Raw genomic sequence first — 57,671 nt, forward strand, 5'->3', positions numbered from 1 at the left:
TAACTGTATCATTGCAGCGCCAGTTAGTGTAACTATCCCTGCATTGAACCCTCCAACCATTAATACTGTTAACGGAACAGATATTTACTGTGCTCCGACAGCTAATACAACTAGTACAGTAACTGTAAATGTTACAAATGGAGTTGGTCCATTGCATTTCGAGATTCTTTCTCCGGCAAGTGCAACAACGAATACTTCGGGAGCTACTAGTGGTGTGTTTACATTACTTGATGCAGGTACTTACTTATTCCAAGTAACAGATGCTAATGGTTGTAAAGACGAAGAATATTATACAGTTAAACCATTAGTTAACATTACAATTGCTACTCAATTGGTTAGTGATGTTAGCTGTAATGGCGGTGCAAATGGTTCTGTGAAATTTGACGTTGATAACTTCAGTGGTACTTATACTGCCGCATTAATTGGTGGTCCAACTACTGGAACAATTACACAAGTAGGAAAAGTTGTTACTTTAACTAATCTGCCAATTGGTAATTATACAATTGAAGTTACAGATCAAATAACAAACTGTAAAGCTAGTGCTTCAGCGACTGTTGGTCAGCCATCAGTATTGACACTAACTGAAACAGCAAATGTTCATGCAAACTGTAATTCAGGTGCACAAGTAAGCGTTACAGCTGCAGGTGGAACTCCAAATTACAGATATGCATTTGTCGCGGGAACTGGAACTCCAACGGCTACAGATTACACTAATAGCAATAATGTGATATTAGATCCGGCTGTAAGTACAACTTGGAGAGCTTATGTTATTGATGCTAATAATTGTGAAACATTTATTCCAATTACAATTGTGATGGATCCAATACCAAGCGCAATTACAGCAAACGTGACAAGCCAATGTCCAACAGCAGCTGGTGAATATACATTTACGGTTAACGTTGGTTCGGGTGTTGCACCTTACGAGTATAGCATTGGAAGCGGATTCCAATCTAGCCCGACATTTACCGTAAATAAACCAGGAACATATGATATTACAGTAATAGATGCAAATGCATGTACAGCAACTGCGACAGCAGCTGTGACTATTTCACCAGCATTACAGCTTAATACTGTTGTAAATACGCTTCCAAGCTGTACATTAAATAATGGTGTAATTACAGCAACTGCTTCAGGTGGTTCTGCAACAGCAAATTATAGATATACTTTAGATGGCGGTGTTATTGTAAATACTACACCTGCGGTATTCAATAATGTCGCGCCAGGTACACATATTGTAAGAGTAAGAGACGTTGTTACAGGATGTGTATTCCAAGTAACAGTTGAAATTGCTCCAGCAACAGTGATAACAGGATTTGCATTACAAGGAACGAATGTGTCTTGTAAAGGCGGCTCTGATGCAACAATTACTGCTACTTTAGATCCAAGCAACGTGGGCGTAAATGATAATCCAGTTTACACTTACACATTAACAGGTACGACGGCTTTAGGTGTTGCGGTAAACAGACCAGCTCAAACACTTAATGTATTCGAAAACCTTCAGGCGGGAGATTATACAGTGACGGTAACATCTGGTAGAGGTTGTCAAGATTCTGAAGATATTAGAATTAATGAAAACCCTTTAATCACAGTAGGCGCTCCAATTATTGCACAGTACGGTTGTGCAACTGGTACAAATACGTCAGCTTATGCTACGATTACTGTAAGTACAGTAACAGGAGGTTCAGGTAACTATGTAATCTACGAATTCTTGAAAAACGGTGTAGTAGTTCAAAAAGGTGCCGAAAAAGTATACAGCGAAGCTGATTTCTTAGGAGGAAGCTATACTATAAATGTTTATGATGATAAAGGGTGTATGGGAACCACTGCAGCAGCATCAGTTATTAATCCATTTATTAGCCTGGATGCAATAAAAGTAAATGTGAATACAGCTGTTACATGTACTTCTAATGAAGATATCACAGTAACTGTTACATCAACAGGCGGTACCCCAGTACTTCTTAATTATACAGTTACAGGTGTAAACGGAAATGCATTCATTCAGACAAATACAAGTGGTGTATTCACAGGATTAACAATAGGTGAATATCTAATTACGGTACATAACCCAGCAACTGGTTGTTCAATTCAAACAGTACATTATGTTAATAATCCTAATACTTTCGACATTAAAGCAGTGACAGTAAACGGACAAATTTGTTATGGAGCTGCTAACGGAAGCGTAGATTTAACATTTGTTGACAATCAATCGAACCCAACAAATGATGCAGGTGCATTCAACTATGTAATCACTGGCCCGGTTCCAAGCAACGGAACTGCAGCAAATGCAGGGCCAATTAGAATTTCTAATTTAACTGCAGGTCAGTATACAGTTAGAGCAACATTGGTTAATAATCCATTCTGTACTGTCACAACATTATTTACAATTGAGCAACCAGCTGTAGAATTACAATTGTCAACTACAAAATCAGCTATTACTTGTGCTACAGGCAATAATGATGGTGAAATCTCTGCATCTGCTACAGGAGGTTGGGATAATAAGTACGAGTATCAATTGGTATTGAACGGAACAATCTTAGTAGATTACTCTCAACAATCTGTATTCTCTGGATTATCTGCTGGTACTTATACAATCAATGTTAGAGATAATGTGGGATGTATTGATACATCAACAGAAGTATTAGCTATTCCATCTCCAATAACATTTACTGCAACTCCGAGCGCAACAGTATTATCATGTTTTGGTGATAAAACTGCTACTATAACAGTTTCAGTTCCAACAGGAGGGCAAGGAAGTAATTATATGTACACATTAAACACTGTGGTTGGAACACAAACAATATCTTCAGGTCCTCAATCATCGAATATTTTTGGTGGACTAGGTGCTGGTACTTATTCTATAAAAGTAACAGACGGATTTAATTGTGAGGCAACATCTGCAAGTATTGTTATTACAGAACCAACAGAAGTTATTCCTAACTTAATTTTGGCTTCTTCGCAAACTTGTAACGTACAATCGACACTTACATTAAGTGCAACAGGAGGTGTAGGTCCATATAGCTATAGTACAGATCCTAATTTTGCAACAAACATGGGCACATTTGCTTCATCTGTTACATTCTCTGTGCCAGTAGGAACTTACAAATATTATGTGAGAGATACTAATAACTGTGTAAGTTTTGTTTCTAATGAAATAAAAATAGATCCTTTGGCTCCATTGACAGTAGAATTAGATATTACTAATGCTGTAGTAAAATGTACTGGTGAAGCTACAGGAGTAATCGTTGCAGAAGCAAAAGGAGGTTTAGGAAACTATATCTATACTTTACAAGATGCAGCTGGAAACCCTATTCAAGGACCTCAAAACAACGGAAGATTTGAAAATCTTTTAATAGGAATTTATAAAGTAAAAGTAGACAGCGGAGATTGTAGTAGTACTTCTGTTAATGCTGTAATAACTGAGCCTGCAGCTGCATTGATAGCAACATTTACACCGACTAATGTTTCTTGTTTTGGTGAAAATAATGGTAAAATCGTAATTGCAGCGAGTGGAGGAACAGGAGTTATTAAATATGCAATCTCACCAGATTTAAATCAGTTTGATTTCATTACAACATTTGATAGACTTGCTCCAGGAACTTATACAGTAATTGCTCAAGATGAAAATGGTTGTTATGTGAGACAAGATGTTGAAATTACACAACCTAACCCGGTTATTGTAACAGAAGTTCCAAACTCTATGATCCCTGAAGTATGCGACGGAGATAAAGATGGTGCATTCAGTATTGAAGTTAAAGGTGGTACATTACCTTATAGCGTAAGTTTAGATAATGAAAAAGGACCATTTACTCAGGGTACAGCTACTCAAACAATATTTGATTTCACTAATCTAGCTGGAGGAACACATACAGTATATGTGAAAGATGCAGAAGGTTGTATAATTGAGTTTGTAGAAAACATGCCAAACGCAGTAATTCTTAATCCAACTGCTGAGGTAACATATGATTGCGTTAACAATACACAAGCCAACATGGTTGTAGTAACAATTGATGCTTCAATTACGAACCCAGCAGATGTTGATTATTCATTAGATAACAATGGAGTATTCCAGCCAAGCAACATCTTTACAAATGTTCCTGCTGGTGATCACTTCATCGTTGCAAGACATACTAATGGTTGTGAGGTACCAACTCCAATCTTTACTGTTAATGCAGTTGCGGAACTTGGTTTAATCGACATCACAAACCAAAGCAAAGACATCAACACAATTGTTGTACAAGCTTCTGGAGGTGTTGCTCCTTATGAGTACAGCTTCAATGGTGAACCATTCTCATCATCTAATAGCTATAGAATCTACAAAACAGGAGATTATGTAGTTATCGTAAGAGATAAAAATGGTTGTGAGAAAACAATAACAGTTCATGGTACATTCTATGACTTCTGTATGCCAAACTACTTTACACCAAATGGTGACGGACAAAACGATACTATTGGTCCAGATTGTGGTGCATTAGCATACAAAGAGTTGACATTCGATATTTATGATAGATACGGTAGAGTAGTAGCGAAATACCGTGTTAATGGAAAATGGGACGGTAGATATCATGGAGACGAATTACCAACAGGAGATTACTGGTATGTTCTTAAACTGAATGATCCAAAAGATCCAAGAGAATTTGTTGGACATTTCACATTATACAGATAACAAAATTATAGCCCCAATGATGTTATCTAAAAAAATTATTACAATGAAAAAGTTTATTTTATCCTTAGTACTCATGGCTGTAACAACAAGTTACAGCCAAGAGTTAAACCTACCAGTGTTTACGCAGTATTTAGCTGATAACCCTTTTATTCTTTCTCCTGCTTATGCGGGTATTGGAGATAATCTCCGTATTAGAGCCAATGGCTTGACACAGTGGGTCGGAATTAAAGACGCACCAGACAACCAATCATTGTACGCCGATTTTCGTGTTCTGGATCGTTCCGGAGTAGGTATTTCATTGTATAATGACAGCAACGGTAATACAAGACAAACGGGGGCCAAAGTTTCTTTCGCGCACCACTTGATTTTAGATTATCGTTCAGAGCAATATCTTTCTTTTGGTATATCGTACAACTTCAATAGTTTTCGTTTAGAAACTGGTAATTTTGTTGGTGACGTAAATGGGCCTGGAGGTGTTATAGATCCTTCGATAACAGATAACCGTCATACATCAAACAATAACTTTGACATTAGTGCTTTGTATCGTAATAGAGGTTTTTATTTGAGTTTTAATGCCAATAACGTATTAAAGAAAAACTTGACTGCTGAAAGAACAGACGAACCAGACCTGCTATCAAATTTTCAAGTTTACTCTGGATTCACTTTTAGAGACGGAGAAAATAGACGTATCGAATACGAACCATCTGTTTTCTTCCAATATTTTGCGAGTGACCAGCGTTCTACAACCGATTTAAACTTCAAATACAGACGTTATAACCGTTACGAAGATTATTATTGGATCGGAGTTTCATACCGTTTCTTAAATGACCAGTTCCCAAAACCTTTGGCAATGGGACCAATGGCTGGTTTTATGAAATCTAAATTCTATTTTGCATACTCTTACCAGTTGATGTTTAATGGTCTTGGAGCATATAACACAGGAACACATTCCATCACAATCGGATTTGACTTCTTGCAATCAATCAGTAACTGTCCTTGTACACAAAGTCCGGTTCACGATTAAACAAATAATTTTTATCATCTTTAAGAATTATTTTGTTTGTTTTCATAATTTACAACGTTTTCGTTTTTATTGTTCGATTATTTTTGCTTTTTTGAAATTTAGACTACTGTAAAAGTTCTATATTTGTTATTCTTTCAAAAAATTAAAAAAATTAGCAGATGAAAACTTTAAACGATTTCGATTTTAAAAATAAAAAAGCAATTATTCGTGTTGACTTCAACGTGCCATTGGATGAAAATTTTAATGTAACCGATACAACACGTATTGAGGCTGCAAAACCAACAATCGATACAATTTTAAAACAAGGTGGAAGTGTGATTTTAATGTCGCATTTAGGAAGACCAAAAGGAGCAGAAGAGAAATATTCTCTAAAACATATCTTAAAAACAGCTTCTGAGATTTTAGGAGTTCAAGTTAAATTTGCTGAAAACTGCGTTGGAGAACCAGCTCAAACTGCAGCAAAAGATTTAAAGCTAGGCGAAGTTCTTTTATTAGAAAATTTACGTTTTCATGCAGAAGAAGAAGCTGGGGATGTAGCTTTCGCTAAAGAATTGGCTTCTCTTGGAGACATCTATGTAAACGATGCATTTGGTACAGCTCACAGAGCACATGCATCTACTACAATTATCGCACAATTTTTTCCAAACGATAAATGTTTCGGAACATTATTGGCAAAAGAAATTGACAGTTTAAATAAAGTTCTTAAAAACAGTGAAAAACCTGTAACAGCTGTTCTTGGTGGTTCAAAAGTTTCTTCTAAAATCACCGTTATCGAAAATATCTTAGATAAAGTAGATCACATGATTATTGGAGGTGGAATGACTTTTACTTTCATTAAAGCTCAAGGCGGAAAAATCGGCGAATCTATCTGCGAAGATGACAAATTAGATCTAGCTCTTGAAATTTTAAGATTAGCAAAAGAAAAAGGCGTTCAGGTTCATATTCCTGTTGATGTTATTGCTGCAGACGATTTCTCAAACAATGCAAATACTCAGGTTGTAGACGTAACTGAAATTCCTGACGGATGGCAAGGTTTAGATGCAGGCCCAAAATCTTTAGAGAATTTCAAAAAAGTAATTTTGGAGTCAAAAACAATTCTTTGGAACGGTCCATTAGGAGTTTTTGAAATGGAAACGTTCTCTAAAGGAACAATCGCATTAGGGGATTATATCGCAGAAGCTACAGCAAATGGAGCGTTTTCATTAGTTGGTGGTGGAGATTCTGTTGCAGCAGTAAAACAGTTCGGATTTGAAGATAAAATGAGCTACGTTTCCACTGGTGGCGGGGCTATGCTTGAAATGTTAGAAGGAAGAATTTTACCTGGAATCGCAGCGATTTTAGACTAAAAAATCACAATTAACATTTTTTTAAACACTTTTCTTCAATAAAGAGCTTAGATTTGCAAAAATACAACTCTTGTAATTGTTTGAATTACAGAATTTTAAAATAATGTTATATGATTGTAAGGAAATTATCGATTGTGGTTTCGGCTTTCTTCTCGTTAGCTGTGTGTGCACAGGAAACGGCAAAGACAGACTTAGAACTGAAGCCAGAGGTTAAGCTTTCATATTTAGATTCTATTAAAAGCACATTCAAAAAAAACGATCTTGCGACAAAAGTAGATAGTTTATGGATGAACGAATTAGTAAGTCTGGATATTTATGATGATCTGACCAAAGACATTCAAACCATTAACAAAGATGTTACTGTTGATGAAGAACTCCCAACCGAACTGCTAAAGCAGCGTTTGGCAGCGATGAATCAGAAATCACCTTTTGAGATCGAATACAATCAAGGTTTAGAAAATATAATAAAGTCATTTCTTAAGAACCGTAAAAAATCGTTTTCTCGATTAATGGCTTTATCAGAATATTATTTCCCAATCTTCGAGGACGCTTTTGCCAAACAAAACGTTCCTCTGGAAATAAAATATTTAGCCGTTGTAGAATCTGCTTTAAATCCTAAAGCAGTTTCTAAAATGGGCGCGACGGGTCTTTGGCAGTTTATGTACGGAACCGGAAAACAATACGCTTTGAAAATCGATTCTTATATCGATGAAAGAAGTGACCCTCTTAAAGCTACTGCTGCGGCGTCAGAATACATGACCAAAATGTTCAATATTTTTGGTGACTGGGAACTGGTGTTAGCTTCTTACAACTCAGGTCCAGGAAATGTGACAAAAGCAATTCGTCGTTCTGGCGGAAAAACAAAATACTGGGACATTCGTAATTATCTTCCAAAAGAAACTCAAGGTTATGTACCTGCTTTCTTAGCAACAATGTACCTTTTTGAATACCACAAAGAACATGGCATTAATCCAGAAAGAGCTGTGGTTAAAAATTTTGAAACGGATACAGTAGCGGTCAAAAATCAAATGTCTTTCAAACAGCTTGCAGATTTGTTAGACATGCCACAATCTCAAATTCAGCTTTTAAATCCGTCATACAAAATGGGAGTTATTCCATTTTATCAGGGAGAACAGCATTTTATCAGACTTCCAAAAGATAAAATCGCAACATTTGTTTCCAACGAAGAACAGATTTATGCTTACGTAAAACATGATGCAGAGTTTAGAACCACTTCATCTCGACTTGCTGTAAAATATGCACCAAAAGTGAAACCAGCGGCTGTTAAACCAGCAGCGGTTGATAATGGTGATTTTGAATTTTATAAAGTTAGAAAAGGAGACAATTTAGGCGCGATTGCTGCTAAGTATGATGTAAGTATTTCCGATATTAAAAAATGGAATAACTTAAAAACAAATGCTGTAGCAATTGGACGAAGCCTAAAAATTAAAGCAGAAGAAGAGGCTCCTGTTAAAACTCTTCCTGCTGTTGTAGATAAAGAACAAGCAATTGCATCTGCAGAAAATAAAGAGAAAACAACCGTAGATATGGACTATGTTGTGGTGGCTGGAGATAATTTAGGCAGCATTGCAAAGAAATTCGGTACGACTATTGCGGAGTTAAAAGAACTTAATAATTTAACTTCAAATAACATTGGTTTAGGAAAAACATTGATTATTTCTAAAGCAGCGGTCGTTATAGAAGAGCCGGCTTCAACAGCAATTGCATCAAACTCGGTTGATTCATTCAAGAAAAAAGCACCTTCTAAAAACGTTAGTGAAGATTATTACGTTAAAAAAGGAGATTCTTTATACAGCATTTCTAAAAAATATCCTGGAGTAACAATTTCAGATATTAAAAAATGGAATGGTATTAAAGATGAAGATATTAAACCGGGAATGAAACTTAAAATAAACGGATAATAGAAAAATCTTATTAAATTTGGGTTTTATTTCATAAATTAAAAAAATGAATAAAACCCATTTTTTATTGCTATTAATTCCATTTTTCCTGACTTCTTGTTTCAAAAGTGAAAAACAAAACGAAACAGTCTCTGGAAAAACCAATACCATTTCGGTAATTATTGATGACCAGTTATGGTATGGAGAAGTGGGCGATAGTATCAGAAATAAATTTGCCTCTCCGGTTCTTGGACTTACCCAAGAAGAACCACTTTTTACCATAAACCAATATCCAGCCAGATTGCTTGAAGGTTTTGTGACCGATAGCCGAAGCATTATTGTGGTCAAAAAAGCACCTGTAGATAAATTCGAAATCATTCGAAGTAAAACATTACCTCACAATACATTCCGCATATACGGGAAATCTGTAGACGATATTATCTGCAGTATTGAGTTGAACGCCCCGCAAATAATTAAAATTATTCACGACGCTGAAATTCAAAAAATTCAAGAAGACAACAGTGCCTCGCTGTTAAATAAAGCAATCATAAAAAATAAATTTCATATTAATATTCAGATTCCGACAGGATATGAATACATGCTGCACAAAAAGAAATTCATCTGGCTTAAGAAAGAAATTATAAGTGGCAATACGAGTTTATTAATTTACCAGATTCCGCTTCATAATTTCAAGAAGAAAAAAGATGTTGTCAATGCAATTGTCAAAATGCGTGATTCGATTGGGAAATATATTCAAGGACGCGAGCCTAACACCCAAATGATTACCAGTGAAGCGTATGCACCCTATTTTTCAAAAGTGATTTTAGACAATAAAAACGCATTCGAAACAAAAGGAACATGGGAATTGAAAAATGATTTCATGACTGGGCCATTTATCAATTATGCTATTATTGATGAAACCTTTAATCGCGTTCTGGTTATCGAAGGATTCTCTTATTCGCCCTCACATCAAGAACGCGATTTAATGCTGGAACTAGAAGCGATAATAAAAACAGTGAGAATCGACAAACGATAAGTTTTTGTTTCAGGTTTCACATTTCAAGTTTTGTGCGTACTTAATGGTTCTAGTGTCCTTTGTGTAAAACCTTGCAACTTGAACCTCAAACTTCAAACTTGAAACAAAAATTTTTTGTACTTTTATTCATAACAAACATAAAAACAAATAGTTATGAAAAAATTAACCGCAACCTTAGCAATAATAACCCTGTGTTTTATTTCTTGTAAAAAAGAAGTGAAGTTAGAATCGACAACTCCAGCAGTGACAGATTCTGTTAAAACGGAAGAACCTGTTGCCGAAGCACCATTAGATTCTGCGGCGCAGATGAAAGCTTGGCAGGAATATGCAACGCCAGGAGATCCGCATAAAATACTGGCTGATGAAGTTGGAACATGGAATTGTGATATGACATTCTGGTCGGATGCCAATGCAAAACCCGAAAAAGAAACTTCTGTAGCAGAGATCAAAATGATCTTAGGCGGACGCTTTCAAGAAGCAACTTATAAAGGAACTATGATGGGACAGCCGTTTGAAGGTAAAGGAACGGTTGGTTATAATAATGCTAGTAAAGAATACATTTCCACATTTATAGATAATATGGGAACTGGTATGATGACCAGTAGAGGAAAGTATAACGAAAGCACCAAGAGTATAGAATATTTCGGAGAAATGGCCGATCCAGTAACCGCAAAAAACACCAAGTATAGAGAAGTGTACACGATCGTAGATGCTAAAACCCGAAAAATGGAAATGTACGATACAAAAAACGGAACCGAATATAAAAGCATGGAAATTATAATGACCAAAAAGTAGGTTCTATTCTAGGTTCAAAGCAACAACAAAGAAACAAAGGCACAAAGTGATAAACTTCGTGCCTTTGCAATTTCTATCAAAGGATGTATAAGAAAACTTTAGCGCAACAAAAAAATAAAATAACTTAGCGCCTTCGTGCCTTCGTGGCAAAAACAATCAAAAATGGAATTAAAATGGAAAATAAAGCCTTTTGAGGCATTAACTGTTCATGAGTTATATGATTTGCTCAGACTGAGAAGTGAAATCTTTGTAGTAGAGCAAAATTGCGTTTATTTGGATCTTGATGGGAAAGACAAGAAGGCTTTGCATCTAATTGGCGAGTTTGAAGGTAAAATCGTCGCATATTCACGTTTATTTGATGTTGGAATTAGTTTTGATAATGCTTCTATCGGAAGAGTAGTCGTAGACGCCAATTACAGAGATAGAAAATGGGGTCATGAATTAATGCGCGAAGCAATAGCAGCAATTAAATACAATTTTGGACAAAATAAAATCACGATTGGAGCACAATTGTATTTGAAGAAATTCTACGAAAGCCACGGTTTTGTCCAAACCAGCGAAATGTATTTAGAAGATGATATTCCTCACATAGAAATGATTCGAGAATAATTAAATGCAATTCAGCAAGGATTTTTAGCATACTCCAATCAGTAAAAAGACTTAGAATCTTTAAGAATTAAATTTTCGTAATCACAAATTCCACCCGCCGATCATAATTGTCGCCTCTGCCCAAAGGATATCTATTGCCGCACCCAACATACGTCATACGGCTTTTGGATACTTTTTTGGACATTAAATAGTGGAAAACCGTTTTGGCGCGGTTCCAAGAAAGTCTTCTTTCTTTAGTATCTCTATCAATTCCGTCGCTATAAATTTCTGGAGTGTAGCACACATGACCTCTTATTTCAAAATTAAGATTTCTATGATTTTGAAGTATGACTGCAATTTTATCCAGTTCTTTTTTAGAATTCCTAGTAAGTTTGGCGCTTCCGATATCAAATAAAATAGACTCTAAATATACTTTATCGCCCACTTTTAAATTGTCTTTGAACGAAGTATGAACCCCTTTCCCGAAACTATTTTTCTTAACAACAATTAAGTCAACCCGCCGATTTCGTAAACGTGTCTCGTACAGATTTTCTACCGTATCTGGTCTTACGACAACACGTCCTTTTCCTTCAAGAATTATAATTTTACTCTGGTTGAACCCTTTATTGATCAATAGATTCTGAATCGTATTGGCGCGATTATTTGATAATCTAAAGTTATACTCATCATTGCCGCGATCGTCACAATAGCCATAAATCTGTATAGACTCAACTTTTGCTGTGTCTATGTTTTTTATAAAGTTTGACACAACAGTAATCTGTTTGTCTGTTAAATCATACCTGTCAAATTCAAAATAAATAGTTTCAACAGGTTTTTGCTGTGCCGTTACTGTATAAAATGAAAAAAGAGTCAGGGCTAGAGTTATCTTCATTCACTACATTTTTAATATCGTTTTATATTCTGTAGGATTATTTAATACGCTGACTGCTCTTTTAATTTCTGAATTGTTTTTTAGATAATACTGATATAAACCTTCTTGATATTGATATCTCTTGATCAACTCTTCCAAAATCATGTTTTTGATTTCTTTTTGGTTTTTGTCCAGTAAAATTGTTTCGCTTTTTTCTAAAGCAGTTAACAATTGCTGATATTCGGCAGTAATGGTCTCATCGATTTTTTCTTTTTTAGCTGCAGCTAAAGTATTTTTCAAAGCCACTTCGGTTTCTGTGTCAAAAGTGATTTTATTGGCTTTTAGATATTGCTTGAAAGCGGTGTAATCAGCATCGGTCAAAGTTGGAATCTTGTCTCCTAAATTTGGATTTTTGTAATAATACGTTGTAGCGTAATCAAATACACCATCGTTTTTGATTAAAGCTGTTGCAATGGCACTCGTTTTTGCTTCTTCCAATTCGATATCTGGAAAAACTCCTCCGCCATCATAAACCGTTCGTCCTTTTCTGGTTTTAAAAGCATTATAATTTTTAGCATCAGTTTTTTGAGCAACGCCATTTTTATCTTTATGAGCATAATCCAAAGCTTGAATGCATCTTCCAGAAGGAGTATAATATCTTGAAATGGTTACTTTCAGCTGAGTTCCGTACGTTAAATCAACCGAACGCTGCACTAAACCTTTTCCGAAACTTCTGCTTCCTAGAATAACCGCGCGATCTAAATCCTGCAAAGCACCAGAAACAATTTCAGAAGCCGAAGCACTTCTTCCGTTTACTAAAATGGCTAACGGAATTTCAGTGTCAACTGGTTCTTTCTGTGTTTTATAAGTATTGTTATGTTTTTCAATTCGTGATTTAGTCGTAACAATTACTTCATTCTTTGGAACAAACAAATTGCAGATATCAATAGCCTCATTTAGTAAACCTCCAGGATTTCCTCTTAAATCCAAAACAATCTGTTTAGCTCCGTCAGCTTTTAATTTTTCTAATGCATCTTTTACTTCTGCAGAAGCTTTTCTGCTAAAATGCGCTAAAACAATATAACCCGTTTTATCATCAATTTTTCCGTAAAATGGAACAGATTTAATATCCACTTCATCCAAAACCAAAACCGTAGTATTTGGTTTTCCCTGACGGAGATATTTGATGTTGATTTTTGTGTTTTTTGTTCCTTTCAATAATTGCGAAGCGTCGTCTTTAAAATCAGCGATCAAAACATCACCAATTTGGATAATTTCATCGCCTGCTTTTAGTCCAGCTTTATCGGCAGGATAATTTTTATAAGGTTCACGAACAATCAGACGATCGTTTTTTCTAGAAATCAAAGCGCCAATCCCCGTATATTCTCCAGTATTGTTGATTTTAAAGTTTACAACATCCTGTTCGTTAAAATAAACCGTATATGGGTCTAAACTTCCTAACATGCTTTTAATGGCTTTATCCATCAAATCGCCTGGATTGGTTTCGTCGACGTAATTGGTGTTTACAGCTTTAAACAAAGTTGTAAAAATTTCGATCTGTTTGGCAATTTCAAAAAAATCTTCTCTAAAACTGGTTCCAACAAACAACATTCCCGCCGCAGCGACTGGTATAATAAATTTCTTTTTGAAATACGGATACATGATTATTCTTTTTTTCTTCTTTTTAATCTTTTTCTAATAAAATAGGCAAATACAACAAACAAAATAACAAAAGGCCAAACGCTGATTAATGAAATTAAAAAATCGGATAAACTGAAAAATCCTGATTTAATGGCAGTCCAGATTTTTGAGCCGTACGATATTTTTACGCCTTCTTTTTCGGCTATTGTTTTATAAAATTCAATGGTAACAGTGCTCTCAGAAACACGGCTTTCTAAATATTTAAGCTGACCTTCTTTAGCTTCAATCTCTTCGCGAATTGCCGAAATTTGTTTTTCAATTTCTAAAATTTCGCTGACTTTATTTGCTTTCTTTAAAATTTCAAGATAGCGTTCTTCTAGTTTTTTCTTTGTTTTTAGTCTTGAAGTCAGATCGATATATTGTTCGGTAACATCCTCAGCAGATATTTGCTTTTCATCAAAATAAGAAACACCTTTTGAAACGGCATCAATAAAACGGTCAAAATTTTGACTTGGAACTTTAATTACTAAAACTCTGCTAACATTATCGTAGTTTTTTCCTTCAGTATCATTTAAAACATTGCCATTGTGAGTAATAATAGCTTTTTTAATTTGATTGAAAGTATTTTCAAGATTATCAGTTTCAAATCTCAAGTGAGCTTGTTTGATGATCTTTTGTTCAATTTCTTGTTTGTCTTTTGGAGCTGAAGGAGCTGATTGAGCTGCATCTTCATTGTAAACGACTTCATCTTTTGGAGGTAATTCTACCGAGGCAATTTTGATATCTTTCGAATCCGGTTCGTAAGATTTACTGCATCCCGAAAGAGTCAAGAAAAAAAGACATAAGAAGAAAATATTTCGCATAAAATTTCAATTTAGAGCTAAAACTACGATTTTTTTGCCTAACTTGATTAATAATCTTATGTTTTGAGATTTACGCTTCGGTTTTTGGTTCAGAATCTAGAGGTTTGTTGATCTGCGCTGTAAATTTCTCAAATAGCTGAATCATTTTAGTATTGATTTCATCATAAGATAAACGGTCTTTGGTTTGATAAAAAAGCATTATCGAATATGGCTGATCCAAGTTATCCAAAAGCAAATGTTTGTTTAAACGATAGGTTTCTCTCAAAACCCTTTTGAAGTAATTTCGATCAACGGCTTTCTTGAAATATTTCTTAGAAACCGAAACGCCAATCTTAGTTTGTTCTTCTGAATTTGCTTCCGCTTGACGGTAAACCAAACGAAGCGGATATTTGGACACCGATTTTCCTTCAGAAAATAGTAAACCAATTGTCGTTTTGCTTTTTAAACGCTCGTTTTTAGGGTAAGTAAAGTTCATTTAATTCAGAAAAGATTTGCAAATTCTAGTGCAAAGGTACAATTAAACCATAAAAACAGTTATTGTTTTCAATTTTAATAAGTCTAAAAATATATTTACTACTTTTGCGCATTAATTTTTGAAGCATGGAAAAAATTATTTCTTATCCAATATCGGTAATTTACTATTTATTATTTGGTTTATGTTTGGCTGTTTTTCATCCAATTCAGTGGATTTGTTTAAATGTTTTTGGCTACCAGGCTCACAAAAAAAGTGTTGATTATTTAAATTTCTGCCTTTTAAAATGTACAAATCTTGTTGGAACAAGATATACAGTTGAAGGTGTAGACACGGTTCCGAAGGGTGCGCCAATCATTTTTGTGGCAAATCACCAAAGTATGTACGATATCGTGGCAATGATTTGGTATTTTAGACGTTTTCATTGTAAATTTGTAAGTAAGAAGGAGTTAGGAAGCGGAATTCCGAGTGTTTCTTTTAATTTGAAATACGGAGGATCTGTCTTAATTGACCGAAAAGACCCTAAACAAGCGATACCAGTTATCAAAGGCTTGTCTGAATATATCGAAAAAAACACAAGATCTGCCGTAATCTTTCCGGAAGGAACAAGAAGTAAGACAGGAATACCAAAAGAATTTGCGCAAAGCGGTTTAAAAATCTTATGCAAATATGCACCATCTGCATATGTTGTACCAGTAAGCATCAATAATTCTTGGAAAATGGTAAAGTTTGGTTTTTTTCCTGTTGGTTTAGGAAATCATCTGAAGTTTACAGCTCACAAACCTTTAGCTGTTAAAGATTACAAATTTGAAGAGCTGATGGAGATTACTGAAAAAGCAGTTAAAGAAGGAATAAATGAATATAAACAGGTTTAAGTTTTAGTCCGAGCTAAAATGAAAAACCCAAATCTATAATAAGTAATGTCTATAAAAAACATTAGATTAGAAGTAATGCAGTTTTTGGAAAAAAACGTGGATAGCTTCGTCGAACAGTATTTAATTCCAGTGGAAAAAATTTGGCAGCCGTCGGATTTCTTACCAGATTCTCAAGGGGAAAATTTCTTTGAAGAGGTAAAAGAATTACGCGAGATTGCCAAAGAACTTCCGTACGATTTCTGGGTTACGCTTGTTGGTGATACCATCACTGAGGAAGCATTGCCTACATATGAGTCATGGCTAATGGATGTTGAGGGAATAGATCAGCAAGAAGAAGGCCAAGGAAACGGTTGGGCAAAGTGGGTAAGACAATGGACTGGAGAAGAAAACCGTCACGGTGATCTTTTAAATAAATACTTGTATTTGTCTGGTCGTGTGAATATGCGTGAAATCGAAATGACTACACAGCACTTGATCAACGACGGTTTTGATATTGGAACTGGAACTGACCCGTACAAGAACTTTGTATATACTAGTTTTCAGGAATTAGCAACTTATGTTTCGCACAATAGAGTAGCGCAGATGGCTAAGAAATTTGGCGATAACAAATTGTCTAAAATGTGTAAAATGATTGCAGGTGATGAAATGCGCCACCATCACGCATATAGCGAATTTGTAACTAGAATTTTCCAAGTAGATCCGAGCGAAATGATGCTGGCTTTTCAATACATGATGAAGCAGAAAATCGTTATGCCGGCTCACTTTTTAAGAGAATCTGGTCAAAAAATCAGCAGTGCTTTCGAACAGTTTTCTGATTCAGCTCAACGTATCGGAGTGTATACTGCAAACGACTATGTTGAGATCATGCAGAAATTAATCAGCAAATGGGAAATTGATAAAATTTCTAATTTGAGCGATGAAGCAGAAAAAGCGCGTGATTACTTAATGAAATTACCAGCTCGTATGGCAAAAATCTCTGAGAGAATTGTGATTCCTAAAGAATCTCACATCTTCAAATGGGTTGAACCAGCGAGACTATAAATTTTAGATTTTAGAATGTAGATTTCAGATTTTATATTGGAATTTGGAATTTTTAGATTGAAATTTAAAAAGCAACATTGTTGCTTTAAAAGATATTTGTTGATTGTTGAAGATTAAAAATCTTTGACAATCAACATTTTTTATAAAACGTAAAAACCTCTTTATGAGCGACTCAGCATTAATTATTAAAACCATTGCTTTTGTAAAAGAAAAATTAAATGATGCCGAGGGCGGTCATGATTGGTTTCATATTGAGCGAGTTTACAAAAACGCGCTGCTGATTGCAAAAGAAACAGAATGTGATCTTACGATTGTACAATTGGGTGCCTTATTGCATGATATAGCCGATAGTAAATTTCATAACGGAGATGAAACTATTGGACCAAAAACAGCAAGAACGTTTTTAGAAGCCGAAAATGTTTCTGAGGATATAATTGCCCATGTTGTCAATATCATTGAAAATATCTCTTATAAAGGCGGAAATTTTGAAAAGAAATTCTCTTCTGTCGAATTGGATGTTGTTCAAGATGCCGATCGCTTAGATGCTATTGGTGCGATTGGCGTTGCAAGAGCTTTTAATTACGGCGGATTTAAAAACAGAGCTTTATACAATCCGGAAATTGCTCCTGTAACCAATATGACAAAAGAAGAGTACAAAAAGAATAATGCTCCAACAATCAATCATTTCTACGAGAAGCTTTTACTTTTAAAGGATAAAATGAACACAGCAAAAGGAAAAGAAATCGCTGCCGAAAGACATCATTTTATGGAAGCTTTTCTTGCCCAATTTTATGCAGAGTGGGAGGGTGTAAAGTAGTACTCAGTTTACGATCTCAGTTTTCAGTTTCAATCTGAATATTTCATCTCGATTCTTTTTAATCTAGAAAGGCCAAACTTTTTTCAGAATATAAAATTAAAACGGCTCTATTAGAGCCGTTTTTTTTTATTTGGTGATGATTTTCTTTATAAAAACTTATGACTTATAATCGCGATCTTAAGAGACACATAATTATAAAAGCGCATAAAAATCCAATTGAAAACCACAATAACCTTGTAATGCATTTATTTCTAACCATTTCTCTTTTTTCAAACCTTGTCATTTTGAATGTATTTTAAACATTTTCAAAAGTAATTTTATAGAGGGTATGATTATGCCAATAAAAGTCTTTAAATCATTATAATAAGACAATTTTTCTTTTAGTCTCGTCGTCTTATTTTTTAGTTATAAGTCTATCTAACTTTCTGAACAAATTTCTGAACAGTGTTTTTGAATTCCTTATTCTGTTCGTAATACAAAATATGTCCGCCATCAATAATTTTGACTTCTTGATTTGGGAATTTAAACAAACGATAATGATCTGGACCAATGTTATTGTCTTTTGTTCCAGAGATTACTAGCGTTGGAACTTTAATCGTAGCTGTTTCTTTAGTAAAATCACTAAAATATGATGGGTCACTCAATGCATGCTGAGCAAAAGAAGAGTTTCTTTTTTCGCTATTATCAATGCTGTCCAGTTTTTCAACAGTTGCTCTATTGTCAGATAACATTTTATAATCAAGATCTGCTTTTTTAATTTGCTGTTTAGCTTCAAAAAAAGTATTTAATATGGAATCTTTGCCTTTTACAGGGAAATCTTTTCCTAGAGTTTTGCTCATGAAAGCAATTTGATTGAGAAGCGAATCGTTGATATCAAGTGTAGCATTCAGCAGAATTAAACCTTTTACATGTTGTGGATATTTCTCAGCATATTTAGTGGCTAAGATTCCTCCGAAAGAATGTCCAATTACAAATATCTTATCTGTTTTGAGGTGAGTCCGGATTTCCTCAATGTCATTAATCATTCTGTCCATGCTGTAATTATTATCTGCAGGAGATCCAGATCTACCGCATCCTCTTTGATCATAATAGCACATGGTTAGTTTGTCTTCAAGAACATTTCCGCCAAATTCTTCAAAAGATTTGCTCCATGCCCCAGGACCGCCATGAACAAAAATACAGACTTCTCCTTTTCCAGAGACTTTCAAAAATAAAGGAACTCCGTCAGAAGTGGTAAATGTAATGTTGGGATTTTGCGTTATCTCTGTTTTTATTTGACCAATTACACTCTGTGAGAAACAAAGAAACAGAATGAAAAGTAAAGGAGTTTTTAGATTCATTTGAAAGTCTTTTTTGCTGTTTTAATAGGATAAAAATATGATTAAAACAGCAGAGAAAAAACTAATGATTGGTTTTCATTATGAAATAAGTAATAATTGTCGCGCAGAAAAACCCTAGCGCGAACCACAGTAATCGAGCTACTCTATTATCTCGTACTATTTCCATTCTATCTTCTGGTGTCATCTTAAATAAAATTTAGGAAACAAAAATAGTTTTAGAAAATATACTAAAAAGGTGATTTTGGTTTTTAAAATAACAGAATACGACATTTTTTATCATAAAAAAAGCTTCAAATAGAAATTAAATCTATTTGAAGCTTTTAGTCTTAGTATCTTAGAACCTTAGCGTCTTAGAACCTTAATGTTACGAACATCCGCAATCGGTTCCACCTCCGCAGTCTTTTTTATTTTTCGATTTAAAGAAGAACTTTTTGATCAAAAAAGCAACTGCAAATCCTAATATGGCGAAGGCTATTATTTCTTGAAACATAACTTTTTATTTTAAAAGTTGATACGCAATTAATGCGGTAAAATAAGCGAGACCGCTCATGAAGACTAGCTGCATTGCTGGCCATTTCCATGAATTGGTTTCTTTTTTGGTAATTGCCAATGTACTCGCACATTGCATGGCAAAAGCATAAAACAGTAGTAAAGAGATTCCAGTTGCAAAGTCAAATACTTTTTCTCCTGTGTCTGGACGAACTTCTGCCTGCATTTTGCTTTTTATGGTCGATTCGTTATCTGTATCTCCAACACTATATATAGTGGCCAGTGTTCCTACGAAAACTTCGCGGGCTGCAAACGAACTGATTAAGGCAATTCCTATTTTCCAGTCGTAACCCAAAGGCTGAATTACAGGTTCAATTGCTCTTCCCATTAAACCGATATAAGAGTTCTCTAATTTTTGAGAATTAACTTCATTTTCAAATTGAGTTTCGTCTAAAGTTGTGCTGGCAAATCTTTCTTTAACGATAGTTTCAGCTTCATTAAATTCTTTTCCAGGGCCATAAGAAGCCAAGAACCATAAAATGACTGATATTGCTAAGATGATTTTACCTGCACCAAGAACAAATGCTTTGGTTTTTTCTACCACATTGATTCCGACGTTTTTGAAAAGCGGCATTTTATAACTTGGCATTTCAACAACAAAATAGGTTTTTGATTCCAGTTTTAAAACCTTATTTAAAATGTAAGCGGATAAAATAGCCATAAAGAATCCTAAAATATATAACGACATAAGAGTTAGTCCTTGAAGATTCAGAACTCCAAAAACTCTTTTGCTCGGAATGACCAATGATATAATAATCGCATAAACAGGCAATCTCGCCGAACAAGTCGTGAATGGCGTTACTAAGATCGTAATAAGGCGTTCTTTCCAGTTTTCGATATTTCGAGTTGCCATAATTGCTGGAATCGCACAAGCAGTTCCTGAAATTAAAGGCACGACACTTTTTCCAGAAAGTCCAAATCGGCGCATGATTTTATCCATCAAGAAAACCACACGACTCATATAACCGCTTTCCTCTAAAATGGAAATAAACAAAAACAAGAAAGCAATCTGCGGAATGAAAATGATAACTCCTCCAATACCCGGAATAATTCCCTGAGAAAGCAAATCGGTCAAAATGCCGCTTGGAAGTTCTGCCGCAACCCAGCTGCTCAAAGAGGCAAAAGTGCTGTCAATGAAATCCATCGGAATAGTGGACCAGCTGAAAATGGATTGGAAAATCAAAAATAAAATGGCAAAGAAAATAACGTAACCAAAAACTTTATGAGTTAAGACACGATCCAATTTAGCACGAACATCTTTAGCCATCGAAGCGTCAATCTTTAAACCTTCTTTTAAAACATCATTGATAAACTGATATCTTTTTATGGTTTCTTTCTGTTGTAATCGCTTTAATTCTGAATGCGATTTTGTAAAAGTGCTTCGAATTTCATTTCGTTCTAAATTTAAAAAATTGACATCCTGAGTAATTACAAGCCATAATTTGTACAATAATTGATTTGGAAAAGCATGTTGCAACTTTTTGAAATATTCTTCATCAATTACAGAAGCATTCAAACAAGGTTCGTGCGGGATAGTTTTATAAGAAACAATCAGTTCTTTTAATTCTTCAATTCCTAAACCTTTGCGCGAACTAACTAAAGCAATTTTTGTTTTGAGTTTTTCTTCTAAATATGGAATATCCAAAGAAATCCCTTTACGCTCCATACGATCCGACATATTGATTACCAAAATCGTTGGGATTTCAAGGTCTTTTATCTGAGTGTAAATCAGTAAATTTCTTTTTAAATTTTCAACGTCAGTTACAACAACAGCAACGTCTGGATATAGCTTGTCATTTTTATTTAGCAAAAGTTCAATAACAACGCTTTCGTCCATCGAACTGGCGTTCAAGCTGTACGTTCCCGGTAAATCTAGAATATTGGCTTTTATGTTATTAGGCAGCTTGCAAAAGCCCATTTTTTTCTCAACCGTAATTCCAGGATAATTTCCAACTTGTTGGTTAAGACCAGTTAATTGATTAAAAACAGAGGTTTTTCCGGTATTTGGATTTCCGATAAGGGCAACATTGATATTCTGAACACTCATTACAAATTGGTTTTGATAAGTTCAACTTCAATTTCACGAGCGGTTTCAATTCGGATTGCAACATGAGAGCCGTTAATATCTAAATATAAAGGATCACCAAAAGGAGCCACCTGCAACAATTCAACTAAACTGCCAGGAAGACAACCCATTTCTAATAATTTAAGTGGAATAAGATCGATATCAAAATCTTTGATAATGGCTTTTTCGCCTTTTTTCAGAGTGTGTATTGTATTTTGCAAGCTTATTTAGATTGAATTTAGATTGCAAAAGTAGGCAATTATTCTTTATTTCAAGGTATTTAACACTTCCACAAATGCTAAATGTTTCTAAAAATAAGGGATTTTACTCTTGAGAAAGGAATTCGATATCTTCTAAAAGGCGTTTTACGTCTTCTTTATTTGTTCCGTCATAAAAACCTCTAACGCGGCGCTTTTGATCGACCAAAACAAAATTCTCCGTATGCACCATATCATAAAGCTGATCTGGTCTTCCCATTTTTACAGCCAAATACGATTTTCTGGCCATCTTGTAGATTTCTTTTTTATCGCCTGTAACCAGATTCCATTTGCTGTCTACAACACCATATTTAATAGCGTAAGCTTTTAAAACAGAAACGCTATCTACTTCAGGAAAAACGGTATGCGATAGCAGCATCACTTTTGGATTGTTTAAAACTGCTTTTTGAACATCAACTAAATTGGTTGACATTTTCGGGCAGATTGATCCGCAGGTTGTAAAGAAGAAATCGGCAACGTAAATTTTTCCTTCATAATTTTTCTGGGTAATGGTATCGCCATTCTGATTGATGAAAGAAAAATCGGCAATTGTGTGGTATTTGCTTTTATACTGAATTGTACTGTCAACCAATTCAGGATTTACATCGGCTGGATTATAAATCGGAAGCGTTTTTTTAGGTTTCAATGCAGAGTAAAACAAAGATATCGTAACCACCGAAAATACTATTAAAACAATAAAGAATTTGCGGTATTTGTATAAAAGCGATTTCATAAAAATAATTTGGCGCAAAAATACAAAAAGCAGATTCTAAAAACTTTACTGAATTATTTTTTTAACAGGCTTTTGTAACTTTTGACATCAAATAGCAGACTAATAAAATTTGTATAATAGTTCTGATTTGTGAAATTTATTTTTATAAATGGATTTCCTGTTTGAATTTTAACACAATTTTAGAAATAATAACAATATGTTTGTATTTTCCATTAAACTATAAACTTTTATGAAAAAACAATTAGCCAAACCTGTGTTTGGTGTTATATCTGCAATGTTTGCCATAACTGCAGCTCAAGCACAAGCGCCAAAAGAACCAGGTATTAATGTATCATATATGGATACGAAAATCAGCCCAAGTCAAGATTTTTTCAAATATGTAAATGGAGCTTGGCTCGAAAAAACAGAAATTCCAAGCGACCGCGCTACTTGGGGAAGTTTTAATGAACTGATTAAAAGAACAGACAAGGATGTGATGGAGGTTTTAAAAGAAGCTTCAAAAAATCCGAAGTATAAGTCTAATACAGATCAGGGCAAAGCAGTTAATTTATTTAACACCTATTTAGATTCTATCGGAAGAAATAAGAAAGGAATCGAACCTTTAAAACCATATCTGAAAAAAATCGAGGCAATTAAAAATATTGCGGATGTTCAGAAATATTTGGTTGAAATGGAAAAAGAAGGAAACGCGGGCTTTTTCGGAATTTACATTGGAGCTGATGATAAAGACAGTTCTAAAAACTCTGTAAATTTGGGTCCAAGCCAATTAGGACTTCCTGATAAAGATTATTATACTTCTGAGGATAAAGATTCTAAAGAAAAACGTGCAAAATATGAACTGCATGTTGCCAGAATGCTTCAGTTTATTGGAGAATCTCCAGAAAAAGCAAAACAAAGTGCTGCTCAGGTTCTAGCTCTTGAAACAGAATTGTCAAAACCAAGGTTAAACAGAGTTGAAAGAAGAGACAGCCGTTTGCAATACAACCCGATGACTATTGCTGAACTTCAAAAATTAACTCCAGCTATTAAATGGAACGAATATTTTGCTGGTTTAGGAATTACTAAACTAGAAACTGTAATTGTTTCTGAGCCTAAATATATGACAGCTTTAGAAACTGTTTTCAAAGAAAATAAAGTAGCACAATGGAAAGAATACCTGAAATGGGATTTGATCAACGGCGATGCAGGCAAGCTGACAACAGAAATTGACAATGCTAATTTCGATTTTTACAGCAAAACATTAAGAGGAGCAATAAAACAGCTTCCAGCTGAGGAAAGAGCGCTTAATGTGGTTAACGGAAATGTTGGTGAAGCTCTTGGAAAACTTTATGTAGAAAAAGTTTTTCCAGCCGAAGCTAAAACCAAAGCGATTGATATGATTCATAATGTTATTACAGCTTACCAAAATCGTATTAATAATTTGAGCTGGATGTCTAAAGACACTAAAGCAAAAGCTATTGAAAAGCTGAACAAAATCACGATTAAAGTGGGATATCCTGATAAATGGAAAGATTATTCGGCTTTAGAAATTAAAAGCATTGCAGAAGGAGGAAGCTATTTTGAAAATACTAAAAACTTAGCGCAATGGAGATTTAAGAAAAGCATAGATAAATTGTCTAAACCGGTTGATAAAACAGAATGGCATATGTCTCCGCAAACAGTAAATGCGTATTATAATCCATCTTATAACGAAATTGTATTCCCAGCAGCTATCTTACAGCCGCCTTTCTACAATTACCAAGCTGACGAAGCAGTTAACTATGGTGGAATTGGCGCTGTAATCGGACACGAGATTTCTCACGGATTTGATGATTCTGGAGCGCGTTACAATGCCGAAGGAAATTTAGTAGATTGGTGGACAGAAGATGATTTAAAACAATTTACAGCTTTAGGAAATGATTTAGCAAATCAATACAGTGCTCTTGAGCCATTGCCAGGAGTTCATGTTGATGGTCATTTTACATTGGGTGAAAATATTGGAGATTTAGGCGGAATCAACGCTGCATTTGACGGTCTGCAATTATATTTAAAACAACATGGAAATCCAGGTTTAATTGACGGATTTACACCAGAACAGCGTTTCTTTATTTCTTGGGCTACGGTTTGGAGAACAAAAACTAGAGATGAAGCAATCAAAAATCAAGTAAAAACAGATCCGCACTCTCCGGGAATGTACAGAGCGTATGTGCCGATTCAGAATGTTGATGCTTTCTACAAAGCATTTGATATTAAGAAAGGTGATAAAATGTACGTTGAACCAGAAAAACGAGTTAAAATCTGGTAATTCATTTTAATAGCAAAGCAAAAGGGCGGTTCCGAATTTCGGAACCGCCCTTTTTGCGTTATTATTTTGAGAAAATCACAGATGTTCCGTAGGAACATTTCATCGCTAGAAAAAAAAATTGACCACCGATTATTTCCGTTCCGTAGGAACGGTTGATTTTGACATAAATTTTAACCATTCAGCATATCAAACGTTTCTGCGGAACGTAAATGCTTCCAATATAATTTTCTACCGATGAAATGTTTCTACGGAACATCTTGTAATTACTTTAAATTACTGTAGATGTATGCTTCAATTGCTTTTAATTCTTCATCAGACATGGCCTTTGTTATGGCAAAATTGGTTTTCATAACCTCAAACTGACTTGGGTCAACAATTGGTTCTGTATTTCCTTTTAGGAAAGTAACAATATCACCATTTTTGGCTTTGTAGATTTTGGCAATTTCTTTGATGCTTGGTCCAACCACTTTTTGATCTGGCTGATGACAAGCAAAACAATTTCCTGTGCTTTCAAATATTTGTTTTCCTAGTTCTTCTGGACTTTTGGCTTTCGCCGATTCTCCTTCAGAAACAGATTCGGTTGTTGCGTTTGTTGGCTCAGAAGTTTCTTTTTTGCAAGAAGCAAATGCTAAAACGGCAGCTAAAAATAAAACCTTTTTCATCTTATTTTTTTAATAGTATTGCAGCTTCTTTTGCGAAGTAAGTCGAAATAAGATTAGCGCCTGAACGTTTGATGCACATTAGTTGTTCCATCATAATTTTATCGTGATCAAGCCATCCTCTTTCAGATGCAGCTTTAATCATAGCATATTCTCCAGAAACCTGATAAACGGTTACGGGAACATGAACTGTATTTTTTATTTCGCGAACAATATCCAAATAAGCAATTCCTGGTTTTACCATAACCATATCTGCACCTTCTTCTACGTCTGATAAAGCTTCTTTAATGGCTTCGATGCGGTTGGCATAATCCATTTGGTATGTTTTTTTGTCTTTTGGAACCACAACATCAGCTTCTTTTGGAGCAGAATCTAAAGCATCTCTAAACGGACCGTAAAAAGCCGAAGCATATTTTGCTGAATAACTCATGATTCCAACATTCTGAAATCCGGCAGCATCTAAACCTTCGCGAAGGCGTAAAACGCGTCCGTCCATCATATCACTTGGCGCAACAAAATCGGCACCAGCTTCTGCGTGCGAAACGGCCATTTTTACTAAAGCATCAACTGTGCTGTCGTTTTCTACATCGCCATTTGTTATAATTCCGTCATGACCGTAAATTGAATACGGGTCTAAAGCCACATCTGGCATAACAATCATTTCTGGACAAGCCGCTTTTATGGCACGAATAGCTTGCTGCATTAATCCGTTCGGATTCCAAGCTTCTTTACCAGTATTATCTTTCAGGTTTTCGCTAACTTTTACATAAATATTTACGGCGCGAATCCCTAAATCATAAAGTTCTTTTACTTCTTCAACTGTTAAATCTATAGATCTTCTGAAAATTCCCGGCATTGACGGAATTTCGACTTTTACATTTTCTCCTTCAGCAATAAACATTGGAAACATAAAATCCGATGGACTTAAACTGGTTTCACGTACTAAAGAACGAATCGATTCATTTACTCTTAATCTTCTGCCTCTTTGTAATGGGAACATATAAATTTAGATTTTAGATTTTAGATTTCAGATTTTTAAGCTGAATTGGAAACAGATTGATAAACCCTTATTCTAAAATTGAAGTTGTTTTTTATTTTTTTGAAGTTTGTCTCACTTTTTAATGAGTGGCGCAAAGTTAAAGAAAAAGGAACAGAATAAGGCGTTTAGCTTGTTGTAGAATCCGTTAATATTATCTAAAAATTTTGATTTTTATTGTTTGGACTAAAGCATGGTTTTTCAGAATATTCCATCTAAATTTGTAAAATGAAGAAAATTCTCGCTTTATTTTGCTGTATGCTCTTAACAAGCTGTTTTGAGATTACAGAAAGAATCAAACATCACGACGATCAAAGTGGTGAATATATGCTGATGATCGACTTTTCGAAATCTTGGTTCAAGACCAAATCTGCTATTTGGCTGGAAGAAGTTGATGGCGTAAAAATTCCAAACGAACAAGAAATTACACAGAAATTGGAAGATTTTAAATCTAAAGCTTTAAAAATCGACGGAATTTCGAATGTAACAACCAAAACGGATTTTCAGAATTACGTTTTTATCATTAAACTCAATTATGCGAATCTAAAAGCATTAAATGCGGTTGTAAATACAATCAACAATCAGCGTGATCAGATTCACTTTAGCGGAAGCGGCAAAACCTTTGAAAGAATTGCATCATATCCAGTTCCGGAAAAAGTGGTAAACGACCCGAAAAAAAAGAAAGATCTGGAGGAAGCCAGCATTATTTCTATTTATACTTTTGATAAAGATATTCTAGCTGTAGACAATGCAAACAGCAAAATTTCAAAAAATAAAAAAACGGTTTTTTTAAAGCAAAGTATGTACAGCGTATTTAAGAAATCGACCTTAATGAACAATACTATCCAATTAACGCCTTAATTTTTATGAAGCAATTTTATACTCTAATTTTTCTATTTGCCGCGTATTTCACTTTTGGACAAGCCAGTCCAGACAAATACGACTATTTTGTACAGTTTAACGGAAATCAGCTTTCTAAAAAAGTCAGCATAAACGAAGTGCTGAATCATCCGATATTGACGAAATACATTAGCAAAAAACCTGATTTTGATCTTCGCCAATATACTTCGATCATTCAATTAGACCAAAAAATTACGGTTCATGGAAATTTCTTAGATAGTGTTCCGTTTTATCAGGTTACTATTCCGATAAAAAACAAAGAAGCTGTGCGACAATATCTGATTGAAAAACAAGGAGCAAATGGAAAGAACAGTACAATTGAAGAATTTGGAAAATATGCTGTTTTTACACCAAGCGGTTTAAAGAGATCATTTGTCTGGAATGATAATTATTTAGTCATATTTGAATTGACAAAAAGGCTTCCTACTAAGTTTTATGATTCCCCTGGAGGACCTCCAATTTTAAACGATACTATTGTGGCAACAGAAACGTATGAAGAAACAGCAGTAGAGGCACCGCAAGGATATGAAGTTCCACAAGCGCCAAATCCTCCAAAAATAGCAGAACCTTCTGTAATGCGTGATGAACCAATGGTAGCTGACGTACCAGCAGGATCAGCAGAGAATGTAGAACAAGATTATTTATATGATGGAAATCCGTATGAAGAATATACCGCAGAGCAGGCAGAATTTGATAAAAAACTAGCCGAGCAGCAAAGAGAAATTATAAAAGGCTTATTTGAAAATGGTTTTACTGCGCCAAGTTTTTCAAAAATAAATGCTTCGGCAGATATTTCGACTTGGGTAAATTACAGCGGATTGATGTCTAGTTTTTATTCGTTGTATAATTATCCTTTGGCATTATTTGGAGGTTATGATAAATACTTGCCTATGCAGAAGAATTTCGGAAATTTTGTAAAAGGCATTAATCTGGATTTTTATTTTGATAATGATAATGCCCGAATTGAAGAAGTGGTTGAATATGCAGCAGAGATTGCAGCTGTTGTGAGTAAAATTAGCAATAGAAAAATCAACAAAAATATCTTCAATTATTTCCCTTCGGAAAAAGCATTAGGTTACATTTCATATCACGCCAATACAAAAGCGGCACTTGAAAATTTTCCGTCATTAATGACTGAATTATTCCAGAATCCGAAATTTGCAAAAGAAGACATTACACTTGTTACAGATCTGATTTCTACAATTGTTGACGAAGAAGCGACAGCAAAGCTTTTTGATGGCGATTTAAGCGCTTTTTTATACGATACGAAAGAAGTTGAGGTTATGACTAAAAAGTATGATTATGATGAGAATTATGAAGAAAAAATAACCGAAGAAAAAGTAAAAAAAGATATTCCGCTTTTTTCTGTAATTTTCACTTCAACGCATCCGACTTTTGGAGATAAATTATTGCAATTGGGCGTTCGCAAAAAAGTGCTGATTCCAAATGGAAATTCATTCATTATTACAGGCACGAAAGAGTATGGCGATATTTTTATTACGAAAGAGAAAGATGTCGTAATTGTTGCCAATACAAAAGAGTATTTTGGAACAGGAAAAGGACCTTTTGCCAAAGATGCTAAGAAAGACTTGAGCAAAAATTACATTTCTGGAAAATTGGATATTGCGCAAACCGTAAAAACATTTGGAAAAAATGCAAAAGGTTCAGAATTGGATCGAATGACTAAAATTTCATCTCAGTTTTCAGATATTTCCATAGAATCTCCTAAAAAACTAATTGACAATAAATTGAAATTTGTTTTTAAATTGAATTCTTTCAAGTCTGATAAAAATATCATTCTGCAGACATTAGATTTAGCCGAAGAAATGACTTCTAAATAATTGAAAAACAAAATCCCTGATACGAGAATGTTTCAGGGATTTTTTATGTTTTCTAAGTAATTGAAGCCTGATAAATGCCTTTAACGGTTTCTTGTAATTCTGCATTAAAATCTTCATCCGATTGATCGGCAGTAAGTCCCTCAGACAATGCTCTCGAAAAACTGGCAATCAGTCCGTGGTTTTGTGAGAGTTTTTGATTTGCTTCTTCACGAGAATATCCGCCAGAAAGGGCTACAACACGAACCACATGCGGATCTGAAATAAGTTCACGGTAAAAATCGTTGACAGTCGGAATCGAAAGTTTCAGCATTACTTTTACATCTTTATCCAATAAATGAAGCTGTTTTTGAATTTCTTCTTTCAGAATCTGTTCCGACTTTTCCTTATCAGGACTATAAATATCAACTTCAGGTTCTATAATTGGAATTAAACCTTTGCTGAAAATTTGTTTTCCCACTTCAAATTGCTGTGCAACAATATCTCGTATTCCGTCAGGATTGGCTTCTTTAATGACAGATCGCATTTTAGTACCAAAAATATTTCGTTCGACTGCTCGATCTAGCAATTCGTTAAAACCAGAAATAGGTTTCATCAGCTGCACGCCGTTCGCAAGATCCGCAAGCCCTTTATCTACTTTCAGAAAAGGAATAATATGTTTTTTCTCCCATAAATAATCGGCTGTCCATTGTCCATCGATTTTACGATCCATTGTATTTTCAAACAAAATAGCACCAAGAATATATTGGCTATCAAAAGCGGGACTTTTAATAATTCTAGTTCTCATTTCATGTACAAGCGTGTACATTTCTTCTTCGTTTGAATATTGATTTTCTTGTATGCCATATTGCAATAAAGCTTTTGGTGTACTGCCACCGCTTTGGTCAAGCGCTGCGATAAATCCTTTTCCAGAATGCATGAGATTTAATTGTTCTGTATTCCTATTTCCCATAATAATGAATTTTAGTTTTTCGTAAATCTCTGTAATTTAAGCATTTTTGTTGGGCTTTCGGTTTATTTCAGATTAAGATTTCTCAAAGGCCAATTTTTTCATTGACCTTATCGTATACTTCTTTTATTTTTTTCGGAGGATCAAATCGGTAACCGACAGACAATTTTAGAGTAGAAATATTATCATTCAATCGTGGATCTACTTTGTCATCTTGTGCAAAAGCAACTGTGTTGATGCTGGCAAAACCAAAAAATCGGTCTTTGTTATAGGCTAGTTTTAAATTGAAGTCAGCTTGGTATAAAGCTGAGGTTTCTTTATCAATAATATTAAGTCCGCCACCCAAAGCAAGTCCGGCGCCAATTAAAACCCGATCACTAATTACGAAATTGTAAAAATAAGAAGGAGCAAGGGTTAAAACATACATATCTCCAGGTGACGAATCAGGAGTATTTAAATCCAGATTGGTATAATAAAAGGAAAATGACGGAATGAAACTTCCAGAACTTTTAGTCTGCCATTCGTTTTGGCTAACCAATGTTTTAAAAGAGAATTTATCGTTGAAAACGTAAGAAGTCGATCCGCCAATTTTGGTCGTACGCATGTGCGGCAATTCAGCGGTTATATTATCATCACTAATATAAAATCCTTTTTGATTGATAAAGGTAAACGACTGCATCCATTTTTTATAGTAAAAACGGGTATTGAAATTAAAATGCTTGGAATTAGAATCACCTTTATTTCTACCAAGGAATTTAGGTGCAAAACCAATGGTAACATCAATAATCTTATAATTTATATTAAAACCAATCTGTTCTCTTCGATTCGGAATAAGATTAACATATATTTTAGGTTCGGTGTTATCTGAAGCAATCTGAAAACTATTAGAAGTATCCAGATAATAAATGCTGGCAGTAATTTTATCGTTGTATGATTTGAAATAGGGGTTTCTTATGGAATCGTTTTGGGCAAAACATCCAAAAATGTTGATGAAGAATAGGGCGTAAATTAGTTTTAAACGCATAGAAACATAGTTTTTGATTTTCTAATTCACCTCTAAGATAGGTCTTTAAATCTATGTTTCTATGCGTTCAATAAAATTTATATTATGAAATCCACTCACGCGGATTTGCCAATATAGTAATTAATTTTTCTTCTTCGCTTCCCGGTTCTGGATGATGGTCGTAAACCCATTGAACATGAGGAGGCAAACTCATTAAAATACTCTCGATTCTTCCGTTGGTTTTTAAACCGAATAAAGTTCCTTTGTCATGAACCAAATTGAACTCCACATAACGGCCACGACGGATTTCTTGCCAAGTTCTTTGTTCTGGCGTGTATGGAAGCGTTTTTCTTTTTTCTACAATTGGCACATAAGCTTCTAGAAAACTATTTCCTACTTCGGTTACAAAATCGTACCAGTTTTCCATAGACATTTGCTTCGCCTGTTCGCTATCGCTTGGGTGCTCATTTGCTTTACAATAATCAAAGAATAAACCTCCTAAACCGCGAGCTTCGTGACGGTGCGCATTCCAAAAATACGAATCGCATTGTTTTTTATATTTCGGATAAAAATCTGGATTGTGTTTGTCGCAAGCTGTTTTACACGTTTGGTGAAAGTGTTTTGCATCTTCTTCAAATAAATAGTAAGGAGTTAAATCCTGTCCACCTCCAAACCATTGTTCGATTACATTTCCTTTTTCATCATACATTTCAAAATATCGCCAATTAGCGTGTACGGTAGGAACCATCGGGTTTTTTGGATGTAAAACCAAACTTAATCCGCAGGCAAAGAAATCGGCTTCGCCAACGCCAAACATTTTTTGCATGGTTTCTGGAAGTTTTCCGTGAACGGCTGAAATATTTACACCGCCTTTTTCGAAAACTGCTCCGTTTTCAATAACACGAGTTCTTCCGCCACCGCCTTCTGGACGTTTCCATAAGTCTTCGCGGAATTTTGCAGTTCCGTCAACAGCTTCTAATCCAGCTACGATTTGGTCTTGTAAATTTTGTATGTAGGCGTAAAATTTGTCTTTCATGATTTTATATATTCTGATTTTAGAAGTCCGAAGTAAACGGAGTTTTGCAAAGTGCCGTCTCCATTTCTAAATTCCTCCCTTAAAATTCCTTCTTGTTTGAAATTATGCTTTAATGCAACTTTCTGGCTTGCGATGTTGATTTCTGAAGTGCAAATGAAAACTTTGTTCAGTATTAATTCGTTGAAACAAAAGTCAAGCGCTTTAGAAACCATTTTTGAAGTAATTCCTTTTCCCTGATAATCTTCATCAATAAAATAACCAAATTCACATTTAGAAACGTGATAATCGATTGTTTTTATACACAGATAGCCAATCAAATTATTCGTTTGGATATCTCGGGCATAAAAATGAAAACCTACTTTATTTTTCTCTTTATCGCAACTTAGCGATAAAAAATTTTGTGCTTTTTCTAGAGTATCAGAATTGGAAAGCGTGACAGGAAAAGTTTTGGCAATGTGATTTCGATTCTTGTCAATTAACCTGTAGAATTCCTCAGGAAGAATGTTTTCAATTCGGTCTGTTTTCCAATCTGTAAAAGTCATTTTATTTGTTTTTAAGAGATGAAATTTTCGAATTTATTCCAAAAGAAAATACTTTGCTTTCTGATTGGATGTACTGATAAAGAGCCAAAGCCTTATCTTCAAAATTATAGTTTTCGTCTTTTGAAAGTTCAATCAGTATATCAGCAAACAATTCCAATTGCTCCCAATCAAAATGAAGTCGCATTAATAATGTGGTCAAATCTTCATTAGAATAATCGATCAAACTTTCAAAGTTCAATTCGAATTCTTTCAGTTGCTTTTCAAGATCTGATTTTTGTAAGTCATTCAAAGGATAAGGTACATAAACAAGAGTTCTTAACGTTTTGAGTACGTTATCAATTCTTATTTTTTCTTCGTCTCTTAAACCTTTGTTGAGCATGGTTTTCTACATTTCCTGCAAGGTTTTCAAAACCTTGTAGGTATCAATTGTGAATTTTTATATTGAATCATCTTGGAAATCTTGACCTATAAGGTTTTTAGAAAGCCTTGTAGGACAAACGATATTATTCAAAAGTAAACGTTTCGTTTAAAAAATCATTTTTTTGATTATGGCAAAAAATAAAATTATTAAAATCCCCGAATAAATTTAAAACTTCTGTACGTTCTATTTTAGTTTTTTTATCAGATAAAAATGCTTGAAAAGAAGAAAATCTAAAATTCTTAAAATCTTGATCTAAATGATGTTTTGGATTTAAATGAACATAAATGACCAATCGTCTCAAATAGTTTTCGTCTGTTAATTTTATTCTTTTAAAATGCTTCTCAAACAAACTGCCTGTTCTTCCAATTTGTTTGTTAAATGCCTTAGCGTAAGAATTAAATAAGTTAGAAAAGGCCTGCGTAACTTCTTTTTCGTCACTATTTAGCCGAATTACCAAATGAAAGTGATTTTTCATTAAACAATAAGCAAGAATTGAAATTTTGTTTTCAGTGTATTTCGCTAATTGTTTTAAGAAATAGATTTTGTTTTCTTCACTCTCAAATAAATCAGTTCCATTAATTCCACGATTATAAATGTGATAATAACAATCCTTCTCTAAAACTTCCAACCTCATATCCTCATTCATTTCTCACATCCTTCAAGGTTTTCAAAACCTTTTAGGTCTCCTACATCTGTGTTTATTTAACTTTGTAATTTATACCTACAAGGTTTTGGAAACCTTGCAGGAAAGCCAACTGCGACTGAAAACTGAGCACTAATTTCCGTATTCTTTCACCGCGTCAATAAACGCTTTTGCGTGATCTACGGGGATATTAGGTAAAATTCCGTGACCTAAATTTACTATATATTTATCTTTTCCGAACTCGTCGATCATTTCGTGAACCATTTTCTTGATAGTTGGAATTGGAGAAAGCAATCTTGATGGATCGAAATTTCCTTGTAAAGTAATGTTTCCGCCAGATAAATAACGTGCGTTTCTTGCCGTACAAGTCCAGTCAACTCCTAGCGCAGAAGCTTTACTTTTACCCATTTCGCCAAGAGCAAACCAGCACCCTTTTCCGAAAACAATAACTGGAGTAATATCCGCTAAAGCATCAACAATTTGGTTGATGTATTTCCATGAAAATTCCTGATAATCGGCAGGAGAAAGCATTCCTCCCCAAGAATCAAAAATCTGAACCGCATTTACTCCTGATTTTACTTTTTCCTTTAAATATAAAATAGTCGTATCTGTGATTTTTTGTAATAAAGTGTGCGCTGCAACTGGGTTTGAAAAACAAAATCCTTTTGCGGTATCAAAGCTTTTAGAACCTTTTCCTTCAACAGCATAGCAGAAAATGGTCCAAGGCGAACCTGCGAAACCAATCAATGGAACTTCGTCATTCAACATTTCTTTAGTCAATTTCACAGCGTCAAAAACATAACCTAAAGTTTCATTTACATGTGGAACAAAAACTTGATTTACTTGTTCCATTGTGCGAATCGGATCTGGAATTATCGGACCTAAATTGTCTTTCAATTCTACATGAATTCCCATTGCGCGAGGAACAACCAAGATATCTGAGAATAAAATTGCAGCATCTGGAGCAATTCTGCGAATTGGCTGAACGGTGATTTCAGCTGCTAATTCTGGAGTTTCGCAACGCGTAAAAAAGTCATATTTATCACGAAGTTCTCTAAATTCTGGTAAATATCTTCCCGCTTGACGCATCATCCATACTGGTGGGCGTTGAACTGTTTCTCCTTTTAATGCTCTTAAAAATAGGTCGTTTTTTAACATCTCTTATTTGTTTTTCCTGCAAGGTTTTCAAAACCTTGTAGGTATTGTTTGTTGATTTATATTTTAACCTACAAGGTTTTGAAAACCTTGCAGGACACTGTAAACATTATTTGTATTCGTGAATTACATCTTCAATCACATCTTCAATTGTTGGCTGATCTGCGACGATGATATTCTTTGTGATTTTTGATAAAGCTTCTGCGGTCGTATCACCAATGCAGAAACAGATTTGTTTATTGATGGTATTCTGTTTCAGATAACTTTTAACTCCAGACGGACTAAAAAACAAAATCGCTTCAGGGTTTGCTTTTATTTTCTGAGGTTGCAACGTCGTTTCGTAAACCTGAATTTCATTGAATTTAATTCCGTTTTCCTTTAAAGCTTCTGGCAAAGTGTCTCTTCTCAAATTTCCGCTGAAAAAAGTATAGCTTTCATTACCATAAATCAAAGTGATAATTTCTGCTAAATCGGAAGCATAACCTGTGTAGGCAATAACATTGAAGCCGTTTTCTTCTAAAAGACTTTTGGTTTTAAGACCAACGCAATACACATTTTTCTTTTTCAGTTCTTCTGATTTTGGATCAGATAAGACACTATGAACAGCGTTTTGGCTTGTAAAAATAAGGCTCTCGTTGAGGTCTTTTAATTCGAAAGGTTTGTTTTCGATTTTGATGAAATCAGCTTCGACTAACTCGACGCCATATTTCATGAGCTCTTGTTTATGAAGAGGAGATAATATTTTAGTAGATAGTATCTGAATTGGATTTGCCATTATTTCTTCAGAGATTCTTTAATTTTCTGCATCAATTCTGTTCCGCCATTATTCAAAATCTCCTGAGCAGAGTTGAAACCTAGTTTTTTCCATTCTGAAATGTCAACTGTTTTATCGATTTCCAGTTTTTGTTTGCCATCAATAGAAAGCAAAACGCCTTGAAAATGTAAAGTGTCTTCGTCTTCATTATAGGTAACCAAAGCTCCAATTGGCGCTGTACATCCGCCTTCAAGCGTTCTTAAAAACTGACGTTCGATATAAGTGCAAATTTCAGTTTCAATATCATTTAATTGAGAAAGTGCATCTAAAGTATAATTGTCATTTTCCATTGCTACAACTAACATTGCACCTTGAGCTGGTGCCGGAATCATCCAATCTAAATTGATGTAATTTTCAGGTTTTAAGTTAATGCGCTCCAAACCTGCAGCGGCAAAAACAGCTCCGTCCCAATTATTATCTTGTAGTTTTTGCATACGAGTGTTCACGTTTCCGCGCAAATCAACTACAGTATGATTTGGATATTTATTAAACCATTGTGCCTGGCGACGCAGACTTCCGGTTGCAATAGTGCTTGGATTTGAAAAATCAGGATTTCCTTTATGGACTAAAATATCTAAAACATTGGCTCTTGGCAAAACAGCACCTTGAACGATACCTTTAGGCAAGGCCGTTGGGACGTCTTTCATAGAATGCACCGCAATATCAATATCGCCATTGATCATGGCAATGTCTAAAGTTTTAGTGAAAATTCCAGTGATTCCTAATTCGTAAAGCGGTTTGTCCAGAATAATATCACCTTGAGATTTCACCGCCACAATTGAGGTTTTATAACCCAAATCGTTTAGTTTTTTCTCTACAGTGTGTGCCTGCCAAAGTGCTAATTCGCTATCACGCGTTCCTATTCTGATTGTTTTTTCAGCCATGTTTTGTTTTTTGAACCATATAAGTTATATAAGTGAATTTAAGTAGTTTGTGGTAAAACATACTTGTTAATCAGGCTAATATAACTTGTTTTTTATTTTTGAACGATATAAGTTATATAAGTAATTTAAGCGGTTAGGTAAAACACAGTTTTTAAATGAACTTATATAACTTATATGGTTTAAATCTTAAACTAAGATGCTTTTATTTTGAAGACTTTTTCGATCCATTCGATGCTTTCATCTACCATCGTGTCGTCGTCTTTTAAATGATTTGCGAAATGAGTAGTGATTTTCTGAATGATTCGGTTACTTATGATTTCAGCTTGCGCTTCATTAAAATCGGCGATTTTTTTGCTTTGAAAATCCAATTCCGAAACTTTAATCGCATTTAATTTTTCTTTTAATGCATTAATCGTTGGAGCAAATTTTCTTCCTTTCATCCAAGTCACAAATTCTTCTTTGATTTCTTCGATGATCGCTTCAGCCGCCGGAATGTGTAATTTTCTGTTTTCTAATGTTTCATCTGTCAATTGAGACAAATAATCCATATGAATTAAAGTTACGCCTTCTAATTCCTCCACATTTTCATCAACGTTTTTCGGAATAGATAAATCCAAAATCAACAAAGGTTTTTTCAGATTCAAGATTGCTTTGTCTACCGTTGGGTTTTGCGCGCCAGTTGCAACAACTACAACATCAGCTTTTTGAAGTTCTAAATGTAATTCAGAGTAATCTTTAACAATCAAATTTAATTTTCCTGCTAATTTCTCTGCTTTATCTTTAGTACGGTTTATTAAAGTGATATGCTCATTTTTAGTATGTTTTACTAAATTCTCGCAGGTATTTCTTCCAATTTTTCCAGTTCCGAAAAGTAGAATGTTTTTATTGCTGATATCTTCTACATTTTTAAGAATGTATTGTACCGATGCAAAAGAAACCGAAGTAGCGCCAGAGCTGATCTCCGTTTCGTTTTTAATTCTTTTGCTCGCCTGAATAACCGCATTAACCAGTCTTTCCATAAAAGCATTGGCTAATCCCATTGATTTTGAATGCGTAAAACTGGTCTTTATTTGAGATATAATTTCGAAATCGCCTAGAATCTGACTGTCTAAACCAGTTCCAACACGAAAGATGTGATTAATCGCTTCTTGATTTTTATAAACGAAACCCACTTTTTGAAAAGCATCAACAGAACCATTGCTGTTGTCGCAGATAAGTTTTATTAATTGAAATGGATGTTCAGCAAAACCGTAGATTTCGGTTCTGTTGCAAGTTGAAGTAACTATTAAACTTTCTATTCCTTCGTTTTTAGCTTGTTCCAGCAATCGCGTCTTTGCAACGGCATCCAAACTAAATTGACCTCTGACCTCAGCATCAGCTTTTTTATAACTCAGACCAACTGAGTAAAAATAAAGGTGTTTCGGTACGTTATTGTTTTCCATAAATTCACTTTCATAAAAGTGCAACAAAATTATTACTATACCATCGATAAAAATAACGCTAAAAGTACTTTTTATGTCGCTGTATGTTTTTTTGGTTCTAAACTTGTCTTTTTATTTAGAAATCAGCACTTTTATAGCAAAATCAAGTCGTTTGAAATGTTTTGTTTAGAGTCATTCTAAATAAATAGAAGCAAATGGATAAAATTTGTTTGAAAAAAAATATCGCTAAGGGTTCAAAAATTGATGCACGAATTTTTTCAAATTCTTGACGATCTGAATGGCGTTATTTTCGTAGTAAAAAAGGATTGAATAAAAAGCGCTATCTTAAAATTTAACATAGCGCTTTTGGAAGGAAATTATTTTTGAACAATTGGAGTTCTTAATGACTCCAAAACAGCAACGATGTCTGTATAAAGTTCTGTATTAGAGGCAACTCCATTTGCATTTGCGGCAGCACCAACATAGCCTTCAAACTTTGTATAATCTGCATTGCTAGATTTAGTTCCCATTCTTGGGTTTCTTGCAGGATCATGTGCAGCCGACATGCTTAAACCTGAATACGTGTTTACGGCATTTTTTCCTCCTGTATTAAAAGAGAAGAAATCAGTAAGATTATCTGATAATTTAGCAATATTGGTAGCTTGTGTGCTTCCTGTTTCTGCCAGAAGAGGAGCGAAATGAGCCTGTAGATTACCTGAAGCATTAGACTGGATATCTGCTACAATTAATCCTATAGTAGAATTTACAACTTTACGAAAGCTTAAACGGCCCTTTTCAATCATCTGTCCTGAATTATCTGGATCAGAAACCATAACAGAACCCCCTAATCTCTCATAGATAGTTGGTTTTTCTGCGGGAGTTTTATCATCGTCGTTGCTGCAGGAAGTTAATGAGGCCGATGCAATAATTAATGCGCCAAGTGTAATTTTAGAAAAATTTCTCATAATAAATATTTAAAGGTTAATTAAAAAACTGATTAATTTTTTTTGACAATTTGTAACTGTAGCTATTTTGATTTACGGGACAAACTTCCTTGTTTGCCAAGCCAGCAGGCAAAATGTAACGTTGAGCATCGTAATTGCCTTTGCTCATTAATTCGTCATATACTTTTTTGGAATTAGTAATCTTATTGTTGTGAAAGTAGACAACTACATTTCTCTTTACGATAATCGAATCGGAGGTTAATCCCTTTATGGATCTTAAATCTGTGCAAATCTTTTTCGCGTAGGCAGAATCTATGTTTTCTTTAAAATCAATCCTGCTTACCTGAAGATTTGGACTTTCATAAACGGCTGGTTTTGCTGTAATAATGTGGAACACTAAAATGGCAAAAAACAATACACCTGTTATTGCAACTGTCCGAAGTCCCCTTTTTACTATTTTGTTAATTTTCATAAAAGCTCTTATTTATTTGTTGATTTAGTTTTTTAAGAATCATTTACGGGAGGTTTTTATAATTGGTTTTATCAAACAGTATTAAATCTTCAATTTAGAATAGTTATAAATACTGTAAGAAATAATTTATGTTTGCTTTTAATAAGAAGTGGGTTGAAAATCAGTAAATTACCATTTTTTAAGCTAAATGTCATGTTTACAGCTTGTGAAGAAAATTGAACACAAAATGAAGGAAAAGACTTTGAAAGAATAAAGAAATTATAAATTTGGAAGCAAGTAAACGATAAACCCATCAAAAAGATTTAATTTTGGAAACGCAAATTATCGTTTCAATAAAATCATGAATAAGTAATCACAATGGAGGAAGAAATAAAAATTGAAGATGACTTTACGCTAATTAGGTTTCAGAACGATAGTTCAGAGCCTTTTTATGCGCAGCATGAAATCGGTACGGGACTGATTCAGTTTCACTTCGGAATAAAAGGAAATGCCAAATTCTTATTCAATCAGGGCAATTATGCTTTGGAACTAAAAGAAGAAAAATCACTTCTTTTGTATAATCCGCAGAAAGAATTACCGCTGAATTTAGAATTGGCTCCAAATTCTTGGGTGATTTCGGTAATTGTTTCCATCAAGAAATTTCACGCCTTATTTTCTGCTGAAGCCGATTATATTACCTTTTTAAGTCCCGACAATAAGGATAAAAAATATTATAACGAAGGGAATATCAGCCCGTCAATGGCGATTGTATTGAGTCAGCTGTTTCATTACAATCTTCATCCATCCATAAAAAATCTTTATTATAAAGGAAAGGGATACGAGTTGCTGAGTTTGTATTTCAACAGAACTGAAGATCCAAATGCAGAACAGTGTCCGTTTCTGATTGATGAGGAAAATGTCCTGAAAATCCGAAAAGCAAAAGAAATCGTAATTGCTAATATGGCAGAGCCACCGGGGTTGCAAGAATTGGCTGACGAAATTGGTCTGAATTTGAAAAAACTCAAAATGGGTTTCAAACAAATTTACGGCGATACGGTTTATGGTTTTCTTTTTGATTACAAAATGGATTTCGCTCGAAAACTATTAGACAGCGGTTCTTATAATGTAAATGAAGTGGGATTGAAAATTGGTTACAGCACGGGAAGTCATTTTATAGCGGCATTTAAAAAGAAATTCGGAACAACACCCAAAAAATATTTGATGTCGATTAATGCAAATGTTTAAAAATTTTTTTCGCCACGACCCGAGCGATAGCGAACTGGCGAAGCAATTCACGAATTTAATTTGCGAACATCTGCTTTAATCTGTGAAATCTGCGTGAAAAAATTTCTCGAATTAGTCAATCAATTTTGAATATTCTACAATAATTAAAAAGTAATAATTATCATATTTCGAATAAAGTACAGCATTTACTTTTGCCGAAATTTTTAAAAACAAATAAAAAGCTTAAAGCCTAGAGCTTAAAGCCTAAAGCAAAAAATACATAATGAAAGGCGTATTATTAGTAAACTTAGGTTCTCCAGACAGTCCAACTCCAAAAGATGTAAAACCTTATTTAGATGAATTTTTAATGGATAAATACGTGATCGACGTTCCGTATTTATTGAGAGCATTATTAGTTCGTGGGATTATTTTAAGAAAAAGGCCAGAAGAATCGGCACATGCTTATTCAAAAATCTGGTGGGAAGAAGGTTCTCCATTAGTGGTTCTTTCAGAAAGAATGCAGCAAAAAGTACAGCCTTTAGTAAATGTCCCAGTTTCGCTAGCAATGCGTTATGGAAGCATGACAATTGAAAAAGGGCTTCAAGAATTGAGTGATAAAGGAGTTACAGACGTATTGCTTTTTCCATTATATCCGCAATATGCAATGGCTTCAACTTTAACTATTTTAGTTAAGGCAGAAGAGATTCGCAAGAAAAAATTCCCTCACATGAAATTTACAGATGTTCCGGCATTTTACAACAAACCGGATTACATCAAAAACTTAGCAGATTCTATTCAGAAACATTTAGTTGGATTTGAATACGATCATTTATTGTTTTCATATCACGGAATCCCAGAGCGCCATATTCGTAAAACCGATGTGACAAAATCTCATTGCAAAATTGACGGTTCATGCTGTAACACGCCATCGCCGGCACATGAATTCTGTTACCGTCACCAATGTTATGAAACTACAAGACAAGTGGTTAAGTTATTAGGACTTCCAGAAGATAAATACAGTTTAACTTTTCAATCTCGTTTAGCGGGCGATAAATGGTTAGAACCTTACACGGATGTTGAAATCGATAACATGCCAGCAAAAGGAATCAAAAAATTAGCAGTTGTAACGCCAGCTTTCGTTTCAGATTGTTTAGAAACTTTAGAGGAAATCGCAATGCGTGCCAAAGAAGATTTTGAAGCAAATGGAGGTGAAGAGTTCTTAGCAATTCCATGTTTGAATGATGACGAAGAATGGTGTCAGACGGTTGCTAACTGGATTAATGATTGGGCTAAATAATATTAGATGAATAAATTAAGAAGCATTTTCGTTATATTTTTTGTTTTGATAACGCTTTCAGGTTGTAAAAAAAGCAACTCTGTAGTAGATTTTTACGATAAAACATTTGATTGGAAGATTTCTGTTCCCGATGATTATGAAAAAGTAGATTTAAAGGATAAAGCAGACATTAAAGGAGATATGGCCTTAGCGAAAAAGAACCATACAATTGTTGTTTTTAAGAAAGATGAAGCCAATTATTTTACGGTAAATTATGATGATTTTTTTGGAAGCGATACTCGGTCTCTTGATCTCAATATGAGATTAAAGGATTTTCTAATTTTAAAGGATATTGGTAAAATTTATCCAAAGGGAAAAATGGGAGATTACTCGGTAAGTACTGAAAATATTTCAGGTTTGCCGTTTAGAAAAGCTAAAATAGAAATCACTGAAGGAGAGAAAAAAATAGTATCGGTAGTGATTTTTTCTCGAGGATTTAATGATAAAATCTTTGTAAATTCGATAATTTACGAAGATGAAGATGCTGGCAAAGAAATGATTGATCTTTTTAAAAAATCTACATTTAAGAAGTAATGGAATACTATAACTATCTAAAATCACTACATCTTATATTTGTAATAACTTGGTTTGCAGGTCTATTTTATATTGTGCGTTTGTTTGTGTACCAAATTGAAGCTAGTGAAAAACCATCTCCTGAAAAAGAGATTCTGCAGGCGCAATACAAAATTATGGCCTATCGTTTGTGGTACATTATTACATGGCCATCGGCAGTTTTGGCAAGTATCTTTGCTTTTTGGATGCTGTTTTTTACACAGGCAGGACATGTTTGGCTTACCCAATCTTGGATGCACGTAAAATTATGTTTCGTTTTCCTTTTGTATTTATATCACGGAAAATGCCATCAGATTTTTAAGCAATTACAGAGAGATGAGGTAAAATATTCGAATAATTTTATGCGTTTATGGAACGAAGGCGCAACGATTATTTTGTTTGCGGTCGTATTTTTAGTAGTTTTAAAAAGTGCCATCAACTGGATTTTCGGCGTAATCGGAATTATTTTATTCTCGGTTTTAATTATGCTGGGATTCAGATTTTACAAGCGAATTCGAGAAAAAAAATAAAAAGGTTGCCACAAATTACACGAATTAGCACGAATTTATTTTTATAGTTTTTGCCACAGATTAAAAAGATTAATGGGATTATACACAAAGTTCAAAAATCATTGAAATCCTTTTAATCTGTGGCAAAAAAAAAAAGAATTAGCGTAAATTCGTGCAATTCGTGGCGAAAAAACAAAATAAATGCTTAACAACTTCAAAATGTCAATGCTTTCCCTTCGTACCAGGATTTTCCTGTCGATGATTGTATTGATTGTTGTGGCATCGTTTTTATTGGCTTCGATTTCGATTATTCAGTTTAAGACTGAGGCCAAAGAATATCATCAGGAACGTTTAGAACGAAAAGAAAATGCGGTAAAAGAACATATTAATTATGTTTTGGCGACTACAACTTATCCTTTGAAAACGCAGAATTTGGATTTGATTTTTAAAGATAAAATCCACGAGTTGGCGCAGATTCACAAAATTGAAATCAATATTTACAGCCTTGACGGAAAGCTTTTAAAATCTTCAAAAGAGTCATTTGCGGTTGATAAAATAGCACCGCCAATTCCAGAATACATTCTTAAACTTGTTCGTTCTTCTATTGAAAAACGTTTTGTGGATATTAAAACCATCGACGGAGTTAAGAACAGATCTTCATACAGTTTAATAAAAGACGAAAAATTCAAACCACTCGGAATCCTAAATCTTCCTTATTTAGAAGATGATGGTTATTACGATAATGAGTTGAATACCTTCCTGATTCGTCTGAGTCAGGTTTATTCTTTTATGCTGATTGTCGCTTTTGCTTTGGCGTATTTCCTTTCGACTTATATCACGAAATCATTAAAAACCATTTCCGATCGTTTGGAAGAAACCAATCTGGATCAGAAAAACGAGAAAATTGTTTTAGAGGCCAACAGCAAAGAAGTCAACTTCCTGATCAAAGCCTATAACGGAATGGTGGACAAACTCGAAACGAGTGCCATTAAATTAGCGCAAAGTGAAAGAGAAGAAGCTTGGCGCGAAATGGCAAAACAAGTGGCGCACGAAATTAAAAATCCGCTTACGCCGATGCGTTTGACGGTTCAGAGTTTCCAGAGAAAATTTGATCCGAATGATCCTGATGTGAAGCAGAAAATGAACGATTACTCCGAAACTTTAATTCAGCAAATTGATACAATGACATCGGTAGCTTCGGCATTTTCGAACTTTGCTTCGATGCCAGCGCAGCAAAATGAAACACTTAATGTGGTTGAGGTTGTAGAATTGGCTTTGGATATTTTCAACGAAGATTATATTGTTTTCGAAAAAGAAGAAGAAGAAATCATTTCCAAAATGGATCGAACACAATTAATTCGTGTCATTACCAATTTGGTTAAAAATGCCACACAGGCCATTCCGGAAAGCCAGTTTCAGAAATCAATAGTAGTTTCGGTAAAAAGAAGTGACAACAATGTTGAAATCGCCGTAAAAGACAACGGAATCGGAATCCAAAAACAAGATATAGGCAGAATCTTCGAACCTAAATTTACGACCAAAACCAGCGGTATGGGACTTGGACTTGGAATTATCAAAAACATTATAGAAAATTACAAAGGAACAATTACCTTTGAATCAACTTACGGAAAAGAAACTACGTTTACAGTTTCTCTACCTATCACCAACTCATAAAATATAGCGTCATGAACTACGAAAATATCTTAATTTCTATTGAAGAAAAAGTTGCTACAATTACGATTAACAGACCAACGAAATTAAATGCTTTAAACAAAGCTACAATTAGTGATTTGAGTAATGCAATTCAGGCATTAGCAAAAAACGATGATATTCGTGTTATTGTTTTAACGGGAAGCGGGGAAAAAGCTTTTGTAGCTGGAGCAGATATTTCGGAGTTTGCAAATTACACCACTGTTGAAGGTGCGCAATTGGCTGCTGAAGGACAAGAATCTTTATTTGATTTTATCGAAAATCTTAAAAAACCAGTTATTGCTGCCGTTAACGGTTTCGCTCTTGGCGGTGGACTAGAATTGGCAATGGCTTGTCATTTCAGGATCGCTTCAGACAATGCGAAAATGGGACTTCCAGAAGTTACTTTAGGGCTAATTCCTGGTTACGGCGGAACACAGCGTTTACCACAATTAATTGGAAAAGGCCGTGCAATGGAAATGATTATGACAGCAGCAATGATTACTGCCGAACAAGCAAAAGAATATGGTTTAGTAAATCATGTTGTGCCTCAAGAAGAATTATTGTCGTTTACAAACGTAATCGCTCAGAAAATCATTAAAAATGCTCCTTTTGCTATCGGAAAAGCTATAAAATCAATCAATGCCAATTTTAAAGATGGTAAAAATGGTTTTGATACTGAAATAAAATCATTTGGAGAATGTTTCGGAACACAGGATTTTAAAGAAGGAACAACAGCCTTTTTAGAAAAACGTAAAGCAGAATTTACAGGAAAATAATTTTCTTAACCGCAAAGTTCGCAAAGATTTACGCAAGGTTCGCAAAGTTTTTAAATTTTCTTGCGTGCTTTGCGTAAATCTTTGCGAACTTTGCGGTTAAATAACAATACTGAGATTCGCAAGCCAAAACCTAGAACCTCAGCATCTTAGAACCTTAGCACCTTAAAAAAAAAAATGTACGAATCAATATTTGCCCTTTTTTGTGAACGAGTTAAAGAAAGCATCCAAAGCGGAACTTTCGCTAAACTGACTTTGGCCAAAACCATGGGGGATACAGAACTTAAAAATGTTTATTTCAGATTGGTTCTCAATGAAGACAATACATTTTCAATTTCGCTGACTTTTAGATATAAAACAGAAGAGATAGAAAGTATTCACACTTTAGATGAAGCCTTATTAATTTTAGGCACGTACATCAAAAATCCTTTTTTAACTGCGCTTTTATTTACAACTGACGATGATGTTACGTTTAAAGTAAATAAAAAGAATGCTGGAAGTATAATCGAACAAGCGCCAACGTTTAAAAATGCCTCGCCAGTTATGTTGGAAATGATTGAAAAAGGAATTGTTTAAATAATATTTTAGTTAATCCTGAAGTAAAGAAAATCATTGATGCGTTTTGAGAAATCACAAAAAATGTTTTTTGGTTTCTAAGAATTTATTCTAAAATTTAACCCTCAACTTTTTGTTTGTTTTGTCGTTTTAAATTTTCAATTTGGCATTCAATATCAAATATATCATTATTGATTTTTTGAAAATGCATGTAACAGCCTGCTGGGACTGCAAACAGTAAAATTAAAGCAAACAGTAAAACAGAATCGTGATAACCCATTCTATCAGCTAGCATTCCCTTTCTTAGAGGAATATATGGGCCAACAAAAGGTGTAATAATTCCAACGGCAATCAATCTCCAAATTTTCCACTTTTCTTTTGGGAGTTTTTTTAATTGTTTTTCGAGATCCTTTATTTCGTTTTCTAAATTGATTTCAAATTCATTCATAATTTATAGTTCGATTTTACCTTTTAGGATGTTTTAAACCAACTTCACAAACAAATTAGAAGCAATTTTATTCGAGATAGATAATTCTCTTTGATTAACTTTAATTCTCACCGATAAATCGAAAGATTCTTTAGATAAAAATTCAATTTTAGAACCCAAAGCAATTTCTTGTTTATCAAGATATTTCAAGAACTCCGAAGAAGTATCTTTTACACCTACGCAAACGCCAGTCTGATTTTCTTCTAACTCAGACAAAAGTTGTTTTTCGATTTTGATAATTCGTCCGTTTGCATCGGGAATTGGATCTCCGTGTGGATCTTCAGTAGGATTTCCAAGAAAATCATCCAATCGGTTAATCAGTTGCTCTGATTTGATATGTTCTAATTGTTCGGCGATTTCATGAACCTCATCCCAGCTGAAATTCAATTTTTCAACCAAGAATACTTCCCATAAACGATGTTTTCTCACAATCATTTTGGCAGCCAGTTTTCCATTTTCAGTCAAAGAAACTCCTTGATATTTTTTATAATTCACCAAATCTTTCTCTGCCAGCTTTTTAAGCATATCGGTTACAGAGGAAGCTTTCGTTTCCATAATTTCTGCAATTGCATTCGTGCTGACTTCTGTTTCTGATGCAGCAGTCAGATGATAGATTGATTTAAGGTAGTTTTCTTCTGAAAAAGTCATTTCTTTTGAGGTTCTAAGGTTCTAGGGGGCTGAGGTTCTAAGGTTTTGTTTTAAAGTTTTCGAGAGAAACCTTAGAACCTTAGCAACTCAGTACCTCAGCACCTTTTATTTAACAATCAACAAAGGTATCGAAATTTTATGTCTCAATTTATCTACTGTTGTGCCGAAAAGAATATCTTTTAGTCCAGTGTGGCCGTGGGTTCCCATAACGAGAATGTCGAATTGTCCATCGTTTATTATTTTCGGAATTATTTTGTCTGGTTTTCCAAAACCAAGTTCTGTTTTGATCTTGAATCCTTTTTCTGAAAGCATGTCTTTGTATTTCAGCAATAATTTTTCGTCTATTGTGGTTTCATAATCATGAATGTGCACTCCATACATTAAGGCACCTACCGTTTCTACGATGTGAATGAGGGTGTATTCCGTGTCAATGCCCCCCAATTCAAAGGCTTTATTCAGAGCCGCTTCGTCAGCACTTGAAAAATCTACAGAGACAGCAATGTTTTTGATGCTCTTGCTTTCTCTTGGTGAAAACTTCAGTTTAAGATTATGAGGCGAATGATTTATAGCTTTTGATTTGAATTTGGCAATAAAAGGTTTGAAAACGATGTACAATAATAATGCTGCGAACGCAAAAGCAAGAGGGACAACCGTAAACCAAAGCACCATTGGATGATTGGAGCTTGCTAACCAAGAAGTGATTTCGTCATAAACTAATTTAGCATTCAAAGAAACAATGATGGAAGCAATAATCCAAGAAACGATCTGTGTGGTTTTAGAAATATGAAAACCTTTCATTTTAGATTTATCACTCACAAAGTGAATTAGCGGAATAATGGCAAATCCTAATTGTAAACTCAAAATGACCTGACTTAGAATTAGCAGTTTTCCAGTAACACTTTCGCCATAAATTAAAATCACGATTACGGCAGGAATAATAGCAATCAAACGGGTTATGATTCTACGAACCCAAGGCTGAATTCTAAAATGAAGATAACCTTCCATTACAATTTGTCCAGCAAGTGTTCCCGTTACCGTTGAACTCTGTCCAGCAGCGATTAAAGCAACAGCAAATAAAATAGGCGCCCATTTGGTTCCTAAAAGCGGTTCAAGAAATTGGTGCGCATCTTGAATTTCGGCAACTTCAAACATTCCGTTTTTATGGAAAGTCGCGGCGGCAAGAATTAGAATCGCAGCATTTACGAAGAAAGCTAGATTTAAAGCAATTGTGGAATCGATCAAATTATATTTTAAAGCTTGTTTGATTCCTGCTGGAGTTCTGTCAAATTTTCTTGTTTGCACTAAAGACGAATGCAAGTACAAGTTGTGTGGCATTACAGTCGCCCCAATAATTCCGATGGCAATATACAAGGCTGCTGAATTTGGAATCGAAGGAATAAGTCCAGCTAAAACTTTGTGCACCTCTGGTTCTGCAAAAATCATTTCGAAAATGAAAGAGAACCCAATAATCGCCACTAAAGCAATAATGAATGCTTCCATCTTACGAATTCCTTTATTGATCAGGAAAAGCAGTAAAAAAGTGTCTAAAACGGTAATGAGAACAGCTTCGAGTAGCGGAATCCCGAAAAGCAGATTAATTCCGATCGCCATTCCGAGAACTTCAGCCAAATCGCAGGCAGCAATGGCAATTTCAGCGAGGAAATATAGAATGTAGTTGATGTATTTGGAATAGGTTTCTCTAGAGGCTTGCGCAAGATCGCGCTGTGTTACGATTCCGAGGCGGGCACTTAAACTCTGCAACAGCAAAGCCATTAAGTTACTCATCAATAAAACCCAGACTAAAGTATATCCGAATTGGCTTCCGCCGGCAATATCGGTTGCCCAGTTTCCTGGATCCATGTAGCCAACGCTTACCAAATAAGCTGGGCCTAGAAAGGCTAAAATTTTTCTAAAACCCTTTTTTTTATTTTCTGTAGAAACTGATTCGTGGACTTCTTCTAAAGATTTGGTCATTGTAAAAGTATTGTTTTCACAAATATAGAGAAAAATTATATTCGCGAAACAATATTTTTAGACGAGTCTAAAACTTAAATGTTAGAATTTAAACAATTCGGACATAATCCTGATAAGGTAAAGTTGATTTCATTCACTTTGTAATTGTGAGGCATAATGTAACTCGGTTTTACATTTTCAAGACAAGTAATCTCGTGACAATTTTCACAGCTAAAATGTGCGTGGTTATGGATGTGTACGCGCTGATGCGAATGATTGCATTTGGCATATTTTACCGTTCCGTCTAGATTTGAAATTTTATGAATAACATCTTCATTAATCAAACGATCCAAAATTCTGTAAATGGTAACGCGATCGCACAAATCATTTAATTGTTTGTGAATTTCGGTGTGTGAAAGAGCCGTCTTAGATTTTTCAAATACCTCTAAAACAGCTGTTTTTGCTGCGGTATTACGTGTAGTTTTCATTTTTTATGAAATTAAAAATTAAACGCAACAATGTTGCAATTGATAAAATTGTATATATTTGCAACAAAATTGCATTAAGCAAAAGTACACATAATGAAGAAAATAAGCACATCCTTTTACGATATTTTAGGAATTTCTAGCGCGACCATATGTTTGGTTCATTGTTTGATTTTTCCTCTTTTGACAATCCTTCCTTTAGGGCTGAGTCACAATCCAATTATAGATTTACTATTTGCTTCGATAGGTTTATTTGCAATTCTCAAAATTATAAAAAAATCATCTCTTTTGGTATCGTCCATTTTAGTTGTTTCAATGGCGCTGATTTGGATTAGTGTTTTGACAGAACTTCTTTTAGATATTCATCTTGATTTGATTTATTTCGGAGGATTCGGAATGATCATCGGGCATTTAATTAACTACAAATTACATAGAAATCAAAATCATTAAAAATAGAAATATGGAACAGAAGCATTTTGAGGTGATTATCATTGGCGGCAGCTACAGCGGATTGTCTGCAGCTATGAGTTTAGGACGTTCTTTGCGTCAGGTTTTAGTTATCGACAGTGGTCTGCCTTGTAACAGACAAACACCGCATTCTCATAATTTTATTACACAAGATGGTGAAAAGCCAGCGGTTATTTCGGCGAAGGCCAAACTGCAAGTAGACGTTTATAAAACAGTTCAATTCTATAATGGGCTTGCGGTAAAAGCTCTTAAAACAGAAAATGGTTTCGAAATTGAGACAGAATCAGGAGCCATTTTTACTACAAGAAAAGTTTTGTTTGCAACTGGAGTTAAAGATCTGCTGCCGGACATTGAAGGTTTTGCCAACTGCTGGGGGATTTCGGTTTTGCATTGTCCGTATTGTCACGGTTACGAAGTTAAAAATGAAAAAACAGCCATTATTGCCAATGGAGAAATGGGTTTTGAATTTGCAAAATTGATTTCGAATTGGACAAAAGACCTTCGTTTGTGTACAAATGGAAAATCAGAATTGACTTCAGACCAAACGCAAACTCTTAAAAAACATGGGGTTTTAATTTTAGAAGAGGAAATAGATTCTTTTGATCATATGGATGGATATGTTAAAAATATCATTTTTAGAAATGGGGAAAAAATAGATGTGAAAGCGATTTATGCAAGACCGCCTTTTAAACAGCATTGTACAATTCCCGAAACTTTAGGATGTGATATTAGCGAGCAAAGTTTATTAAAAGTGGATGCGATGCAAAAAACAAACATTCCAGGCATTTTCGCTAGTGGAGATTGCACAACCCCAATGCGATCTGTGGCGATTGCTGTTTCTACCGGCTCTTTTGCTGGAGCGGTCATAAATAAAGAACTTATTGACGAAGATTTTTGATGCATTCGTAAAATTCTCTCGCAAAGTCGCAGAGCCACCAAGTTTTTAAAAAAAGCTTTGCGACTTAGCGTCTTTGCGAGATTAAACAAAAATGCTTACGATTCTTAAAAATTGAAATATAACATATTGAATTCAATCAGTTTGAAAATTTTTGCTTTAAGAATAATTATTTGTCAAATTTAATTTTTAGATTTGTCTAAATTTAATTTTAAAATAATGAAATATTTATTTTTGGCAATATTAATAATTTCAGCTAAAAGCCTATACTCGCAAAATATATCAGGAAAAATAGAAGCATCAATTCCTGTAGGTCAGGAAATTAATGTTAGTTTATTAAATACAAACTTTAAAACGCAAACCGATTCTCTAGGATTTTATAAACTTGAAAATATTCCGAAAGGGAACTATAAAATAAATGTAACCTCGACGGGATTCAAACCCGTAACTCAAAGAATTTCTGTTTTTGAAAATGAAAATTTAAATCTTGATTTTGAATTAGAAGAAGATCAGAACGAATTGAACGAAGTTGTGGTTTCTGGAACTTTAAAACCAGTAAAAAGATTAGAAAGTGCCGTTCCGGTTGAGGTGTATTCGCCAGTTTTCTTCAAAAAAAATCCAACGCCAAGCATTTATGATGCGTTACAAAACATTAACGGAGTTCGTCCGCAGCTCAATTGTGGAGTTTGTAATACAGGAGATATTCATATAAACGGATTGGAAGGTCCGTACACTTTAGTAATGATTGACGGAATGCCGATTGTAAGCAGTCTTTCTACGGTTTACGGCTTGTCTGGAATTCCGAATTCTCTGGTGGAACGAATTGAGATTGTGAAAGGTCCAGCTTCATCTCTTTACGGAAGTGAAGCGGTTGGAGGTTTAATTAATATCATCACTAAAAATCCGACGAATGCACCCGTTTTTTCTGCCGATTATTTTACGACTTCTTATTTTGAAAGTAATCTTGATTTGGGAATGAAGTTCAATGTTGGGAAAAAAGCAATTTCGCTTATTGGTGTTAATTATTTCAATTACGATCAAGTTATTGATAAGGATCACGACAATTTTACTGATGTTACGCTTTCTGAACGAATTTCTGTTTTTAATAAATGGAGTTTTAAAAGAAATCACAATCGCCTTTTTACGATCGCTGCACGCGGAATGTATGAAGATCGTTGGGGTGGAGATATTCGTTGGGAGAAAAAATATCGTGGCGGAGATGAAATTTATGGTGAAAGCATTTATACCAAAAGAGCCGAATTAATTGGAAGTTATCAATTGCCGTTTGAAGAAAAATTGATGCTTTCGTTCTCTGGAAATTTGCATTATCAAGACAGCCGTTATGGAACAACATCTTACATCGCCAATCAGAAAATAGGATTTTTACAGCTGACTTGGGATAAAAAAATAGGAAGAAATGATTTACTGGCCGGAATTGCAAGCCGATATACATACTATGACGATAACACGCCTGCAACCAAAGAAGCTGAAAACACTCGGCTTCCTGGAATTTTTGTTCAGGACGAAATTACATTTTCTCCAAAAAGTCAGGTTTTGTTGGGAATGCGCTACGATTACAATTCTGTTCACGGATCTATTTTCACACCACGATTTGCTTACAGATTTAAGGCAAACGAAAACACGATTTTTAGATTAAATGCAGGAACTGGATTTAGAGTTGTGAATTTATTTACAGAAGATCACGCGGCGTTGACGGGTTCTAGAGATGTGATTATTAAAAACGATTTAAAACCAGAACAATCTGTAAATGTGAATTTGAATTATATCCAGAAAATCAATTTTGGAAACGGAACTTTTATGGGAATCGAAACAACGGCTTTTTATACCAGATTCAGCAATAAAATCATTTCAGATTATGAGACCAACCCAAATGAAATTATTTACGACAATATCGATGGTTATGCGATAAGTCAAGGAATCAGTACCAATGTGGACCTTAATTTTCCTTCAGGATTAAAATTTATTTTGGGCGCAACAGTTTTAGATAACAAAAATGTGGAAAACGGAATTTCAGAAAGGCCTTTTTTAACGGAGAATTTCACAGGAACTTGGAGTATTTCATACAAAATTCAACCTTGGAATTTATCTATGGATTATACCGGAAATGTTTATAGTCCGATGAAATTGCCTTTGTTGAGCGAAACCGATCCGAGAAGTCCAAATTCGCCTTGGTATAGTATTCAGAATATTCAGTTTACGTATTCGGGATGGAAAGATTTCGAAGTCTATGGCGGAATCAAAAATCTGCTGAACTTTACTCCAATGCAGCATAATCCGTTTTTGATTTCAAGAACCAATGATCCTTTCGATAAGAATGTTCAATATGATTCGGCTGGAAAAGTCTTGGTTACGCCTGATAATCCGTACGGTTTGACATTTGATACGACCTACGTTTACGGACAAAACCAAACTATTCGAGGATTTTTGGGATTGAGATATACTTTTAGGTAATTTTATAGGCCACAGATTACACAGATTAAAAGGATTATTCTTTTTGTCAGGCTGAGCGGAGTCGAAGCCCCGTTCCAATTGGAGTGCCCTTCGACTTGGCTCAGGGAGACAAACGAAAAAAAATCTTTTCTAATCCTTTTAATCTGTGGCAAACAAAACAAAAAAAATGAAAAAGCTAATTCTACTTATTTTCTTCTTCGGAATAACTTCAACAGGATTCTGCCAATTAAAAAGCAGAACTTTTGAAGAAGTAGAAAGTTTGCAACAAATCCAAAAAAGGAAAATCGTGGTTTTCATTCATACCGATTGGTGTCAGTTTTGCCAACGAATGAAAGCCACAACTTTTAAAAATCAAGAAATTATAGAAAAACTAAACTCCGATTTCTATTTTATCGATTTTAATGCAGAGGAAAAAAGGGATATTACTTTTCATAAGCGGACTTTTAAATACTTGCCATCGGGCAACAATGTCGGAGTTCACGAACTGGCATTGGAGCTGGGAACAATCAATAATCAAATTGCGTATCCGACCTTGTGCGTTTTGAATGAGAAAAACGAAATCATTTTTCAGTATAATATTTATTTGAGCACAAAAGAGTTTAAAATTCTTTTGGAAAAATTGAAAAAGTAGCATTTTTGCAGCAATAAAACTTCGCTTCTTTGACTATGAAATAAATAATATGTTTCTAGACGCTTTTTAAAATTTATTTGTAAATTGTTTCAGAGCTTTGTAAACTAAAAATTTTTTGATAATCAATTAGATATGTTTTTTGCTTTGTTAATTAACAGCTTTTTTTAATGTTCTCACACAATATAAAAATTACGGAAAGAGTTTTAAAGAAGACGATTAGAAAATGAGGTCAGTCCAGTCATTACAACAAACAGAAAAAATCAAGCGTATTTAAGAGGATAAATATGGGAATATTTAAAAGCATTAGGCGTTATTATACACGAAAAGAAGAAATTAAGAATCAGCTCGATCAATCCATTCCAAATTATAATACTTACAACCCATTAAATAAAACGATTGTTTTTTTTACCAACCACATGCCGGCCCCTGAACATGATTCAGGTTCCAACAGGCTGAAAGAAATTATATTGTTTTTTAAGAGAAAGGATTACAATTGTATTATTTGCTCAAAAAATACTTTTCGTGATAATGGTTATGTGAATTATTTCAGCGAATTAGGTGCTATCGTTTTTGTAGAAACTAATCAATATTCGAACTATTTCGATTTTATCGCATCGATTTCTAAAGTAGATTTTGTCTGGTATTATGGAGCGAAGGCTTTGTATCTCAATGTAAAAAGAGTATCAAAAATGCTCCCACTGGCCAAGTCGCTTTATGATATGGTAGACATTCATTTTCTGCGGTACAAAAGAGCAATTAAAATTAATCCGAGCCGAATTTCGTTAAGGAAAAACTATTTAAAGTTCTTTTGGATTGAAACAATATTGGCCAGAAAAGCAGATTTGGTTTTGACTATTTCTACTATTGAAAAAGAAATAATGGCAAAGTATATTGATGACCGAAAGTTGATGATACTTTCTAATATACATTATCAAAAAGCCAATAAAGAAGAGCTTTTGCCTTTTGAAAATCGTGAAAATATACTTTTTATAGGCTCGCAGCACGAACCCAATATTGATGCTGTCAACTATTTATATTATGAAATTATGCCTCTGGTCTGGGAGACAAATGATACCATAAAAGTTAATGTTATTGGTAATATCAATGAAAAAGTCAAAAATATCACCGATTCGAGATTCATCTTTACAGGTCATGTTTCAGACATAAAACCATTATTTATTGCCAACAAAATGATGGTTGCCCCTTTACGATATGGTGCTGGAGTAAAGGGGAAAATTGGCCAGGCTTTTGAGTATTATTTGCCCGTAGTTACAACATCAATTGGTGCAGAAGGCATGAAGTTGGCTCATAAAAAAAATGCGTTGATTCATGATGCTAAAGAGGAATTTGCATTTGCTATACTTGAATTATATCACGACAAATCACTTTGGTTAGAACTGCATCAGAATTCTGAAGAAAGTCTGGAACCATTTTCAAACCAAGCTTTAGAAACTTTATTCTTAAAATTAGATTCTTTATAGCTCAAAAACTTTGTCTAATAAGCTATAAGTTGCCTCAAGACTATGATGAGCGCTAAAATAAGAATTAGCTTCTGAACTTATTTTGCGATAGAAATCCGAATCGGTTAGCAATTTATTGATATAATCTGCAAATTGGTTAGGATCGTTTGAAACTAAACAGCCATTATGGCTTTTGTTTACTAATCCGTCAACACCTCTTTCATTGCAAACTACCGGAAGCCCGAGAGATAATGCTTCGATTACTTTGATTTTGATGCCTGTTCCACTCAACATAGGGCATATTGCAATTCTAGATTGAGAGTAAGCATCATCCAGATTTTCAATAAAACTGATTTTCTCCACATTTGGATAATCATCTATAAATTTGGTGATTTTTCCAACAACTGCAATTTTTAGTGATTTTGAAAGTAAAGGATAAACATGATCAAAAAACCACTTTGCCGATTTTGTATTGTGTTCATTTTCGCTGGCAACATAAATAATGTCGTATTTTTTTTCTGCTCTTAAATCACTTTTCTGTGGTAAACTATGCGTTACCAATGCAATTTCCTTATCAATAAATTGAGAGAAAATATATTTTTCTTCAGGCGAAATCACTAAAATTTTATCAAAATCACTTAAGATTTCTATTTCTTTTTGAAAAAATCTGCCCAGTTTAAACTTCTTCTTGTTTTGAAATTGAGAAGTCAGGAAATCGTGAGTATCAATAATTAATTTAGTGTTTTTAATATCAGGGCGATTCTTTACCAATTTGGACCAATAAACATAAGAGATTACTATAATATCATATTGGTTTGCTTTTAATATTGAAGTAAAAGTTTCATAATGTCCGATGCGCGTTCTGTCAAACAAGCTGATATTCCTCGAAATTCTGTTAGGAAGAGATTGATAGAAGAAATACTTTAATTTGTTTTTCTTTCGAATAAAAATAGGAAGCAAATAACCCTTTGAAATGAGTTCTTCTTCTTTTAATTTATTTAGCTCTTTTTCTGTATATACATCTGTTGTAACGCCTACAAGGTCAACTTCAGTATTTCTGTTTTTAAAATATTCTAGAAGAGCCAAAGCTCGGGCGTTATTTCCTTGTGTTTTAAGTAACGGATTCTCAGGGTAGAAATATAAAACTCTCATAAGTAAAATGGCTTTTTTGTAAAATAATAATCTGACAATCAGATGTCTTTGGAAAAATGTTTGTCCATTTGTTCAAAATAGGACTCTATACTAAATTTTTTCATTGCGGATTCATGAATTTCTTCGGGCGTGAACTTTCTAGAGTCTTCAATGCAATAATCAAAATACTGAAAAATATTCTCTTCAATTTGTTTTGGAAGCAGGTAAGCGCCAGGCTGTTTGTCTTTGGCTAATTTGGGCAAAACACCAACAGGATTTCCTGCAATAGGTCTTCCGCTGGCAAGCGCTTCAATAGTGACCATTCCAAAACTTTCTGAATAGGAAGGATAAAAAACAATATCTGCTCGAGAATATGCCAGTTCGTTGATATTGTCAATTGTTAATCCGACTAAAATTTCAGTGTTAAGTAAATTTTGAAAAAGCTCAGTATTTGACGGATTGTTTGACGCAATAAGAAGTCTCCATTCGTTTTGCTTTTCAACAAGTTGTGCCAGTTCTTGCAATTCTGCAATGCCTTTTCCG

Annotated in this window: 54 protein-coding genes (1 of these 54 running past the window's edge); 25 read left to right on the plus strand and 29 right to left on the minus strand. The window is 34.4% G+C overall.

Features of this window, described 5'->3' with window-relative positions; genetic code table 11:
- The 7 genes from GR162_RS20970 to GR162_RS21000 form a co-directional block, all read left to right on the plus strand.
- Positions 1 to 4,663: T9SS type B sorting domain-containing protein (locus GR162_RS20970; protein WP_160783718.1), on the plus strand; the 4,663-nt coding region annotated here is incomplete at its 5' end.
- Positions 4,664 to 4,706: 43 nt separating this feature from the next.
- Positions 4,707 to 5,687 carry a type IX secretion system membrane protein PorP/SprF gene (locus tag GR162_RS20975; RefSeq protein WP_237421409.1) on the plus strand — a complete coding sequence of 327 codons (981 nt, stop codon included), beginning with the start codon at positions 4,707 to 4,709 and terminating at the stop codon, positions 5,685 to 5,687.
- Between the two features lie 158 nt (positions 5,688 to 5,845).
- The gene (pgk, locus tag GR162_RS20980; RefSeq protein ID WP_160783720.1) at positions 5,846 to 7,033 is read left to right on the plus strand and encodes a phosphoglycerate kinase; all 1,188 of its coding nucleotides are present in this window, start codon (positions 5,846 to 5,848) and stop codon (positions 7,031 to 7,033) included.
- Between the two features lie 110 nt (positions 7,034 to 7,143).
- Positions 7,144 to 8,955, plus strand: a complete 1,812-nt coding sequence (locus tag GR162_RS20985; protein ID WP_160783721.1) for a LysM peptidoglycan-binding domain-containing protein — start codon at positions 7,144 to 7,146, stop codon at positions 8,953 to 8,955.
- Positions 8,956 to 9,001: 46 nt separating this feature from the next.
- Positions 9,002 to 9,970, plus strand: coding sequence for a DUF4837 family protein (locus GR162_RS20990; RefSeq protein WP_160783722.1), 969 nt, complete (start codon positions 9,002 to 9,004; stop codon positions 9,968 to 9,970).
- Positions 9,971 to 10,123: 153 nt separating this feature from the next.
- The gene (locus GR162_RS20995) at positions 10,124 to 10,765 is read left to right on the plus strand and encodes a DUF1579 domain-containing protein (protein WP_160783723.1); all 642 of its coding nucleotides are present in this window, start codon (positions 10,124 to 10,126) and stop codon (positions 10,763 to 10,765) included.
- A 162-nt stretch (positions 10,766 to 10,927) separates the two neighbouring features.
- Entirely contained in the window at positions 10,928 to 11,374 is a 447-nt protein-coding gene (locus GR162_RS21000; RefSeq protein WP_160783724.1) for a GNAT family N-acetyltransferase, read from the plus strand.
- A gap of 67 nt (positions 11,375 to 11,441) precedes the next feature.
- Here the strand turns inward: GR162_RS21000 and GR162_RS21005 are convergent, their stop codons facing one another.
- The 4 genes from GR162_RS21005 to rnpA all read right to left on the minus strand — a co-directional run bounded on the left by GR162_RS21005 (position 11,442) and on the right by rnpA (position 15,203).
- Complete coding sequence (locus GR162_RS21005) at positions 11,442 to 12,245, minus strand: OmpA family protein (protein WP_160783725.1); 804 nt, start codon at positions 12,243 to 12,245, stop codon at positions 11,442 to 11,444.
- Positions 12,246 to 12,248: 3 nt separating this feature from the next.
- Complete coding sequence (locus tag GR162_RS21010) at positions 12,249 to 13,886, minus strand: S41 family peptidase (protein WP_160783726.1); 1,638 nt, start codon at positions 13,884 to 13,886, stop codon at positions 12,249 to 12,251.
- Positions 13,887 to 13,888: 2 nt separating this feature from the next.
- Positions 13,889 to 14,728: a DUF4349 domain-containing protein gene (locus GR162_RS21015; RefSeq protein ID WP_160783727.1), complete on the minus strand. Its 840-nt coding sequence runs from the start codon at positions 14,726 to 14,728 to the stop codon at positions 13,889 to 13,891.
- Positions 14,729 to 14,798: 70 nt separating this feature from the next.
- Positions 14,799 to 15,203, minus strand: coding sequence for a ribonuclease P protein component (gene rnpA / locus GR162_RS21020; protein WP_160783728.1), 405 nt, complete (start codon positions 15,201 to 15,203; stop codon positions 14,799 to 14,801).
- A gap of 125 nt (positions 15,204 to 15,328) precedes the next feature.
- Between rnpA and GR162_RS21025 the strand changes: the two genes are divergently transcribed.
- From GR162_RS21025 to GR162_RS21035, 3 genes are all read left to right on the plus strand, one after another.
- On the plus strand, positions 15,329 to 16,075 hold the full coding sequence (locus GR162_RS21025; RefSeq protein ID WP_091129274.1) for a 1-acyl-sn-glycerol-3-phosphate acyltransferase: 747 nt from the start codon (positions 15,329 to 15,331) through the stop codon (positions 16,073 to 16,075).
- Between the two features lie 45 nt (positions 16,076 to 16,120).
- A complete protein-coding gene (locus GR162_RS21030) occupies positions 16,121 to 17,116 on the plus strand; it encodes an acyl-ACP desaturase (protein WP_160783729.1) in 996 nt (331 codons plus the stop codon).
- 163 nt (positions 17,117 to 17,279) lie between these two features.
- On the plus strand, positions 17,280 to 17,933 hold the full coding sequence (locus GR162_RS21035; RefSeq protein WP_160783730.1) for an HD domain-containing protein: 654 nt from the start codon (positions 17,280 to 17,282) through the stop codon (positions 17,931 to 17,933).
- 413 nt (positions 17,934 to 18,346) lie between these two features.
- Here the strand turns inward: GR162_RS21035 and GR162_RS21040 are convergent, their stop codons facing one another.
- The 5 genes from GR162_RS21040 to GR162_RS21060 form a co-directional block, all read right to left on the minus strand.
- Positions 18,347 to 19,273, minus strand: a complete 927-nt coding sequence (locus tag GR162_RS21040; RefSeq protein WP_160783731.1) for an alpha/beta fold hydrolase — start codon at positions 19,271 to 19,273, stop codon at positions 18,347 to 18,349.
- A gap of 364 nt (positions 19,274 to 19,637) precedes the next feature.
- Positions 19,638 to 19,763: a FeoB-associated Cys-rich membrane protein gene (locus tag GR162_RS21045; RefSeq protein WP_160783732.1), complete on the minus strand. Its 126-nt coding sequence runs from the start codon at positions 19,761 to 19,763 to the stop codon at positions 19,638 to 19,640.
- Positions 19,764 to 19,769: 6 nt separating this feature from the next.
- The gene (gene feoB, locus GR162_RS21050; RefSeq protein WP_129747783.1) at positions 19,770 to 21,869 is read right to left on the minus strand and encodes a ferrous iron transport protein B; all 2,100 of its coding nucleotides are present in this window, start codon (positions 21,867 to 21,869) and stop codon (positions 19,770 to 19,772) included.
- On the minus strand, positions 21,869 to 22,108 hold the full coding sequence (locus tag GR162_RS21055; protein ID WP_008465698.1) for a FeoA family protein: 240 nt from the start codon (positions 22,106 to 22,108) through the stop codon (positions 21,869 to 21,871). The genes feoB and GR162_RS21055 overlap by 1 nt, the downstream gene beginning before the upstream one ends.
- 103 nt (positions 22,109 to 22,211) lie before the next feature.
- Positions 22,212 to 22,877, minus strand: coding sequence for an SCO family protein (locus GR162_RS21060; RefSeq protein ID WP_160783733.1), 666 nt, complete (start codon positions 22,875 to 22,877; stop codon positions 22,212 to 22,214).
- Positions 22,878 to 23,106: 229 nt separating this feature from the next.
- Here GR162_RS21060 and GR162_RS21065 point away from each other — a divergent pair, with 229 nt between their 5' ends.
- On the plus strand, positions 23,107 to 25,161 hold the full coding sequence (locus GR162_RS21065; protein WP_160783734.1) for a M13 family metallopeptidase: 2,055 nt from the start codon (positions 23,107 to 23,109) through the stop codon (positions 25,159 to 25,161).
- Positions 25,162 to 25,424: 263 nt separating this feature from the next.
- Here GR162_RS21065 and GR162_RS21070 read toward each other — a convergent pair whose 3' ends face one another.
- Both GR162_RS21070 and hemB read right to left on the minus strand, forming a co-directional pair.
- Positions 25,425 to 25,823 (minus strand): c-type cytochrome, encoded by a 399-nt coding sequence (locus GR162_RS21070; protein WP_160783735.1) that lies wholly within the window; start codon positions 25,821 to 25,823, stop codon positions 25,425 to 25,427.
- A 1-nt stretch (position 25,824) separates the two neighbouring features.
- Entirely contained in the window at positions 25,825 to 26,820 is a 996-nt protein-coding gene (gene hemB / locus GR162_RS21075; RefSeq protein WP_160783736.1) for a porphobilinogen synthase, read from the minus strand.
- 264 nt (positions 26,821 to 27,084) lie between these two features.
- Between hemB and GR162_RS21080 the strand changes: the two genes are divergently transcribed.
- Positions 27,085 to 27,717: a hypothetical protein gene (locus GR162_RS21080; RefSeq protein ID WP_160783737.1), complete on the plus strand. Its 633-nt coding sequence runs from the start codon at positions 27,085 to 27,087 to the stop codon at positions 27,715 to 27,717.
- Positions 27,718 to 27,722: 5 nt separating this feature from the next.
- The gene (locus GR162_RS21085; RefSeq protein ID WP_160783738.1) at positions 27,723 to 29,597 is read left to right on the plus strand and encodes a hypothetical protein; all 1,875 of its coding nucleotides are present in this window, start codon (positions 27,723 to 27,725) and stop codon (positions 29,595 to 29,597) included.
- Positions 29,598 to 29,649: 52 nt separating this feature from the next.
- On the opposite strand, the gene GR162_RS21090 is transcribed toward GR162_RS21085, so the two are convergent.
- The 12 genes from GR162_RS21090 to GR162_RS21145 all read right to left on the minus strand — a co-directional run bounded on the left by GR162_RS21090 (position 29,650) and on the right by GR162_RS21145 (position 39,878).
- Complete coding sequence (locus GR162_RS21090) at positions 29,650 to 30,546, minus strand: fructose bisphosphate aldolase (RefSeq protein ID WP_160783739.1); 897 nt, start codon at positions 30,544 to 30,546, stop codon at positions 29,650 to 29,652.
- A gap of 82 nt (positions 30,547 to 30,628) precedes the next feature.
- The gene (locus GR162_RS21095; protein ID WP_160783740.1) at positions 30,629 to 31,567 is read right to left on the minus strand and encodes a DUF4421 family protein; all 939 of its coding nucleotides are present in this window, start codon (positions 31,565 to 31,567) and stop codon (positions 30,629 to 30,631) included.
- Between the two features lie 82 nt (positions 31,568 to 31,649).
- Positions 31,650 to 32,582, minus strand: a complete 933-nt coding sequence (gene hemF / locus GR162_RS21100) for an oxygen-dependent coproporphyrinogen oxidase (RefSeq protein WP_160783741.1) — start codon at positions 32,580 to 32,582, stop codon at positions 31,650 to 31,652.
- On the minus strand, positions 32,579 to 33,124 hold the full coding sequence (locus GR162_RS21105) for a GNAT family N-acetyltransferase (protein ID WP_160783742.1): 546 nt from the start codon (positions 33,122 to 33,124) through the stop codon (positions 32,579 to 32,581). The genes hemF and GR162_RS21105 overlap by 4 nt, the downstream gene beginning before the upstream one ends.
- A gap of 1 nt (position 33,125) precedes the next feature.
- Positions 33,126 to 33,503: a hypothetical protein gene (locus GR162_RS21110; protein WP_160783743.1), complete on the minus strand. Its 378-nt coding sequence runs from the start codon at positions 33,501 to 33,503 to the stop codon at positions 33,126 to 33,128.
- Positions 33,504 to 33,627: 124 nt separating this feature from the next.
- Complete coding sequence (locus GR162_RS21115) at positions 33,628 to 34,191, minus strand: transposase (RefSeq protein ID WP_237421410.1); 564 nt, start codon at positions 34,189 to 34,191, stop codon at positions 33,628 to 33,630.
- A 129-nt stretch (positions 34,192 to 34,320) separates the two neighbouring features.
- A complete protein-coding gene (gene hemE, locus GR162_RS21120; RefSeq protein WP_160783744.1) occupies positions 34,321 to 35,346 on the minus strand; it encodes a uroporphyrinogen decarboxylase in 1,026 nt (341 codons plus the stop codon).
- Between the two features lie 106 nt (positions 35,347 to 35,452).
- Positions 35,453 to 36,118, minus strand: a complete 666-nt coding sequence (locus GR162_RS21125; protein WP_160783745.1) for a uroporphyrinogen-III synthase — start codon at positions 36,116 to 36,118, stop codon at positions 35,453 to 35,455.
- Positions 36,118 to 37,041: a hydroxymethylbilane synthase gene (gene hemC / locus GR162_RS21130; protein ID WP_160783746.1), complete on the minus strand. Its 924-nt coding sequence runs from the start codon at positions 37,039 to 37,041 to the stop codon at positions 36,118 to 36,120. The genes GR162_RS21125 and hemC overlap by 1 nt, the downstream gene beginning before the upstream one ends.
- Before the next feature lie 191 nt (positions 37,042 to 37,232).
- The gene (gene hemA, locus GR162_RS21135; RefSeq protein ID WP_160783747.1) at positions 37,233 to 38,483 is read right to left on the minus strand and encodes a glutamyl-tRNA reductase; all 1,251 of its coding nucleotides are present in this window, start codon (positions 38,481 to 38,483) and stop codon (positions 37,233 to 37,235) included.
- Between the two features lie 356 nt (positions 38,484 to 38,839).
- On the minus strand, positions 38,840 to 39,427 hold the full coding sequence (locus GR162_RS21140) for a hypothetical protein (protein ID WP_160783748.1): 588 nt from the start codon (positions 39,425 to 39,427) through the stop codon (positions 38,840 to 38,842).
- A gap of 16 nt (positions 39,428 to 39,443) precedes the next feature.
- Positions 39,444 to 39,878 (minus strand): hypothetical protein, encoded by a 435-nt coding sequence (locus tag GR162_RS21145; RefSeq protein ID WP_160783749.1) that lies wholly within the window; start codon positions 39,876 to 39,878, stop codon positions 39,444 to 39,446.
- A 357-nt stretch (positions 39,879 to 40,235) separates the two neighbouring features.
- Between GR162_RS21145 and GR162_RS21150 the strand changes: the two genes are divergently transcribed.
- The 7 genes from GR162_RS21150 (at position 40,236) to GR162_RS21180 (ending at position 46,519) form a co-directional block, all read left to right on the plus strand.
- Entirely contained in the window at positions 40,236 to 41,102 is an 867-nt protein-coding gene (locus GR162_RS21150; RefSeq protein ID WP_008465659.1) for an AraC family transcriptional regulator, read from the plus strand.
- 262 nt (positions 41,103 to 41,364) lie between these two features.
- Positions 41,365 to 42,378 (plus strand): ferrochelatase, encoded by a 1,014-nt coding sequence (gene hemH, locus GR162_RS21155; protein ID WP_160783750.1) that lies wholly within the window; start codon positions 41,365 to 41,367, stop codon positions 42,376 to 42,378.
- A gap of 6 nt (positions 42,379 to 42,384) precedes the next feature.
- On the plus strand, positions 42,385 to 42,951 hold the full coding sequence (locus tag GR162_RS21160) for a hypothetical protein (RefSeq protein ID WP_160783751.1): 567 nt from the start codon (positions 42,385 to 42,387) through the stop codon (positions 42,949 to 42,951).
- Complete coding sequence (locus tag GR162_RS21165) at positions 42,951 to 43,499, plus strand: CopD family protein (RefSeq protein WP_160783752.1); 549 nt, start codon at positions 42,951 to 42,953, stop codon at positions 43,497 to 43,499. The genes GR162_RS21160 and GR162_RS21165 overlap by 1 nt, the downstream gene beginning before the upstream one ends.
- A gap of 237 nt (positions 43,500 to 43,736) precedes the next feature.
- A complete protein-coding gene (locus tag GR162_RS21170; protein WP_160783814.1) occupies positions 43,737 to 45,152 on the plus strand; it encodes an ATP-binding protein in 1,416 nt (471 codons plus the stop codon).
- Positions 45,153 to 45,163: 11 nt separating this feature from the next.
- Positions 45,164 to 45,946: an enoyl-CoA hydratase/isomerase family protein gene (locus tag GR162_RS21175; protein ID WP_160783753.1), complete on the plus strand. Its 783-nt coding sequence runs from the start codon at positions 45,164 to 45,166 to the stop codon at positions 45,944 to 45,946.
- Positions 45,947 to 46,120: 174 nt separating this feature from the next.
- Positions 46,121 to 46,519: a hypothetical protein gene (locus GR162_RS21180; protein WP_160783754.1), complete on the plus strand. Its 399-nt coding sequence runs from the start codon at positions 46,121 to 46,123 to the stop codon at positions 46,517 to 46,519.
- Positions 46,520 to 46,616: 97 nt separating this feature from the next.
- On the opposite strand, the gene GR162_RS21185 is transcribed toward GR162_RS21180, so the two are convergent.
- The 4 genes from GR162_RS21185 to GR162_RS21200 form a co-directional block, all read right to left on the minus strand.
- Positions 46,617 to 46,946 (minus strand): hypothetical protein, encoded by a 330-nt coding sequence (locus GR162_RS21185; protein ID WP_160783755.1) that lies wholly within the window; start codon positions 46,944 to 46,946, stop codon positions 46,617 to 46,619.
- A gap of 33 nt (positions 46,947 to 46,979) precedes the next feature.
- Complete coding sequence (locus tag GR162_RS21190; protein ID WP_160783756.1) at positions 46,980 to 47,633, minus strand: metal-dependent transcriptional regulator; 654 nt, start codon at positions 47,631 to 47,633, stop codon at positions 46,980 to 46,982.
- A 105-nt stretch (positions 47,634 to 47,738) separates the two neighbouring features.
- A complete protein-coding gene (locus tag GR162_RS21195) occupies positions 47,739 to 49,607 on the minus strand; it encodes an Nramp family divalent metal transporter (RefSeq protein WP_160783757.1) in 1,869 nt (622 codons plus the stop codon).
- A 74-nt stretch (positions 49,608 to 49,681) separates the two neighbouring features.
- Positions 49,682 to 50,074, minus strand: a complete 393-nt coding sequence (locus GR162_RS21200; RefSeq protein WP_008465649.1) for a Fur family transcriptional regulator — start codon at positions 50,072 to 50,074, stop codon at positions 49,682 to 49,684.
- 93 nt (positions 50,075 to 50,167) lie between these two features.
- Here GR162_RS21200 and GR162_RS21205 point away from each other — a divergent pair, with 93 nt between their 5' ends.
- The 5 genes from GR162_RS21205 (at position 50,168) to GR162_RS21225 (ending at position 56,018) form a co-directional block, all read left to right on the plus strand.
- Positions 50,168 to 50,521 carry a MerC domain-containing protein gene (locus GR162_RS21205; RefSeq protein WP_160783758.1) on the plus strand — a complete coding sequence of 118 codons (354 nt, stop codon included), beginning with the start codon at positions 50,168 to 50,170 and terminating at the stop codon, positions 50,519 to 50,521.
- Between the two features lie 10 nt (positions 50,522 to 50,531).
- Positions 50,532 to 51,437 (plus strand): NAD(P)/FAD-dependent oxidoreductase, encoded by a 906-nt coding sequence (locus GR162_RS21210; protein WP_160783759.1) that lies wholly within the window; start codon positions 50,532 to 50,534, stop codon positions 51,435 to 51,437.
- Between the two features lie 216 nt (positions 51,438 to 51,653).
- Entirely contained in the window at positions 51,654 to 53,906 is a 2,253-nt protein-coding gene (locus tag GR162_RS21215) for a TonB-dependent receptor (protein ID WP_160783760.1), read from the plus strand.
- A 166-nt stretch (positions 53,907 to 54,072) separates the two neighbouring features.
- A complete protein-coding gene (locus GR162_RS21220; RefSeq protein ID WP_160783761.1) occupies positions 54,073 to 54,537 on the plus strand; it encodes a thioredoxin family protein in 465 nt (154 codons plus the stop codon).
- A gap of 284 nt (positions 54,538 to 54,821) precedes the next feature.
- Positions 54,822 to 56,018: a glycosyltransferase gene (locus GR162_RS21225; protein WP_160783762.1), complete on the plus strand. Its 1,197-nt coding sequence runs from the start codon at positions 54,822 to 54,824 to the stop codon at positions 56,016 to 56,018.
- Here GR162_RS21225 and GR162_RS21230 read toward each other — a convergent pair.
- Together GR162_RS21230 and GR162_RS21235 are read right to left on the minus strand one after the other, a co-directional pair.
- A complete protein-coding gene (locus GR162_RS21230) occupies positions 56,013 to 57,149 on the minus strand; it encodes a glycosyltransferase (RefSeq protein WP_160783763.1) in 1,137 nt (378 codons plus the stop codon). The genes GR162_RS21225 and GR162_RS21230 overlap by 6 nt on opposite strands.
- A 38-nt stretch (positions 57,150 to 57,187) precedes the next feature.
- On the minus strand, positions 57,188 to 57,671 hold the 3' portion of the coding sequence (locus tag GR162_RS21235) for a glycosyltransferase family 4 protein (RefSeq protein WP_160783764.1). 593 nt of this gene lie beyond the right edge of the window; only the last 484 of its 1,077 coding nucleotides appear in the window; its start codon lies off the right edge, out of view — the gene reads right to left on this strand; the stop codon is at positions 57,188 to 57,190.

It is taken from the genome of Flavobacterium sp. HBTb2-11-1, assembly GCF_009826975.1.
In the GTDB taxonomy this organism is placed as follows: Bacteria; Bacteroidota; Bacteroidia; order Flavobacteriales; family Flavobacteriaceae; genus Flavobacterium.

Coding starts and splice junctions, on each gene's coding strand:
- GR162_RS20975 (WP_237421409.1), top strand. CDS start 4,707: ATGAAAAAGTTTATTTTATCCTTAGTACTCATGGCTGTAACAACAAGT.
- pgk (WP_160783720.1), top strand. CDS start 5,846: ATGAAAACTTTAAACGATTTCGATTTTAAAAATAAAAAAGCAATTATT.
- GR162_RS20985 (WP_160783721.1), top strand. CDS start 7,144: ATGATTGTAAGGAAATTATCGATTGTGGTTTCGGCTTTCTTCTCGTTA.
- GR162_RS20990 (WP_160783722.1), top strand. CDS start 9,002: ATGAATAAAACCCATTTTTTATTGCTATTAATTCCATTTTTCCTGACT.
- GR162_RS20995 (WP_160783723.1), top strand. CDS start 10,124: ATGAAAAAATTAACCGCAACCTTAGCAATAATAACCCTGTGTTTTATT.
- GR162_RS21000 (WP_160783724.1), top strand. CDS start 10,928: ATGGAATTAAAATGGAAAATAAAGCCTTTTGAGGCATTAACTGTTCAT.
- GR162_RS21005 (WP_160783725.1), bottom strand. CDS start 12,245: ATGAAGATAACTCTAGCCCTGACTCTTTTTTCATTTTATACAGTAACG.
- GR162_RS21010 (WP_160783726.1), bottom strand. CDS start 13,886: ATGTATCCGTATTTCAAAAAGAAATTTATTATACCAGTCGCTGCGGCG.
- GR162_RS21015 (WP_160783727.1), bottom strand. CDS start 14,728: ATGCGAAATATTTTCTTCTTATGTCTTTTTTTCTTGACTCTTTCGGGA.
- rnpA (WP_160783728.1), bottom strand. CDS start 15,203: ATGAACTTTACTTACCCTAAAAACGAGCGTTTAAAAAGCAAAACGACA.
- GR162_RS21025 (WP_091129274.1), top strand. CDS start 15,329: ATGGAAAAAATTATTTCTTATCCAATATCGGTAATTTACTATTTATTA.
- GR162_RS21030 (WP_160783729.1), top strand. CDS start 16,121: ATGTCTATAAAAAACATTAGATTAGAAGTAATGCAGTTTTTGGAAAAA.
- GR162_RS21035 (WP_160783730.1), top strand. CDS start 17,280: ATGAGCGACTCAGCATTAATTATTAAAACCATTGCTTTTGTAAAAGAA.
- GR162_RS21040 (WP_160783731.1), bottom strand. CDS start 19,273: ATGAATCTAAAAACTCCTTTACTTTTCATTCTGTTTCTTTGTTTCTCA.
- GR162_RS21045 (WP_160783732.1), bottom strand. CDS start 19,763: ATGTTTCAAGAAATAATAGCCTTCGCCATATTAGGATTTGCAGTTGCT.
- feoB (WP_129747783.1), bottom strand. CDS start 21,869: ATGAGTGTTCAGAATATCAATGTTGCCCTTATCGGAAATCCAAATACC.
- GR162_RS21060 (WP_160783733.1), bottom strand. CDS start 22,877: ATGAAATCGCTTTTATACAAATACCGCAAATTCTTTATTGTTTTAATA.
- GR162_RS21065 (WP_160783734.1), top strand. CDS start 23,107: ATGAAAAAACAATTAGCCAAACCTGTGTTTGGTGTTATATCTGCAATG.
- GR162_RS21070 (WP_160783735.1), bottom strand. CDS start 25,823: ATGAAAAAGGTTTTATTTTTAGCTGCCGTTTTAGCATTTGCTTCTTGC.
- hemB (WP_160783736.1), bottom strand. CDS start 26,820: ATGTTCCCATTACAAAGAGGCAGAAGATTAAGAGTAAATGAATCGATT.
- GR162_RS21080 (WP_160783737.1), top strand. CDS start 27,085: ATGAAGAAAATTCTCGCTTTATTTTGCTGTATGCTCTTAACAAGCTGT.
- GR162_RS21085 (WP_160783738.1), top strand. CDS start 27,723: ATGAAGCAATTTTATACTCTAATTTTTCTATTTGCCGCGTATTTCACT.
- GR162_RS21090 (WP_160783739.1), bottom strand. CDS start 30,546: ATGGGAAATAGGAATACAGAACAATTAAATCTCATGCATTCTGGAAAA.
- GR162_RS21095 (WP_160783740.1), bottom strand. CDS start 31,567: ATGCGTTTAAAACTAATTTACGCCCTATTCTTCATCAACATTTTTGGA.
- hemF (WP_160783741.1), bottom strand. CDS start 32,582: ATGAAAGACAAATTTTACGCCTACATACAAAATTTACAAGACCAAATC.
- GR162_RS21105 (WP_160783742.1), bottom strand. CDS start 33,124: ATGACTTTTACAGATTGGAAAACAGACCGAATTGAAAACATTCTTCCT.
- GR162_RS21110 (WP_160783743.1), bottom strand. CDS start 33,503: ATGCTCAACAAAGGTTTAAGAGACGAAGAAAAAATAAGAATTGATAAC.
- GR162_RS21115 (WP_237421410.1), bottom strand. CDS start 34,191: ATGAATGAGGATATGAGGTTGGAAGTTTTAGAGAAGGATTGTTATTAT.
- hemE (WP_160783744.1), bottom strand. CDS start 35,346: ATGTTAAAAAACGACCTATTTTTAAGAGCATTAAAAGGAGAAACAGTT.
- GR162_RS21125 (WP_160783745.1), bottom strand. CDS start 36,118: ATGGCAAATCCAATTCAGATACTATCTACTAAAATATTATCTCCTCTT.
- hemC (WP_160783746.1), bottom strand. CDS start 37,041: ATGGCTGAAAAAACAATCAGAATAGGAACGCGTGATAGCGAATTAGCA.
- hemA (WP_160783747.1), bottom strand. CDS start 38,483: ATGGAAAACAATAACGTACCGAAACACCTTTATTTTTACTCAGTTGGT.
- GR162_RS21140 (WP_160783748.1), bottom strand. CDS start 39,427: ATGAGAAATTTTTCTAAAATTACACTTGGCGCATTAATTATTGCATCG.
- GR162_RS21145 (WP_160783749.1), bottom strand. CDS start 39,878: ATGAAAATTAACAAAATAGTAAAAAGGGGACTTCGGACAGTTGCAATA.
- GR162_RS21150 (WP_008465659.1), top strand. CDS start 40,236: ATGGAGGAAGAAATAAAAATTGAAGATGACTTTACGCTAATTAGGTTT.
- hemH (WP_160783750.1), top strand. CDS start 41,365: ATGAAAGGCGTATTATTAGTAAACTTAGGTTCTCCAGACAGTCCAACT.
- GR162_RS21160 (WP_160783751.1), top strand. CDS start 42,385: ATGAATAAATTAAGAAGCATTTTCGTTATATTTTTTGTTTTGATAACG.
- GR162_RS21165 (WP_160783752.1), top strand. CDS start 42,951: ATGGAATACTATAACTATCTAAAATCACTACATCTTATATTTGTAATA.
- GR162_RS21170 (WP_160783814.1), top strand. CDS start 43,737: ATGATTGTATTGATTGTTGTGGCATCGTTTTTATTGGCTTCGATTTCG.
- GR162_RS21175 (WP_160783753.1), top strand. CDS start 45,164: ATGAACTACGAAAATATCTTAATTTCTATTGAAGAAAAAGTTGCTACA.
- GR162_RS21180 (WP_160783754.1), top strand. CDS start 46,121: ATGTACGAATCAATATTTGCCCTTTTTTGTGAACGAGTTAAAGAAAGC.
- GR162_RS21185 (WP_160783755.1), bottom strand. CDS start 46,946: ATGAATGAATTTGAAATCAATTTAGAAAACGAAATAAAGGATCTCGAA.
- GR162_RS21190 (WP_160783756.1), bottom strand. CDS start 47,633: ATGACTTTTTCAGAAGAAAACTACCTTAAATCAATCTATCATCTGACT.
- GR162_RS21195 (WP_160783757.1), bottom strand. CDS start 49,607: ATGACCAAATCTTTAGAAGAAGTCCACGAATCAGTTTCTACAGAAAAT.
- GR162_RS21200 (WP_008465649.1), bottom strand. CDS start 50,074: ATGAAAACTACACGTAATACCGCAGCAAAAACAGCTGTTTTAGAGGTA.
- GR162_RS21205 (WP_160783758.1), top strand. CDS start 50,168: ATGAAGAAAATAAGCACATCCTTTTACGATATTTTAGGAATTTCTAGC.
- GR162_RS21210 (WP_160783759.1), top strand. CDS start 50,532: ATGGAACAGAAGCATTTTGAGGTGATTATCATTGGCGGCAGCTACAGC.
- GR162_RS21215 (WP_160783760.1), top strand. CDS start 51,654: ATGAAATATTTATTTTTGGCAATATTAATAATTTCAGCTAAAAGCCTA.
- GR162_RS21220 (WP_160783761.1), top strand. CDS start 54,073: ATGAAAAAGCTAATTCTACTTATTTTCTTCTTCGGAATAACTTCAACA.
- GR162_RS21225 (WP_160783762.1), top strand. CDS start 54,822: ATGGGAATATTTAAAAGCATTAGGCGTTATTATACACGAAAAGAAGAA.
- GR162_RS21230 (WP_160783763.1), bottom strand. CDS start 57,149: ATGAGAGTTTTATATTTCTACCCTGAGAATCCGTTACTTAAAACACAA.